This is a genomic window from Comamonas nitrativorans (genome assembly GCF_042654765.1).
Lineage (GTDB): Bacteria > Pseudomonadota > Gammaproteobacteria > Burkholderiales > Burkholderiaceae_C > Comamonas > Comamonas nitrativorans.
This window is the reverse complement of the sequence record NZ_JBHSEW010000001.1, coordinates 254730-309913: the sequence shown is the minus strand read 5'-3', so window position 1 is coordinate 309913 and position 55184 is coordinate 254730. Positions and strand designations below refer to the sequence as shown.

General features: G+C 62.7%; 56 protein-coding genes (2 of these 56 cut by a window edge). 25 read left to right on the top strand and 31 right to left on the bottom strand.

Features of this window, described 5'->3' with window-relative positions:
* From clpB to ACFO3A_RS01515, 4 genes are all read left to right on the top strand, one after another.
* Positions 1-243: the end of an ATP-dependent chaperone ClpB gene (gene clpB / locus ACFO3A_RS01530; RefSeq protein ID WP_377723338.1), read on the top strand. It extends 2361 nt beyond the left edge of the window; 243 of the gene's 2604 nt are visible here — the last part of the coding sequence; its start codon lies beyond the left edge, outside the window; the stop codon is at positions 241-243.
* Between the two features lie 13 nt (positions 244-256).
* Positions 257-583 (top strand): hypothetical protein, encoded by a 327-nt coding sequence (locus ACFO3A_RS01525; RefSeq protein ID WP_377723336.1) that lies wholly within the window; start codon positions 257-259, stop codon positions 581-583.
* Between the two features lie 282 nt (positions 584-865).
* The gene (locus tag ACFO3A_RS01520; protein ID WP_377723334.1) at positions 866-1393 is read left to right on the top strand and encodes a GNAT family N-acetyltransferase; all 528 of its coding nucleotides are present in this window, start codon (positions 866-868) and stop codon (positions 1391-1393) included.
* 21 nt (positions 1394-1414) lie between these two features.
* Positions 1415-2596, top strand: coding sequence for a methyltransferase (locus ACFO3A_RS01515; RefSeq protein ID WP_377723333.1), 1182 nt, complete (start codon positions 1415-1417; stop codon positions 2594-2596).
* 34 nt (positions 2597-2630) lie between these two features.
* Here the strand turns inward: ACFO3A_RS01515 and ACFO3A_RS01510 are convergent, their stop codons facing one another.
* The gene (locus tag ACFO3A_RS01510) at positions 2631-3131 is read right to left on the bottom strand and encodes a hypothetical protein (RefSeq protein WP_377723332.1); all 501 of its coding nucleotides are present in this window, start codon (positions 3129-3131) and stop codon (positions 2631-2633) included.
* Between the two features lie 79 nt (positions 3132-3210).
* Between ACFO3A_RS01510 and ACFO3A_RS01505 the strand changes: the two genes are divergently transcribed.
* Complete coding sequence (locus tag ACFO3A_RS01505; RefSeq protein WP_377723330.1) at positions 3211-4233, top strand: tRNA dihydrouridine synthase; 1023 nt, start codon at positions 3211-3213, stop codon at positions 4231-4233.
* Here ACFO3A_RS01505 and ribD read toward each other — a convergent pair.
* The 16 genes from ribD to trxB form a co-directional block, all read right to left on the bottom strand.
* Positions 4201-5301: a bifunctional diaminohydroxyphosphoribosylaminopyrimidine deaminase/5-amino-6-(5-phosphoribosylamino)uracil reductase RibD gene (gene ribD / locus ACFO3A_RS01500; protein WP_377723328.1), complete on the bottom strand. Its 1101-nt coding sequence runs from the start codon at positions 5299-5301 to the stop codon at positions 4201-4203. The genes ACFO3A_RS01505 and ribD overlap by 33 nt on opposite strands.
* A gap of 40 nt (positions 5302-5341) precedes the next feature.
* Complete coding sequence (locus ACFO3A_RS01495; RefSeq protein ID WP_377723326.1) at positions 5342-5650, bottom strand: addiction module antidote protein; 309 nt, start codon at positions 5648-5650, stop codon at positions 5342-5344.
* 2 nt (positions 5651-5652) lie between these two features.
* A complete protein-coding gene (locus tag ACFO3A_RS01490) occupies positions 5653-5835 on the bottom strand; it encodes a hypothetical protein (RefSeq protein ID WP_377723324.1) in 183 nt (60 codons plus the stop codon).
* Between the two features lie 184 nt (positions 5836-6019).
* Entirely contained in the window at positions 6020-7003 is a 984-nt protein-coding gene (locus tag ACFO3A_RS01485; RefSeq protein WP_377723322.1) for an IS5 family transposase, read from the bottom strand.
* Between the two features lie 166 nt (positions 7004-7169).
* Complete coding sequence (locus tag ACFO3A_RS01480; RefSeq protein WP_377723320.1) at positions 7170-7601, bottom strand: type IV pilin protein; 432 nt, start codon at positions 7599-7601, stop codon at positions 7170-7172.
* A 38-nt stretch (positions 7602-7639) separates the two neighbouring features.
* Positions 7640-11479: a pilus assembly protein gene (locus ACFO3A_RS01475; protein ID WP_377723319.1), complete on the bottom strand. Its 3840-nt coding sequence runs from the start codon at positions 11477-11479 to the stop codon at positions 7640-7642.
* A gap of 50 nt (positions 11480-11529) precedes the next feature.
* Entirely contained in the window at positions 11530-12330 is an 801-nt protein-coding gene (locus ACFO3A_RS01470) for a pilus assembly PilX family protein (RefSeq protein ID WP_377723317.1), read from the bottom strand.
* Positions 12330-13103 carry a PilW family protein gene (locus ACFO3A_RS01465; protein ID WP_377723315.1) on the bottom strand — a complete coding sequence of 258 codons (774 nt, stop codon included), beginning with the start codon at positions 13101-13103 and terminating at the stop codon, positions 12330-12332. The genes ACFO3A_RS01470 and ACFO3A_RS01465 overlap by 1 nt, the downstream gene beginning before the upstream one ends.
* Positions 13104-13115: 12 nt before the next feature.
* Complete coding sequence (gene pilV / locus ACFO3A_RS01460) at positions 13116-13757, bottom strand: type IV pilus modification protein PilV (protein ID WP_377723313.1); 642 nt, start codon at positions 13755-13757, stop codon at positions 13116-13118.
* Positions 13754-14329 carry a GspH/FimT family pseudopilin gene (locus ACFO3A_RS01455; protein WP_377723311.1) on the bottom strand — a complete coding sequence of 192 codons (576 nt, stop codon included), beginning with the start codon at positions 14327-14329 and terminating at the stop codon, positions 13754-13756. The genes pilV and ACFO3A_RS01455 overlap by 4 nt, the downstream gene beginning before the upstream one ends.
* A gap of 10 nt (positions 14330-14339) precedes the next feature.
* On the bottom strand, positions 14340-14870 hold the full coding sequence (locus tag ACFO3A_RS01450; RefSeq protein ID WP_377723309.1) for a GspH/FimT family pseudopilin: 531 nt from the start codon (positions 14868-14870) through the stop codon (positions 14340-14342).
* Between the two features lie 262 nt (positions 14871-15132).
* Complete coding sequence (gene rpmG / locus ACFO3A_RS01445) at positions 15133-15303, bottom strand: 50S ribosomal protein L33 (RefSeq protein ID WP_377723308.1); 171 nt, start codon at positions 15301-15303, stop codon at positions 15133-15135.
* A gap of 29 nt (positions 15304-15332) precedes the next feature.
* Positions 15333-15566 carry a 50S ribosomal protein L28 gene (gene rpmB, locus ACFO3A_RS01440; protein ID WP_377723306.1) on the bottom strand — a complete coding sequence of 78 codons (234 nt, stop codon included), beginning with the start codon at positions 15564-15566 and terminating at the stop codon, positions 15333-15335.
* Positions 15567-15708: 142 nt separating this feature from the next.
* Positions 15709-16023, bottom strand: coding sequence for a BrnA antitoxin family protein (locus ACFO3A_RS01435; protein ID WP_377723304.1), 315 nt, complete (start codon positions 16021-16023; stop codon positions 15709-15711).
* Positions 15989-16282 carry a BrnT family toxin gene (locus ACFO3A_RS01430; RefSeq protein WP_377723302.1) on the bottom strand — a complete coding sequence of 98 codons (294 nt, stop codon included), beginning with the start codon at positions 16280-16282 and terminating at the stop codon, positions 15989-15991. The genes ACFO3A_RS01435 and ACFO3A_RS01430 overlap by 35 nt, the downstream gene beginning before the upstream one ends.
* Before the next feature lie 41 nt (positions 16283-16323).
* Positions 16324-17277 (bottom strand): thioredoxin-disulfide reductase, encoded by a 954-nt coding sequence (trxB, locus tag ACFO3A_RS01425; RefSeq protein ID WP_377723300.1) that lies wholly within the window; start codon positions 17275-17277, stop codon positions 16324-16326.
* Positions 17278-17367: 90 nt separating this feature from the next.
* Between trxB and ACFO3A_RS01420 the strand changes: the two genes are divergently transcribed.
* From ACFO3A_RS01420 to ACFO3A_RS01410, 3 genes are all read left to right on the top strand, one after another.
* Positions 17368-19686, top strand: coding sequence for a DNA translocase FtsK (locus tag ACFO3A_RS01420; protein ID WP_377723299.1), 2319 nt, complete (start codon positions 17368-17370; stop codon positions 19684-19686).
* 13 nt (positions 19687-19699) lie between these two features.
* A complete protein-coding gene (lolA, locus tag ACFO3A_RS01415; protein WP_377723297.1) occupies positions 19700-20350 on the top strand; it encodes an outer membrane lipoprotein periplasmic chaperone LolA in 651 nt (216 codons plus the stop codon).
* A 224-nt stretch (positions 20351-20574) separates the two neighbouring features.
* Complete coding sequence (locus ACFO3A_RS01410; RefSeq protein ID WP_377723295.1) at positions 20575-22368, top strand: methyl-accepting chemotaxis protein; 1794 nt, start codon at positions 20575-20577, stop codon at positions 22366-22368.
* A gap of 89 nt (positions 22369-22457) precedes the next feature.
* Here the strand turns inward: ACFO3A_RS01410 and ubiD are convergent, their stop codons facing one another.
* The 7 genes from ubiD to ubiU all read right to left on the bottom strand — a co-directional run bounded on the left by ubiD (position 22458) and on the right by ubiU (position 27971).
* Positions 22458-23942, bottom strand: a complete 1485-nt coding sequence (gene ubiD / locus ACFO3A_RS01405) for a 4-hydroxy-3-polyprenylbenzoate decarboxylase (RefSeq protein WP_377723293.1) — start codon at positions 23940-23942, stop codon at positions 22458-22460.
* A gap of 63 nt (positions 23943-24005) precedes the next feature.
* Positions 24006-24317, bottom strand: coding sequence for a HigA family addiction module antitoxin (locus tag ACFO3A_RS01400; protein ID WP_377723290.1), 312 nt, complete (start codon positions 24315-24317; stop codon positions 24006-24008).
* Positions 24318-24379: 62 nt separating this feature from the next.
* Positions 24380-24967 (bottom strand): UbiX family flavin prenyltransferase, encoded by a 588-nt coding sequence (locus tag ACFO3A_RS01395; RefSeq protein ID WP_377723288.1) that lies wholly within the window; start codon positions 24965-24967, stop codon positions 24380-24382.
* Positions 24960-25379 carry a putative zinc-binding protein gene (locus ACFO3A_RS01390; RefSeq protein WP_377723287.1) on the bottom strand — a complete coding sequence of 140 codons (420 nt, stop codon included), beginning with the start codon at positions 25377-25379 and terminating at the stop codon, positions 24960-24962. The genes ACFO3A_RS01395 and ACFO3A_RS01390 overlap by 8 nt, the downstream gene beginning before the upstream one ends.
* A complete protein-coding gene (gene ubiT / locus ACFO3A_RS01385; RefSeq protein ID WP_377723285.1) occupies positions 25376-25903 on the bottom strand; it encodes a ubiquinone anaerobic biosynthesis accessory factor UbiT in 528 nt (175 codons plus the stop codon). Before ubiT ends, ACFO3A_RS01390 begins: the two co-directional genes overlap by 4 nt.
* 40 nt (positions 25904-25943) lie before the next feature.
* Positions 25944-26855 (bottom strand): U32 family peptidase, encoded by a 912-nt coding sequence (locus ACFO3A_RS01380; RefSeq protein WP_377723284.1) that lies wholly within the window; start codon positions 26853-26855, stop codon positions 25944-25946.
* 75 nt (positions 26856-26930) lie between these two features.
* Positions 26931-27971 carry a ubiquinone anaerobic biosynthesis protein UbiU gene (gene ubiU / locus ACFO3A_RS01375; protein WP_377723283.1) on the bottom strand — a complete coding sequence of 347 codons (1041 nt, stop codon included), beginning with the start codon at positions 27969-27971 and terminating at the stop codon, positions 26931-26933.
* A 283-nt stretch (positions 27972-28254) separates the two neighbouring features.
* On the opposite strand from ubiU, the gene ACFO3A_RS01370 reads away from it, so the two are divergent.
* From ACFO3A_RS01370 to ACFO3A_RS01335, 8 genes are all read left to right on the top strand, one after another.
* Complete coding sequence (locus tag ACFO3A_RS01370; RefSeq protein ID WP_377723281.1) at positions 28255-30018, top strand: ribonucleoside triphosphate reductase; 1764 nt, start codon at positions 28255-28257, stop codon at positions 30016-30018.
* Positions 30019-30133: 115 nt separating this feature from the next.
* A complete protein-coding gene (gene nrdD, locus ACFO3A_RS01365; protein WP_377723279.1) occupies positions 30134-30316 on the top strand; it encodes an anaerobic ribonucleoside-triphosphate reductase in 183 nt (60 codons plus the stop codon).
* Positions 30317-30320: 4 nt separating this feature from the next.
* Complete coding sequence (locus ACFO3A_RS01360) at positions 30321-31016, top strand: anaerobic ribonucleoside-triphosphate reductase activating protein (RefSeq protein ID WP_377723277.1); 696 nt, start codon at positions 30321-30323, stop codon at positions 31014-31016.
* 71 nt (positions 31017-31087) lie between these two features.
* The gene (locus ACFO3A_RS01355; RefSeq protein WP_377723275.1) at positions 31088-33223 is read left to right on the top strand and encodes a TonB-dependent receptor family protein; all 2136 of its coding nucleotides are present in this window, start codon (positions 31088-31090) and stop codon (positions 33221-33223) included.
* Positions 33224-33244: 21 nt separating this feature from the next.
* Positions 33245-34255, top strand: a complete 1011-nt coding sequence (locus ACFO3A_RS01350; RefSeq protein WP_377723273.1) for an ABC transporter substrate-binding protein — start codon at positions 33245-33247, stop codon at positions 34253-34255.
* A 74-nt stretch (positions 34256-34329) separates the two neighbouring features.
* Complete coding sequence (locus ACFO3A_RS01345; protein ID WP_417286499.1) at positions 34330-35046, top strand: ABC transporter permease; 717 nt, start codon at positions 34330-34332, stop codon at positions 35044-35046.
* On the top strand, positions 35043-35855 hold the full coding sequence (locus ACFO3A_RS01340) for an ABC transporter ATP-binding protein (RefSeq protein WP_377723269.1): 813 nt from the start codon (positions 35043-35045) through the stop codon (positions 35853-35855). Before ACFO3A_RS01345 ends, ACFO3A_RS01340 begins: the two co-directional genes overlap by 4 nt.
* Positions 35856-36165: 310 nt before the next feature.
* Complete coding sequence (locus ACFO3A_RS01335) at positions 36166-37386, top strand: NnrS family protein (protein ID WP_377723267.1); 1221 nt, start codon at positions 36166-36168, stop codon at positions 37384-37386.
* 13 nt (positions 37387-37399) lie between these two features.
* Here the strand turns inward: ACFO3A_RS01335 and ACFO3A_RS01330 are convergent, their stop codons facing one another.
* Both ACFO3A_RS01330 and ACFO3A_RS01325 read right to left on the bottom strand, forming a co-directional pair.
* Positions 37400-37579 carry a hypothetical protein gene (locus ACFO3A_RS01330; RefSeq protein WP_377723266.1) on the bottom strand — a complete coding sequence of 60 codons (180 nt, stop codon included), beginning with the start codon at positions 37577-37579 and terminating at the stop codon, positions 37400-37402.
* Positions 37576-38820, bottom strand: coding sequence for an MFS transporter (locus ACFO3A_RS01325; RefSeq protein WP_377723262.1), 1245 nt, complete (start codon positions 38818-38820; stop codon positions 37576-37578). The genes ACFO3A_RS01330 and ACFO3A_RS01325 overlap by 4 nt, the downstream gene beginning before the upstream one ends.
* Before the next feature lie 136 nt (positions 38821-38956).
* Here ACFO3A_RS01325 and ACFO3A_RS01320 point away from each other — a divergent pair, with 136 nt between their 5' ends.
* The 3 genes from ACFO3A_RS01320 (at position 38957) to ACFO3A_RS01310 (ending at position 44216) form a co-directional block, all read left to right on the top strand.
* Complete coding sequence (locus ACFO3A_RS01320) at positions 38957-40942, top strand: DNA topoisomerase IV subunit B (RefSeq protein WP_377723260.1); 1986 nt, start codon at positions 38957-38959, stop codon at positions 40940-40942.
* 227 nt (positions 40943-41169) lie between these two features.
* A complete protein-coding gene (parC, locus tag ACFO3A_RS01315; protein ID WP_377723258.1) occupies positions 41170-43509 on the top strand; it encodes a DNA topoisomerase IV subunit A in 2340 nt (779 codons plus the stop codon).
* Positions 43510-43604: 95 nt separating this feature from the next.
* On the top strand, positions 43605-44216 hold the full coding sequence (locus ACFO3A_RS01310; RefSeq protein WP_377723256.1) for an ABC transporter ATP-binding protein: 612 nt from the start codon (positions 43605-43607) through the stop codon (positions 44214-44216).
* 287 nt (positions 44217-44503) lie between these two features.
* Here ACFO3A_RS01310 and ACFO3A_RS01305 read toward each other — a convergent pair whose 3' ends face one another.
* Positions 44504-45691, bottom strand: coding sequence for a M20 aminoacylase family protein (locus tag ACFO3A_RS01305; RefSeq protein WP_377723254.1), 1188 nt, complete (start codon positions 45689-45691; stop codon positions 44504-44506).
* Between the two features lie 94 nt (positions 45692-45785).
* Between ACFO3A_RS01305 and ACFO3A_RS01300 the strand changes: the two genes are divergently transcribed.
* Entirely contained in the window at positions 45786-46805 is a 1020-nt protein-coding gene (locus tag ACFO3A_RS01300; RefSeq protein ID WP_377723252.1) for a DHH family phosphoesterase, read from the top strand.
* 110 nt (positions 46806-46915) lie between these two features.
* Here the strand turns inward: ACFO3A_RS01300 and ACFO3A_RS01295 are convergent, their stop codons facing one another.
* On the bottom strand, positions 46916-47704 hold the full coding sequence (locus ACFO3A_RS01295) for a pseudouridine synthase (protein ID WP_377723250.1): 789 nt from the start codon (positions 47702-47704) through the stop codon (positions 46916-46918).
* 137 nt (positions 47705-47841) lie between these two features.
* Between ACFO3A_RS01295 and rarD the strand changes: the two genes are divergently transcribed.
* From rarD to ACFO3A_RS01280, 3 genes are all read left to right on the top strand, one after another.
* Positions 47842-48738, top strand: a complete 897-nt coding sequence (gene rarD / locus ACFO3A_RS01290; protein WP_377723248.1) for an EamA family transporter RarD — start codon at positions 47842-47844, stop codon at positions 48736-48738.
* A 34-nt stretch (positions 48739-48772) separates the two neighbouring features.
* Positions 48773-49771: a diaminopimelate dehydrogenase gene (locus tag ACFO3A_RS01285; RefSeq protein WP_377723246.1), complete on the top strand. Its 999-nt coding sequence runs from the start codon at positions 48773-48775 to the stop codon at positions 49769-49771.
* A gap of 108 nt (positions 49772-49879) precedes the next feature.
* On the top strand, positions 49880-52135 hold the full coding sequence (locus ACFO3A_RS01280) for a hypothetical protein (protein ID WP_377723244.1): 2256 nt from the start codon (positions 49880-49882) through the stop codon (positions 52133-52135).
* A gap of 27 nt (positions 52136-52162) precedes the next feature.
* On the opposite strand, the gene ACFO3A_RS01275 is transcribed toward ACFO3A_RS01280, so the two are convergent.
* Complete coding sequence (locus ACFO3A_RS01275; protein WP_377723243.1) at positions 52163-52699, bottom strand: hypothetical protein; 537 nt, start codon at positions 52697-52699, stop codon at positions 52163-52165.
* Positions 52700-52835: 136 nt separating this feature from the next.
* Here ACFO3A_RS01275 and ACFO3A_RS01270 point away from each other — a divergent pair, with 136 nt between their 5' ends.
* Positions 52836-53612, top strand: a complete 777-nt coding sequence (locus ACFO3A_RS01270) for a metallophosphoesterase (RefSeq protein WP_377723241.1) — start codon at positions 52836-52838, stop codon at positions 53610-53612.
* Positions 53613-53683: 71 nt separating this feature from the next.
* On the opposite strand, the gene ACFO3A_RS01265 is transcribed toward ACFO3A_RS01270, so the two are convergent.
* Positions 53684-54097: a heme-binding protein gene (locus tag ACFO3A_RS01265; RefSeq protein ID WP_377723239.1), complete on the bottom strand. Its 414-nt coding sequence runs from the start codon at positions 54095-54097 to the stop codon at positions 53684-53686.
* 211 nt (positions 54098-54308) lie between these two features.
* On the opposite strand from ACFO3A_RS01265, the gene ACFO3A_RS01260 reads away from it, so the two are divergent.
* Positions 54309-55001 carry a Bax inhibitor-1/YccA family protein gene (locus ACFO3A_RS01260; RefSeq protein ID WP_377723238.1) on the top strand — a complete coding sequence of 231 codons (693 nt, stop codon included), beginning with the start codon at positions 54309-54311 and terminating at the stop codon, positions 54999-55001.
* Between the two features lie 136 nt (positions 55002-55137).
* Here the strand turns inward: ACFO3A_RS01260 and ACFO3A_RS01255 are convergent, their stop codons facing one another.
* On the bottom strand, positions 55138-55184 hold the 3' end of the coding sequence (locus tag ACFO3A_RS01255; protein WP_377723236.1) for a GGDEF domain-containing protein. Its footprint extends 961 nt past the window's final position; only the last 47 of its 1008 coding nucleotides appear in the window; the start codon falls outside the window, past its right edge; it ends in the stop codon at positions 55138-55140.

The window sequence follows — 55184 nt, the reverse complement described above, 5'->3', positions numbered from 1 at the left end:
AAAATGGATTTGTACCTGCAGGTGTCCGACCAGGCGATGGACGAGCTGGCCAAGGTCGGCTTCGATCCGGTGTTCGGCGCCCGGCCCTTGAAGCGGGCCATCCAGCAGCGCATCGAGAATCCGCTCTCGCGCCTGCTGCTGGAGGGTAAATTCCCGCCCAAGAGCGTGATTGCCGTGGGTGTCGATCCGGTGAACCACCCAGGGGTATTTGAATTCGCGCAGACTGTCGCGGTAGACCGCTAGAAAGGAAGCCCTTGTGAACGCATTTCTCTCAGATCTCAGCCGTTTTGTCGTGCGCGTGGTGCTGCTTCTGGCCGGCGTGGTATTTTTCATGAGCGTGCTGGCTGCAGGCGTCATCCTGGCCATGGTCTGGGGTGTGCGGGCACTGTGGGCCAGACTGACGGGGCGGCCTGTCATGCCCTGGGTCATGCCGACCCGGGCTGCGGCCACCTGGTCGAACATGCGGCAAAAGGCCGGTGGTTTTGCCGCGCAAACGCGCCAGGCACCGCCCAGCAAGCGCGGCGGCGTGCTGCCCCAGGTGGCCGTGGACGTCACCGACGTGCAGGCGCGTGAGGTGCCGTAAAGGCGCCGATTCCCTCTTTACGCCCCTGGCGCCCCCATCCCTGGATCTTTTGATACAGGGATTTTTTTTGCTCTTTTTGCCTTGATTTCTATATCCTGAGAGCGCTCTAAGCTATCAAAAAAAAATACTGCCTGCATTAGCATATCCATCGCCCCAGGGCAAGAAATGGCGAACAGCCGTACTTCACTTTATGGCTTCCTACACCAGAAACTGGCAAAAAAAATCAATTCTCAGACAATCGCGTACTTTCGTTTTCCCCTACATCGTTTTTAGTTTGCTCCCATGTCCACCCACTACCAGGTTCGCCCCGCTACGCTTCGTGATGCCAAGGCCATTGCGCAAATCCATTCCGCTGCTGCTTTGGAGGCCTACCGTGGCATCGTGCCGGATGACCAGCTCAAAGCCATGTCCTCGGTAGAAAAGCGCCAGGCCTACTGGCGCGAGGCCATCGAGTTCTGCGAACCCCAGGTGCAGGTGGCCGTCGATGGCGACAAGATCGTCGGCTTTGTCGGCTTCGACCGTTCGCGCGACCCCAAATCGCGCCAGACCACGGGCGAAATCTGGGCCATCTACGCCACCCCCACGCACTGGAACAAGGGCGTCGGCATCACCCTGTGGGATGCCGCCCGCGAAGGCTTGCTCGAAGAAGGCTGCACCAACGTCACCGCCTGGGTGCCGCTGCGCAACGAACGCGCCCTGCGCTTTCATGAAATGGCCGGGTTCAAGCGCGAAATGTCTACCGCCAAGACCGCCCAGGTCGGCCCCATCAAGATCGAAGAAGTGCGCCTGCAGCGTCCGCTGAACGGCTAAACGGCTTATCTGACAACCGCCATGCTGCAATGGGAATACCAGGGCCAGCCGCAGCAAGCGGTCTGGCACAGCGAAGCTGGCCGGGCCAGCCCTCCGCGCCTGCAGGTGGCGGATGACCGTATCGCCGCCGACACTGCCTACAGCCTGATCTGCGAAGGCACCGCCCTGCTCTGGCAGGGCGATTTTTTTAATGCCCGCCATTTGCTGGATGCCTTGAAGCGCCGCCTGGACGCCCCTGCACGCAGCCGCAAGAAAGCCGCTGCACCGGCGCCCGCCACCATCGCCACGACGCCGGCCCAGGCGTTTCACCAGCAGCGCCAGATGCAGGCGCGGCGGGCGCACATCCTGGGCAGCGTGCTGATTCCCTTGACGGCCGATTACCGTATCCCTCTGCGCCGCGCCCCGGATGTGCAGCTTGCCTGCACGCAAGCCTGGGGGCCAGCGCAGGCCGACGGCCCTGCCCGCGTGATAGCGCTGCGCGAGTTGCAAGGCATCGTCAGCGCCTACGAATGGCGCAAGAACGGCGTGGACATCCCCGCCCTCAAAACCCTGGGCGGCTACGACCGCATCCACCCGCATTACGGCGTGTTCTCCCCCGTGCGCGGGGAATACGTCGATCTGGTGGCCCAGGCCCCCCTGCCTGCCGCAGCGACCCAACGCGACGGCGTGGCCTGGGACATTGGCACCGGCACCGGCGTTCTGAGCGCCGTACTGGCCCGTCGGGGCGCGGCCTGGGTGGTGGCTACCGACACCGCTGCGCGGGCGCTGGCCTGTGCGCAGGACAACGTCCAGCGCCTGGGCGTGGCCGCGCAAGTCCAGCTGCTCAATGCCGATTTGTTCCCGCCCGGTCAGGCCGACCTCATCGTCTGCAACCCGCCCTGGCTGCCGGTACGGGCCACGACCAGCCTGGAGCAAGCCGTGTACGACCCCGACAGCCGGATGCTGCGCGGCTTCCTCGATGGGCTGGCCGCCCGCCTGCGCCCGGGGGGCGAAGGCTGGCTCATCCTGTCCGACCTTGCCGAACACCTGGGCCTGCGCAGCCGTGCCGATCTGCTGGTCTGGTTCGATGCAGCAGGGCTGGCCGTGGCAGGCCGTCTGGACACCCGTCCGCGCCACCCCAAGGCCCAGGATCGGCAGAACCCGCTGCATACAGCGCGGGCCGCCGAAGTCACCTCCCTGTGGCGGCTGGTGGTGGCGCGGTAGTGCCAGCAAGTTGAACCCGCTTCGCAGCAATGTTTCAGGCAGGCTGCGGCGGCGCGTCGAGCAAAGCGCCCAGTTTTTCGCGCAGCGCTGCGGCCCGCTCTTCGCCGGCATGGGTTTGCACGGCATCCAGCAGGGATAGCCCGGCGTGGCGCAGCGTGGCCAGATCGCGTGCCTCGCGCAGTTGGGTGCGCAGGGATTGCGCCAGCGCCTCATGGCGGTTGGCAAACAGGCGTTCGCACAGGTCGAACAAATACATGCGGGTGCCTGCCGTCGACAGGCCGTCAGTAGGTACTTCCGGATAAGCCGCAGGGGCAGGATGCGTTGCTGTTGATGCCGCCGCATGGTCCGTCAGTTGCAGATACCCTTGCTCCACCAACTCCTGGGCGACTGCGGCATGATCGCCGCCCAGCAGTCCGTGCAGCTCCTCCAAGGTCTTGCCGCCAGCGAGCAGCAGCACGGTTCGTGCCCGCTGGGGCAGTCTTCGTGAACCGGGCTGGAGTTCATCCAGGGCTTTGGCAGTTTTTTGCAAAATCATGGAATGTGCGAGCGGCAACAGCAAGCGTGGAAATAGCTGCTATTGCAAGCGGTGAATATGACAAAGGTGTGAATGGGCAATGCAACTGCTACTCGCCCCCATGGAGGGCTTGCTCGATTTCGTGCTGCGTGACGTGCTCACCCGCATTGGCGGGGCGGATCGCTGCGTTTCCGAATTCATCCGCATCAGCGGCACGCTGCTGCCCGAACGCGTCTTTCTGCGCTTCATGCCCGAGCTGGCCAATGGCAGCCGCACCCTGGCGGGCGTGCCGGTGCGGGCGCAATTGCTGGGTTCCGACCCGGTGAGCGTGGCCGAGAACGCCGCCTTCCTCGCCACCCTGGGGCCGGAGGGTATCGACCTGAACTTCGGCTGCCCGGCCAGAACCGTGAACCGCCATGGCGGCGGCGCTTCCATGTTGCAGGACCCGGAGAGCATTGCCCGCCTGGTGGCCGCCGTGCGCCGCGCCGTGCCGGGGCATCTGCCCGTCTCTGCCAAGATGCGCCTGGGCTTCGACGACCGGGGCCGGATGCGCGAATGCGCCCAGGCCATGGTGGAAAGCGGCGCGTGCGAGCTGGTCGTCCACGCCCGCACCAAGGCCGATGGCTACCGTCCGCCTGCGTACTGGGAGCAGATCCCGCTGATCCGCGAGGCCGTCGGCCCGCACATCCCCATCATTGCCAATGGCGAAATCTGGAGCGTGCAGGACGCCTTGCGCTGCCGCGAGCAATCGGGCTGCGCCGACCTGATGCTGGGCCGGGGCAGCGTCGCCGACCCCGGCCTGGCCCTGGCCATCCGCGCTGCCCTGGCGCAGGGCGTGCCTTTTGTTGATACGTTTGCCGATGCCGTTCCAGCCACTTTGCCGCCGCTACTGCCCTGGGCGCAGATGCTGCCCCACATGCAGCGGTTTTGGGTGCTGGTGTGCGAGCACCTCACCCCCAACCAGCGCGGCGGGCGCCTGAAGCAATGGCTCAACCTGCTGCGCCGCCGCTACCCCGAAGCCGAAACGGCCTACCAGCAGGTGCGCATCCTGACCGACCAGAACGCCATCAGCCAATGGCTGGAGCAGCAATTAGCCGCGCACGCACCGGGCCAGCACGCGTAGGTCCGGCCCCACCTGGGCCACATCGTGCAGTTGCAGCGCCACGCCTTGGCTCAGCTGCTCCAGCGGCCCCAGCGCGGCAATGCCCCGGCAGCCCAGGCCCAGCAGTTGCGGCGCCAGGTAGAGCAGCAGCTCGTCCACCAGCCCCTGGGCCAGCAATGCGCCGTTCAGGATGGCGCCTGCCTCCACGTGCAGCTCATTGATCTGGCGCTGCGCCAGATCACGCACCATGGCCGCCAGATCGACCTGCCCCTGGGTGTTGGGGAGTTGAATAACTGTAGTGCCTAGCGCTTGCAATGCTTCAATCTTGGGTTGATTTGTGCTTGAAGTGTAGATAATACAAGCGCTCGCAGCTCTTAAAACCTTGGCATCGAGTGGAATGCGCAACCGGCTATCGACCACCACCACCTGCGGCTGGCGCGGCGTGGCTACGGCGCGGACGTTCAGTTGCGGGTCATCGGCCAGCACGGTGCCGATGCCGGTCAGCACCGCACAGGCGCGTGCCCGCCAGTGGTGGCCATCGTCGCGGGCAGCGGGGCTGGTAATCCACTGACTCAGGCCATTGCCCAAGGCCGTAGCCCCGTCCAGCGAAGCAGCGGCCTTTAGCCGCACCCAGGGCAGGCCCCGTTGCATCCGGTGGAAAAAGCCGATGTTCAGTTCATGCGCCTCTGTCGCCCCTGGCCCCACCTGCACCGCCACCCCGGCAGCACGCAGCCGGGCAAAACCCTGGCCCGCCACCAGCGGGTTGGGGTCGGTCATCGCGCCCACCACCTGTTGCACGCCGGCGGCAATCAAGGCATCGCAACATGGCCCCGTGCGCCCGTGGTGGGCGCATGGCTCCAGCGTCACGTAGGCGGTGGCCCCTTCGGTGCTGTGCCCCTGCGCCGCCGCATCGCGCAGCGCCATCACCTCGGCGTGCGGGCCGCCGGCCTGCTGGGTAAAGCCCCGGCCAATCACGCGCCCTTGCGCATCCACCAGCACACAGCCCACGCGCGGATTGGGATTGGATAAAAAAAGCGCCTGGGCGGCCAGCCCAAGCGCTTCTTGCATATATATGGCATGGTCAGTCATGCCGTGAATGCTAGAGCATTATCAATGCGTGCTACGCCGCTCAAGATTGCGTAACAGCTTGCACACTGAACTGCAATCCCATTGCCTGCAGCACCTTCATGATGGTGTCAAAGCGCGGTTGGGATGTGGGACGCAGGGCCTTGTACAGCGCCTCTCGCGTCAGGCCGCTGGCGCGGGCCACCTCTGTCATTCCACGGGCGCGGGCAATGGTTCCCAGTGCGTGGGTCAGTTCAGCGGCATCGTTTTCTTCCAGAACGATGCTGAGGTATTCGGCAATAGCCTGGTCACTGTCCAGATGTTCGGCCATATCGAACTCAGGCAGATCGGCGACGTTCATCTTCTTGGTCATGCTCATACTCCTTCGATACCAAAGAACTCACGCATCTCATATACGCCTTCTCCCACGGGCTGCACATCCCCCAGAAGACCGCGTTGCACCTTTTCCAGCCATCGTGCAAGGCGGCGGCGTGTCATGCCGTCACGCAGGCTGGACAGCCAGTTGGAAAACTCCGGCAGTTGCTTGACTGTGTACATGGTGCAAAAGTAATCGTTTGTTCACAATTTTGCAATTGGATCAAGGTGGTTTGCGGTTAAGGATGCTCTGCACGAATCACTTGTGAACGTGCCACGCCCGCCTGACAGGTAAAACCAGCCTCGACCAAGTCGCCAAGCTCAGTTCAAGCGCGTATCGAGCGTAATTCCCCCGGTTTGGCGGGCATTACGCCCCTTGCACGCGCACCTGTCCCAGGGCCTGCAACTTGTGCCTGACCATCCACAGGTTGCTCAGCGCAAACAGCGTGACGATCTGCGCCGTGTTCTTCTTCAGGCCGCGGTAGCGCACCTTCACATACCCGAACTGCTGCTTGATTATTCGAAACGGGTGTTCCACCTTGGCCCGGATGCTCGCCTTGATCTTCTCGTGCTGCTCGATCAACGCATCTACGGGCTTGTCCTTGTCCAGCGCCTGGCGCACGCTTCGTTTCATGGCCACATGCCAGCGCACCTCCTTCTTGGCGTCGCTGCGTTTGTCTACTCCCTGATAGCCCGCATCGCCGAAGGCGTCTGTCTCCTGCCCGTGCAGCAGGCTGTTGGCTTCAACCACATCGCTCACGTTGCCGCTGGTGCCCCGCACCGTGTGCACCAGGCCCGAGTCCGCATCCACCCCGATGTGCGCCTTCATGCCGAAGTACCACTGGTTGCCCTTCTTGCTTTGGTGCATCTCGGGGTCACGCTCGTGACTTTGGTTTTTGGTTGAACTGGGCGCAGCAATCAGCGTGGCATCCACTACGGTGCCTGCCTTGAGTTGCAACCCCTTGGCTTGCAGTAGCGCATTCACGGTGGCCAGGATCTGATCGGCCAGCTTGTGGCGCTCCAGCATGTGACGAAAGCGCAGGATGCTCGATTCACTGGGGATCTGTGCGTCCCAGTGGGACAGGCCTGCAAAGTCCCGAAAGGCTGGCACGTCGTGCAAGGCTTCTTCCATGGCGGGGTCACTGAGTTTGAACCACTGCTGCATGAAGTGGATGCGCAGCAGCGTGCTCACTGCAAATGGCTGCTGGCCCCGGCGCCCACTCTCGGGTGCGTAGGGCTCTATCAGCGAGACCAGCTCAGCCCAAGGCACCACCAGCTCCATGGCATCGAGAAATTCGCGCTTGCGGGTGCGTTTGGTGGTGTTGCTCAGGCCCAGGCTGCTTTGCTTCATGCTTGTATTGTCTGGGCTTCAGGCATGGTCAAGCACATCGCAGACGGATTCGTGCAGAGCATCCTTAACTGGCATTGGTCTTGGATAAAAAAAGCGCCTGGGCGGCCAGCCCAAGCGCTTCCTGCATATACATGGCATGGTCAGTCATGCCCTGGATGCTAGAGCATTATTGGCCCCAGCATTCGGCCTTCTTGCCGGAGACACTGACATCCTTCGCACCTGTATTGGTCAGGGTGAAATTGCCGCATTTATCACCGGATTGCGCTCCTTTCGGGGTGGCGGTCAGTGTGTAGCTGCTGCGGTCGTTTGCGGTATTGATGCTAACGGTATAGCGATCACCTTCCACAGTTTTTAAGTTGTCAGGGAAACTTGTGGTAGCTGGGTAAGCTCCTGTTGCCGTGGCAGCCCGTTCCATCCACTGTGCCGCCTGCAGCAGCGCCGCCTTGGCGCTGGCGCGGTGGCCCTTGCGCACATATTCGGTGTAGCTGGGGTAGGCGATGGAACTCAGGATGCCGACGATCGCCACGACGATCATGACTTCGATCAGGGTGAAGCCCTTTTGTGAAGGGCGAGTAGGGATATGGCGTTGTGTATGCACAAAAGACCTTTTATCTATAAATAGAAAGAATATCTGCTTTATTGCAATTGCCGCCAGTTGGGGCGCATGGATTGTTCTGGAATGGGGGCCAGGGCTTCGCTACCGCCCCCTGTTTTGTCCAGACCACCTTGTAAATTGGCCATCAGAAGCGGGGAGCCTTTGGGAACCTTTTTGCCGATAACATTTTTATCTAGCGCATTGAATATGCCATCTCCGTTGTAATCCACAATCTGGAAGGCAGGGGCTGTGCCATCCATGATGTTAATAAAGGAACGCATTTGCACACCCTCTGCCGCCAATACAGTGGCGGGGGAGCAGCTTTCATTTACGCCCTGGTTTTCTGCGCTGCGTGTTCCGTCCGGTAACTCAGAATACACAGCCAAAATATTTGTACCGGCGTAAAACTGCATGGGTTTGAGTAGGCGCTCACCTGTATCGGGAAAATCGACATACCAGCCTTTGTAGTTTTTCCAGGTGGTTTTATTCAACTCGTCCACCACCGTTAGTGTGCGGTGACTGTCATCATTTTCTAGATATTGAAGTTTACGCTTGGCCAAGGGGGCACCGTCCTCAGCTAGTGTGCCTATGGCTGCTGGGGGCAGCACGCAGGCGGTGGCTGAGGTGGTGGTGCAGCCCGCAGTACCAGCATGGATTTTCAGTTGACCGTTCTCACGGGTATAGCTGGTGGTGTCGATGATGGAGTACAGGGTTTGTACGTTTTGCTGTACATCGGTGGCGCGGTCATTGGCCGTCAAGTTGCGGCCTGTGCCAAAGGCCACGACCAAACCGCCAATAGCTCTGGTTTTTGTACCCCCGCCATCGACTTGCACGGTCATATTCCGGTTGTTGGCCCGCACGATGGGCGCTGCGGTAATGGGCTGTACCTGGTTGCGCTCACCGTTCAGGGCTACTGGGCCTCTGGCGGTGAACAGGGGGGTGTTGATACCAAAGGCCACGTTCCATTTGGTCGGATCGCTGTCGAGTAGATCAAACTTCCATATATTGCCCAGGTTGTCACCGGCATAAACTATATCGGGCGTACCGTTGCCGTCCAAATCTACCAGGGTGGGGGCGCTCAAGCCATTATCTGCGGCATGGCCTGTGCCTTTGGTATGGTTGGTGGCCTGGATGCGTTGCAGTGATTTATCACCATCCAGGTATTGGATGAGCAATACCGGACGCTGATTTTCGCTGTTGTAGCCATTGCCTAGGATGGCGGCCCAGCGGCCATTATTTAAATGGGCAATTTGTGTGGTTTGCTGCAAGTTGCTGGGATTGCGGGCGGGCTGGGCGGTAATGTTGCCAAGATCAGCTAGGTCGCCAGAGATGGTTTCATTATTGGCCCGTGTTTTGTCCAGCATGACCAGAGTGCTGGCTGCGCTGGCGTTAAAACCCGCAGCACTGGGGTCGGTCACATCCAGCACAAAATAGCCTTTGCCACCTGCGCCCATGGTGCCGACCAGCACGGTGCGCCAGTCGGTGGCACTACTGCCGACTTTGATGTCGCCAGTCATGGGTGAGCCATCGACATAGTATTTATGATCGTAATTGAAGTCTGGGTGTGTCAGATGCTTCAAATTAGCGAATGCGCCACGGGGCACGTAGGCGATTTTCTCGGTGCCGTCCAAGGCCGAGAAACCGTGCAGCATTCCATCGTTTCCGCCTACGTACAGCATGGGAGTACGGTTGACATTGGCTTTGGCAAAACTGGTATAGCCTGACAGGCCAAAGTTGCTGATTGGACCACCGGTGTACCAGATTTCAGAATTGACAATATCGCCCTGGCGGCTGATGCGTTTGCGGTAGGGTTTGTCGGTGCTGACGTTGGTGCCGCTCTCCAGTGAGTGGTCGCCCCGGATGTAGTTGAGGATGTTTTCCGCCCTGTTTTCCACGGTCAGGCCGGTATCGCCACTGGATTTACCTAGCAGGGCTTTTTGCGCAGCGCTCATATAGGTGGTGTTATCCGTATCCCACAGAAATTGGGCGCCTGCTGCATTTTCGTCATTCCAGCTCAGAATCAAGCGGCCAGCGCTGGTTTTTACTGCATCGTTGCTCAGGGCATCCAGGCGCTCGGCGGTGGTTTTGTCCTCCCAACCATCGACGGGGCTGGGAAAACGCACGCAGGTTCCAGGTGCGGCTCCTGTACCCTCTTCATCGGGGGCGACTTCCTGGCCCTCCTCTCGTTCTATGAATTCGTCTTCATGTACGCCGCAGGTCACTTCTTCCGGAGTGACGGCTGCGGCCGATTGCACCCAGCCGCGCCAGGCATCTTCGGGGCTGTAGCCTGCGACAAAGATACCGGCATTGTTTTCCGCCACGCTATAGCCGCTGGCTGCGCTACCTACATTAACCGCCGGGGGCAGGGGGGCGTTTTCTTCATTGATTTTTCCGATAATGGAACGGAAGGCTTTTTCCAAGTCTTCGCCTTTGGTTACAGGATAAAAACGTCCTCGGCCGTTAATGGCAGCATGCCACAAGTCAAGAGAGCGCACTTCTTTCCCAGCGGCTTCGTTACCAGTATTTGAACGATTCATTTTCGGCCAAGTTTCCCAGCCTGTCACTAAATCAATAAATCCCTTGTCGTAGCCTACATAGCCCCCTTTATCCGTATCGGAGGTGGCTGCTGCAAGTGTTGGTATTTGAATATTAGATGCGCCTGGCCATGTCGTTGCCGAATCACTGAAACCGATGGTATAAGTAACCATATGAGGCCAGGTGGCGGGGTTGTATTTAGGATTCCAATATTTTTCTAGGTCGACGGTCTTAGTTTCTGATTTTTCAGGATGTGAAGTCCATCCTCCAGTGCATTGATTTTCATACTCCCGACAATTTCCATTATTTCTCCATCTAACACAAACCTGACTGTAGCTGTTGCAAGTCTCATAGGCTGGTGTAACAACCCTTGTTTGGGTAAATGTTTCGGTGCCTGGTGCATCTTGGTATTCTTGGGCGGGTTTGAGTTGGTCTGTGTGTTGCAAACCCGATGTTTGCAATGGCTCCATCCAACTTTTGAAGGCCCAATCGGCCAGGGTGCTTTCCTCGTCGTCTCGGTATATTTGGGTCTGATCAGAGGAGGTGCTATAGGCTTTGCGCTGGCGCTCTCCTGTGCCATAGGCTTCCCAGTCTTTTCCATCTTGCTGGTTACCCGTTGCCGTTCCAGTCCAACGGCCATCGGTCATCATGATGTGGTAATTGCGGCGGCAGCCCAAGTATTCAGTGCTTTTTGTGCCAGTGCCGCCTGGATCGGTAGACCATGGCCCATTGGGACTAAGATCGCGGCGCATATAGGCATCCGCTTGGGAAAACATCGTATGGGATGGTGTGCCACTATTTGAGGAAAGATTATCCACAAATTTCAAAAAATTTGCTCGGTGGGTTGTTGTAGTGATGGTTGGATTTCTACCACCTGAACTGGTAGTTATCTCCGCGTCAATAGGTCGCATAGAATTGATTTTCATAGTGGCACTATTAACGTTTTTTTCATCACTCGTTACATCACCATTGGCGTGCATGACCTGCCATGCCAAACGAATCTTTCCGGTTGCTATCAAATCATCATCTTTAAACACTTGTTGTAAAGAGTGTTTCAATACATTCATACGCCTGCTGGTACTGGGCCAAACTCCATTTACGGGTTTTTTTTCGTCAGTGGCTCCAGTAGCATTTTCTTGATCCAAGCGGTAGTTCATACTCCCCGAATCATCTACAGAGATGATGATGTTAGGCGGTACATAGGTAGAGCTGGCCTTGGGAATAGGTGGCTCTTGCACCAAGTTTAAAGCCTGAGCACTGTGCGGCAAAAATAAAGTCGCTGCGGCCAGGCCGAGTATTTTTTTCTCAAAATGCCGAGGGATATTATTTTTATGGATTTTTGACATGGTGCGCTCCTTTTTTAATGAAGAGGTGGCAAGAATAGTTTGATGCGAGATTAAATATCGTCACCATCACCGCTGTGGTAACGGCGGATATAGACCTGTTGCAATATCACTTGGGTATTGGGTTTCAGTCCCCTAGCCATAGCAGTAACGCGGTAGGCTACGCGCTCTTGCCCCAGTACGGGTAGCCAGAGGTTTTTGTTGCTCCCTTCACCCAGTATTTCCACACCGCCGCCGGTGTCGTCCACATAGGGCAGGATTTCAATCCAGTACCAAGCATTGGTGGTTTCTTGCACTTTGATCGGGTCGGCATGGTTCACCCAGTTCAGGAGAGGGTTAGTGTGTTCACCTCTTTCTGCTTTGGTATATTCACCGTAGCGTGCCCCAATGCCTTTGGCTGCCAGGTCATTCAGGTCTGCTGCTGTCCATGGCTCTATTGTTGTGCCGCTGACGGTTCTGTTTGTACGGCGCATACATAGCCCGTTTTTACATTGGGTGGATTCGTTGTCTAGTTCAGCCAGCAGTGTTTCACGTTCAGAGACAGTAGTTGGGAGTTTTTTTGGGTTGGTGGTCGCATCGGCATAAATCATGGCTTTGCGGCAGGTGGTGCAAACGGTGCCATCGGCGTTTTCATTGCGGATATCTAGTTCGGCATCTTGCAGCATGGCTTGTGCCGCTTCAAAGGCACGTTGATAATCTGCATCATTACCCACAACCATTTCATTAAAAATAGAGGTGCGAGATGCCCATAATGCCAACAGCATGGAGAGCATGACAAAGACGATGACAATAAACAGGGCAATGCCGTGTTGTCGTTGGCTTGCGTGCATGGTGGTGTTATGTTTGTTCATCATTACAGTTCACCCTGGGGACGCAGTTGGAAAACATTGCGAAATACCAGGTGCATACGGCTGGCGCGTTCACCCGTCAGCTCAGTTATATCTACTGCACGAGGCTTGCCATCATTATCAAAATCACAGCCTGCGTAGCTGGTGCCTGCGGGCAGGTCAATGCGCTCGGTGCCATAAAGCACTAGACATATTTCAATGCCCTGGATTTGATCGCTGGCATTCGGGCTATCGGTATAGGTGATATTGGTTTCGCCTGTAGCGCCATTTTTCTGCACCAGATAGCGTATTTTGAAGTCTGCCACCTGATTGATGATGGGCTGCCCTTCACAACGCAAAGAATTGGTTGCAGCGTGTAAAGCAAAACTGTTGCTGATGGGGGTGTTAGCGGTATTTGGGGTTGGGGTGTTGCCTAGGCAGTTTCTGGAAAGACTGCTGCCATCAGAGCTAAAATAGGTCGTCAGGCTGGTGTTGTTGGAGTTGGTGGTAATGATGTTGCCTTCTCTTTTCAGGAAAACAACAGAGTTTTCTTGCCCAGGCGGATTCATTTCTAAATACAAAGAGCCGGCTTGGCGTGTATGCTGTCCAATGACGCGCATGGCGTAAGCAGCTTGTTGCTGAAGCCCGCTGGAGTCCCTGACGCTCCCTGATACGCCGCGTGATGCTAAGAGTGCGACAGAGGCTACACCAATGACCAGTAGGCCAACGGATAGACCTACCAGTAATTCAATCAGCGTTAAACCTTTCTGGTCGGGAAGGGGTTTTTTTATATGTTGCATAGTAATAATTTTTTATGAGCAGTAGTATTTAATGCTTGCGCCACTGCCATAGGGGGCGCATCGTGCGGGAACGGAGATGTATTGGAGATGGCATATCCTGTCTGCGGGGCAGGCATTGTCGTCATCGGTATCGCCAGCGGAATTTACGGCATTGATGGCATCGCGGTAATTCTCATCGGCATCGTTGCGTTCATTTTCACGCCAACTGATAATGATGCCCAATTGTCTGCGGTTGCTGTCATCGGTTTCGCCGGGCGCTAGAAAGATATTGGCCTGTCCGAGTGGGAGATTTCTTACGGATTGTTTCCAGGCCCATATGTCATAGTCGGCTTGCTCCTTAGGTTCGCAGCCGGTGGCGCAGGCGTCATCAGGTGGCCCATCGTCGCTATCACCATCGCCAAAGCCGGAAACGTATTCGTTGATTTGGGTCAGGGCATTGGGATTGACACGCATGCGCTCACTCAGATCTTCAATCAAGCGAATGGCTTGAGCACGGCGCACGGTAGTTTGAGTGTCCGTCAGCGTGCGCATTTGCATACCAAGAATGCCAAGAATGCCCAGCATGGAAATTATCAAAGCAACCAAGGATTCGAGCAGGGTAATACCGCGCTGGCGACGATAAAGGGCAGGTATTGATGAATAGTGGTATTTCATAATTGTTTCTTGCAATCAATTTCGCCGGAAAGGGTGCGAATCCGGCCACCAGAGGCCATGCACAGGGTTTTGGTGTCGTTCGAGCTGACACCGGAGGAGGCAGGCAGCAGGGTAAAACTCAAGGTGTTGTTGCCATTGGTCATGCCATAACGGTCAAATTTCAGGCTTTTGCCTGAGGGCTTGCGCATGACGTTCACGTCGCCTGATAGGCGCACTTCTTGCAGCTTGGGGTCTTTGGTGGCGTGGCAGGTGCCGTTGTTGTCCTTGTCATGGCAGATGACCCAGCCGCAGCCCCATTCCTGGGTGGTGCTGGCGTTTTGGCAACCACCTGCGGTGTTGGCATATTTCTCCATGGTGATGTTGCCGCCCCGTTTGATGGCTTCGGAGCGAGCGTAGTACAGCGAGTTTTCCAGGTCGCTGGTCGCTTGGTGAACACGCCAACGTTCAAACAGGGGGCGAAAGCTGGGGGCAGCAATGGCAGTGAGCACGCCCAGCACGGCCACAGTGACCATCAGCTCTACGTTGGTAAAGCCTTGGGTTAGCAGATGGGAGGGATAGCGGGGATGCTGCACGGCGGAACCTCTATGGAGTAGGGTCGGGAGCGGGCGGTGGAGTGCAACTGCCGTTGCCCGGCAGGTGCCGGACATGCCCACTGGAGTTGATGCAGACCCGGACGGCGCTAGCATCGTTTTTGTCCTTGCCTGTGGGGGTTAGCAGAAAATCGGCGGCTGGGGTGATGACACCCCAGCGATCCAGTGCGAGTTCGGTGGCATCGCTTTCTTCGTTGATGGCCAAGCTGGTGGATGCGCTAGTTGTTTGCAGCAGTTCATCGTCGCCATCGGCATCGATGCCATTGACTTCCCAGCCGTTGGCCCAGTCATCGTCAATGACGCTAATCGTGACCCCACCGCCGCGCTTGATGGCCTCGGAGCGGGCGTAGTAGAGGGTCGATTGCAATTCTTCGGCTGCGCCGCGTACGCGCCAGCGTTCCATGAGCGGGATGAAACTGGGGACGGCAATGGTGGCCAATACGGCAAGGATGACGATGGTCACCATCAGCTCAATGAGGGTGAAGCCTTGTTGTTTTCTGGGGGATCGAGGGGAGTTCAGCATTTGGGTGCCGACTATAGGTAATGGCTCCCAAGGTGTTTCATGGTGCTGGATGAGCGGTAGCCGGGGCAGGATGAGCGGCTGCGTAGGGGGGGGATGGGGGGATGTGATGGGATGTGCTGTGGAAGGGAGATGTGTAAATTCCGCCACTTGATGGATGAATTTACACCTATGTATCCACGCAATATCGAAAATTTCGCGCGTAAAAAAACCGCCAGGGCGTGCGCCGTGGCGGTTTTTTGGGAAGTTGCAGATAAGTAATTGATTACTTGATCTTGGCTTCCTTGTACTCGACGTGTTTGCGAGCCTTGGGGTCGAACTTCATGATCGACATCTTTTCAGGCGTCGTCTTTTTGTTCTTGGTGGTGGTGTAGAAGTGGCCGGTGTCAGCAGTGGAGACCAGCTTGATTTTTTCGCGTCCGCCTTTGGTAGCCATGACTATTTCTCCTTGAAGTTAGCTAGAAATTAAGCTTGGCCACGGGCACGCATGTCGGCCAGGACGGCGTCGATGCCGTTCTTGTCGATCAGACGCAGGGCGGCGCTGGAGACGCGCAGGCGCACCCAACGGTTTTCGCTTTCGACCCAGAAGCGCTTGTACTGCAGGTTGGGCAGAAAGCGGCGTTTGGTTTTGATGTTGGAGTGGGAAACTTTGTGACCCACTGCAGGCTTTTTGCCTGTTACTTCACATACGCGTGCCATGAGGACACTCCGATTCAAGTTTTACAGTGGCCAGCATGGACTGCCGGCTACCTCACCTCGCCATTGTGGGTGGCGGTAACCCATGCTGCCAAGCGGTTGGGGCGCAAGTAGCAAAGCCGCGCATTATAGCGTGGAGTTGGGTTTATGTGGTTTGATGCGTGCGCAACCACTCCTGGAGGGCGTCGGCCATGCGTGTTTGCCAGCCTGGCCCGGTGCTTTTAAAGGCGGCAAGGACGGAGTTGGGGACACGCAAGGAGATGGCTGTTTTTGGCTCCCCTTGAACGGGGCGGCCACGTTTGCGTTCAATCGCTGCTGCGATGGCCTGGGTTTGCTCTTGGGCCTGCTGGTTGTTGACGAGGGTTTGGCGCACACGGCCCCAGTCGCTGGCGGATTGCCCTTGTTTGCGTGCCTCGCGCATTTGTTCACTGGTCAGGGAAGTTGTTTTCAAGCCAGTCATAGTAAGCACTCCTTTCGCTTGCATGGGCTGGGCGTAAGCTGATGATGCGGTTGCGTTTGCCACGTTGAACAAACGCAACGGACAGCACCATCAATACGTCAAACACATAGGCCAATGCTTGGTGACGGGGCTCGTCTTTGCGCGAGCTCTCCCTGATCCAGACAAATTCACTTTCCATGACCAGATCGGCATCTACGAAGTCAATGCCGTGCTTTTCCAGATTGGCGCGGCGCTTGGCCTCATCCCATTCATAGATCATGGGTGGTGATTATTGTATATACAAAACAATTCGGCAGTCGCTTACTCCTGCTGCTCCAAAAACCGTTGGGCATCCAGCGCGGCCATGCAGCCGGTGCCGGCGCTGGTGATGGCCTGGCGGTAGACGTTGTCCTGCACGTCGCCGGCGGCAAAGATGCCGGGCACGCTGGTTTGCGTGGCAAAGCCTTTGTGGCCGCCCTGGGTGACGATGTAGTTGTTTTCCATGGCCAGTTGGCCGTTGAAGATTTCGGTATTGGGCGCGTGGCCGATGGCGATGAAGCAGCCTTGCAGGGCGATGTCTTCGGTGTGGCCGTCCTGGGTGCTCTGGATGCGGATGCCGGTGACGCCGCTGGCCTCGCCCAGCACTTCCTGCAGGGTGAAGTGGGTTTTCAGGATGATCTTGCCTTCCTGCACCTTGGCCATGAGTTTGTCCACCAGGATGGGCTCGGCAGTGAATTTGTCGCGGCGGTGCACCAGGGTGACGGTGCTGGCGATGTTGGACAGGTACAGCGCCTCTTCCACGGCGGTGTTGCCGCCGCCGATGACGCAGACGGGCTGGTCGCGGTAGAAGAAGCCGTCGCAGGTGGCGCAGCCGGAGACGCCCCGGCCCATGAACTCTTCTTCGGAGGGCAGGCCCAGGTATTTGGCCGATGCGCCGGTGGCGATGATCAGGCTGTCGCAGGTGTAGGTGCCGCTGTCGCCGGTGAGGGTGAAGGGGCGCTTGGAGAAATCGACCTGGTTGATGTGGTCGAAGACGATTTGCGCCTCGAAACGCTGGGCGTGTTCCAGAAAGCGCTGCATCAGTTCCGGGCCTTGCACGCCGTTGACGTCGGCGGGCCAGTTGTCGACTTCGGTGGTGGTGGTGAGCTGCCCGCCCTGGGCCATGCCGGTGATCAGGACCGGGTTCAGGTTGGCGCGGGCGGCGTAGATGGCGGCGGTATAGCCTGCCGGGCCGGAACCGAGAATTAAAACCTTGGCGTGCTGGGTGGTGCTCATGGCGAAGTAATCCGTATACGTTCTGAAACCGGACATTGTAGAAAGCTTGGCCGATCCTGGGGGTGCCCTGGGGTAAGCTTTCGCCTTCATATGAAAGATTCCTTCTCCTCTACGGCCTCCGCGCTGGCTGCGACCCCGACACGCTTGGGGTTGGCGCGGTTTGGCCATGAAATGTGCCTGCTGGCCGGGCTGCTGGTGCTGATGTTCGGTGTGGCGGCGATGGTCAGCCATTCGCTGCTGGATCCGGCGTGGTCTACCTCGGGCGCTTCCGATACGGTGGTGCTGCACAACTGGATGGGGCGCCTGGGGGCACTGCTGGCCGATGCGGCCTATTTTGGTTTTGGTTTTTCCGTCTGGTGGCTCTGGGCCGTGGCGGTGTTTGTCTGGCTGCGCTCGTTCTGGCGCTGGATCACGGGGGCCGGGATGTTGATCCCGACCCTGGGGCAGCGTTTGCAGTTCTGGCTGGGGCTGCTGGTGCTGCTGGGGGCCGGTTGTGCGCTGGAGTGGAGCCGCCTGTACCGCTTCGAGGATGCCCTGCCCGGCCATGCCGGCGGGGTGCTGGGTTATATGCTGGGCGTGGGCGGGATGCGCTGGCTGGGGTTTACCGGCTCCGGCGTGGTCGGCATTTTGGCGATGGTGGCGGCGCTGGGCTGGGTGTTCGATTTCTCCTGGGGCGCATTGGCCCAGAAGATCGGCACCGGGCTGGATACGCTGTGGCTGAAGCTGCAGGCGCGGCGCGAGCAGGTGCGCGATACCGCCCAGGGCAAGCAGGCGGCACGGCAGCGGGCGCAGGATGTGCAGCACGACAGCCCCGCCCACCATGACCCGGTGGTGATTGCACCGCCGCCGCAGGCCGTGGCACCGAGCGAGCGGGTGTTCAAGGAGCGTCAGCAGCCGCTGTTCAAGGATGCGCCGGCCATGCCGACCGAGGGGTTGCCGCAGGTGGATTTGCTGGACGCTGCCCCGGCGCACCAGGAAAGCGTGGCGCCCGAGACGCTGGAGATGACCAGCCGCCTGATCGAAAAAAAGCTGCGTGATTTCGGCGTGGACGTGGTGGTGGTGCAGGCCACGCCCGGCCCGGTGGTCACGCGCTACGAAATCGAACCGGCCACGGGCGTGAAGGGCGCCCAGGTGGTGAATCTGGCCAAGGACCTGGCACGCAGCCTGAGCCTGGTGTCCATCCGCGTGATCGAGACCATTCCCGGCAAGACCACGATGGCGCTGGAGCTGCCCAACGTGCGGCGGCAGACCATCCGCCTGTCCGAAGTGCTGGGGTCGCAGATTTACCACCAGGCCAAGAGCCTGCTGACGATGGGCCTGGGCAAGGACATCGAGGGCAAGCCGGTGGTGGCCGACCTGGCGAAGATGCCGCATGTGCTGGTGGCGGGCACCACGGGTTCCGGCAAGTCGGTGGGCATCAACGCCATGATTCTGTCGGTGCTCTACAAGGCCGAGGCCAAGGACGTGCGCCTGCTGATGATCGACCCGAAGATGCTGGAAATGTCCGTCTATGAAGGCATTCCGCACCTGCTGGCCCCGGTGGTGACGGACATGAAGCAGGCGGCCAACGGCCTGAACTGGTGCGTGGCCGAGATGGAAAAGCGCTACAAGCTGATGAGCAAGCTGGGCGTGCGCAATCTGGCCGGGTACAACGCCAAGATCGACGAAGCCCATGCCCGCGAGGAAAGCATCGGCAACCCCTTCAGCCTGACGCCGGAGCAGCCCGAACCCTTGCAGCGGCTGCCGCACATCGTCATCGTCATCGACGAGCTGGCCGACCTGATGATGGTCGTCGGCAAGAAGATCGAGGAGCTTATCGCCCGCCTGGCGCAAAAGGCGCGGGCGGCGGGCATCCATTTGATCCTGGCCACCCAGCGTCCCAGCGTGGACGTGATCACCGGCCTGATCAAGGCCAACATCCCCACGCGCATTGCCTTCCAGGTCAGCAGCAAGATCGACAGCCGCACCGTGCTCGACCAGATGGGCGCGGAAAGCCTGCTGGGCATGGGCGACATGCTCTACATGGCCAGCGGCACCGGCCTGCCCGTGCGCGTGCACGGCGCGTTTGTCAGCGACGAGGAAGTCCACCGCGTTGTGGCGTATCTGAAGCAGCAGGGCGAGCCGGACTACATCGACGGTGTGCTGGACGCTGGCGGCGGCGACGACGGCCTGGGCGGCGACCCGGGCGAAGGCGGCGCGGGCAGCGGCGAGCAGGACGCGATGTACGACCAGGCCGTGCAGGTCGTGCTGCAAGATCGCAAGGCCAGCATCTCCTATGTGCAGCGCAAGCTGGGCATTGGCTACAACCGCTCGGCCAACTTGCTGGAACAGATGGAAAGGGCCGGGTTGGTCAGTGCCCTCACGGCCAGTGGCAAGCGCGAAGTGCTGGTGCCTGCCCGCCCGGAATAAGGAAAATCTTGTTATGAAAAAACTTGTCGTTGCTGCCCTGGCGGCCCTGTCTGCCGCCCTGGCGCCCGTTGCCCCGGCCTGGGCCGATGGCCTGGCCAGTCTGGAAACCTTTGTGCGCAGCGCCAAGGCCGGCACTGCGCAATTCACCCAGACGGTGACCAGTCCGGCCAAGGCCGGCCAGCCGCCGCGCGTGCAGACCAGCGGCGGTAGTTTCAGCTTTCAGCGGCCCGGCAAGTTCAAGTTCGTCTACACCCGGCCCTTTGCCCAGACCATCGTGGCCGACGGGCAGACGCTGTGGCTTTACGACGAAGACCTGGAACAGGTCACCCGCCGCCCGCAGGGCGATGCCCTGGCCGGCACCCCGGCTGCGCTGCTGACCAGCGTGCAGGACATGGCGGCGCTGCGCAAGGATTTCACCCTGCAGCCGCAGCCGGACGCCGATGGCCTGGAGTGGGTGCAGGCCATGCCGAAGAACCACGATGGCCAGATTCAGCAATTGCGGGTGGGCTTTACCGCGCAGGGCGGTTTGGCTGCGCTGGAGATTTTCGACAGCTTTGGCCAGCAATCGGTGCTGCGGTTCGAGCAGGTGCAACTGCGGTCCCACTTGCCGGCAGGCGATTTTCAATTTCAGCCGCCCCAGGGGGCAGGGGTGGTTGAACAATAAGATAGCTTGTTCCGCTTTATTGATAAAGGCTTTGGGTATTTATATGCCCAAAGCCTTTTGTTTTTGTGCGGAGACAGCTCATTTTTATTTCCAATAACAATATCAATTTATTGAAGTCGAGGGCTAACGCCAGTGCGTCCGTGCCCGAAAAAGAAGAAAAATCAGGCTTTTAAAGCAACGCTTTGCTTTTGTCGCAGGGCGGTTTTTTGCCATGGAGGTGATCTATGTCGAAGATGACGGTAGGGACTCGGTTGGCTTTGGGGTTTGCCTTGGTGATTGTGGCCGGGGTGATCATGGCTGCGGTGGGAACGGTGCAGCTGATCGGTATCAAGAATGACACGAAACTGCTGATTGAAAGCCGTATGGTCATCGCCAATCAGTTTGCCCAGGTGTCTGGTTTCGTGAACGTGCAGGGGACGTCGATACGCAATTTCTTGCTGTCGATCGACCCCCAGGATCGGGAGGCCGAAAAGCGCAACGTTCTGAAGAACCGCGAGGCCAATCGCCAGCTTCTGCAGGAGCTGGAAGCCAAGGTCCGCCTTGCTGCGGGCAGGGAAGCGCTGGGCAAGCTCCAGGACGTGCGCCAGCGGTATGAGCCGGTCATCGACAAAATCATCGCCCTGGATGAGGAGGGGCAGAAAGATGCCGCCCGCCAAATGCTGCGCCTGGAAGCCCGGCCTATTCTGGGGTCGTACTTTGCCCTGGTGAACGAGGCCATCGCGGTGCAGCAGAACGACATGAAGGCCCTGGCCGAAAGCATCGAGAACACCGCCGACCGCACCGCCGTGGTGCTCTTCATCGTCGCGGCGATTGCCACCGTGGCCGGAGCCTTCACCGCGTGGCGCCTGACCCGCTCGATGACCCATGCTCTGGGCGGCGAACCCGATACCGCCGCCCATGTCGCCAGTGCCATTGCTGCGGGCAATCTGGCGGTGGCCGTGCCCGTCAGGTCGGGCGATGGCACCAGCCTGATGGCCCATATGGAGCAGATGCGCGAAGCGCTGGCCCGGGTGGTCGGTCAGGTGCGCCAGGGCAGCGAAGCGGTGGCCGGGGCCAGTGCCGAGATCGCCCAGGGCAACCAGGATTTGTCGGCCCGCACCGAATCGCAAGCCAGCGCCCTGGAGGAAACCGCTGCCTCGATGGAGGAACTGGGTTCCACCGTGCGCCACAACGCCGACAACGCCAGCCAGGCCAACCAGCTGGCCCAGCAGGCCAGCAGCGTGGCCGTGCAGGGCGGTGCGGTGGTCGAGCAGGTGGTGGGCACCATGCGCGGCATTGCCGAGGCCAGCCACAGGATTGCCGACATCATCGGCGTGATCGACGGCATTGCCTTCCAGACCAACATCCTGGCGCTCAATGCCGCCGTGGAAGCGGCCCGCGCCGGGGAACAGGGCCGGGGCTTTGCCGTCGTGGCCAGCGAGGTGCGGGCCCTGGCCGGGCGCAGCGCCGAGGCGGCCAAGGAGATCAAGTCCCTCATCACCGACAGCGTGCAGCGTGTCGAGCAAGGCACCCAGCAGGTCGATCAGGCGGGCAGCACCATGCAGGAGGTGGTCGCTGCCATCCGCCGCGTGACCGATCTGGTGGGGGAAATCAGCGCCGCCAGCAGCCAGCAAAGCGCCGGTGTGGGCCAGGTGGGCGAAGCCATTACGCAGATGGACCACGCCACCCAGCAAAACGCTGCACTGGTCGAGGAAATGGCCGCCGCAGCCGCCAGCCTGCGCAGCCAGGCCGCCGATCTGGTGCAGGCCGTGGCCGTGTTTCAGCTGCACGCTGGGGCGCAGCCCGCCAAAGCCCGGGCGCCGGTTGCGGCCCCTGCCGCTGCATCCGCCAAGCCTGCGCCGGTTGCCGCCCCTACCCCTGCGGCCAAGGCCGTGACGGCGGCGGCACGCAAGCCTGCCACGCACCAGCCCGTTGCGGCCCCGCCAGCGGCCACCGCCGCCAGGGCGTTGCAGCGTCCTGCCGCCAAGCCTGTGGCCCCGTCTTCTGCCGGGTCGGGAGACGATTGGGAAAGCTTCTGAATTGCTAGCTTTTTCCGCAAATAAATAAAGGGATTCAGATCATTTTCTATCTGAATCCCTTTGTATTTCAGCGGTAAAAGCTTTGTTTTTTATAGTCTCAGGTGTTCGGCCAGCGCCGTCATCTTTTGCGTCACCTCGGCATCCATGGCGATGACGCGGCCCCACTCGCGCTGGGTTTCGCCCGGCCACTTGTTCGTCGCGTCCAGCCCCATCTTGCCGCCCAGGCCGCTGACCGGCGAGGCAAAGTCCAGGTAGTCGATGGGTGTGTGTTCCAGCAGCATGGTGTCGCGCACCGGATCCATGCGCGTGCTCATGGCCCAGATGACTTCCTTCCAATCACGCACGTCGATGTCCTCATCGACCACGACGACGAACTTGGTGTAGAGGAACTGGCGCAGGTGGCTCCACACCCCCATCATCACGCGCCGGGCATGGCCTGCGTAGGCTTTGCGGATGCGCACCACCGCCATGCGGTAGCTGCACGCCTCGGGCGGCAGGTAGAAGTCGATGATCTCCGGGAAGGCGCGTTGCAGCAGCGGCACGAACAGCTCGTTCAGCGCCAGCCCCAGCATGGCCGGCTCGTCCGGCGGCTTGCCGGTGTAGGTGCTGTGGTAGATGGCGTCCTGGCGCCGGGTGATGCGCTCGACCGTGAAGACGGGGAACTCGGCGCACTCGTTGTAGTAGCCGGTGTGGTCGCCATACGGCCCTTCCAGCGCGTGCTGCCAGCCGCTGGGGTGGTGGGGGTCGGGGTGGATGTGGCCTTCCAGCACGATCTCGGCGCTGGCGGGCACTTGCAGCGGCACGGTCATGGCGTCGGCCACTTCGGTGCGGGCGCCGCGCAGTAGACCGGCAAACTGGTATTCCGACAGCGTATCCGGCACCGGCGTGACCGCGCCCAGGATGGTGGCCGGGTCGGCCCCGATGGCTACCGCCACGGGGTAGGGCTGGCCGGGGTGCAGCTTGCCATGCTCGGCAAAATCCAGGGCGCCGCCCCGGTGCGCCAGCCAGCGCATGATGAGCTGGTTCTTGCCGATCACCTGCTGGCGGTAGATGCCCAGGTTCTGCCGCTTCTTGTTCGGCCCGCGCGTGATGGTCAGGCCCCAGGTGATGAGCGGGGCCACGTCGTCGGGCCAGCAGTGCTGGATGGGCAATGTGCCCAAATCGACGGCATCGCCTTCGATCACCACCTCCTGGCAGGGCGGGCGGCGCACCATGCTGGGGGCCATGCTCCACAGGGTCTTGATCAGGTCGCGCCGCCCCCACAGGTCTTTCATGCCGCGTGGCGGCTCCGGCTCTTTCAGTTGCGCCAGCACTTCGCCAAAGGCGCGGATTTCCTCCAGCCCCGCCACGCCCAGGGCGCGGGCCACCCGTTGCGGTGTGCCGAACAAATTGGCCAGCACAGGCATCCGGTGGCCGGTGGGGTTTTCAAACAGCAGCGCCGGGCCGCCCGAGCGCAGCACGCGGTCGGCCAGCGCGGTCATTTCCAGGTGGGGCGAAACGGGGGCGCTGATGCGGCGCAGTTCGCCCCGGCTTTCCAGTTGCGCGATGAAGTCACGCAGATCGCGGTAGTGCATTTTGAATAAGAAGTGATGGAAATGATGATGGGGACAGCGGTAGCAGCTACCAATTTATCTCCATCAACCGGCCACGGCAGGCGGTTGGAAGACACGCACCCTGGGGGCGATTTTTTCGCTCAGGGTGCGGGTGGCCACGCGCATGTCGTATTCGGTTTGCAGGTTCATCCAGAAGCGCGGCTCCATGCCAAAGAACAGGCCCAGCCGCAAAGCCGTGTCGGCGGTAATCGGGCGTTTGCCGTGTACCAGCTCGCTGATGCGGCTGGGCGGCACGTCAATATCGGCGGCCAGCAGACGGGCGGTGATGCCCATCGGCTTCATGAAGTCTTCCAGCAGGATTTCACCGGGATGGATTTCGTCGAGTAGTTCGGTCATGGTCATGCTCCCCTAGTGGTAGTCCACGATTTCGACCCGGTAGGGGCCATGTCGTGCCAGTGCTACAACCCCGCCCAGGGCGGGGCCAGTTGCTGCTCCAGCCCCAGCAGGTCGAGCACGCGGGCGATGCTGTGCTGCACGATGTCTTCCACGGTCTGCGGCTTTTGGTAGAAGGCGGGCACGGGGGGGCAGACGATGGCGCCCATTTCCGTCACGGTGGTCATGTTGCGCAGGTGGACGAGGTGCAGCGGGGTTTCCCGCGCCAGCAGGATGAGGCGGCGGCGCTCCTTGAGCATCACGTCCGCCGCGCGGGTGAGCAGGTTGTCGGCCAGGCCGTGGGCGATGGCCGCCAGCGTGCGCATGGAGCAGGGCGCGACCACCATGCCGACGGCGCGGAATGAGCCGCTGGCGATGCTGGCGCCGATGCTGTCGATGCCATGCACCACGTCGGCCAGGGCGTCAATGTGGGCACTGGCCTGGGCGCGTTCCAGACCCAGTTCGTGGGTGATGTTGAGCCAGCCGGCGTCGGAGATGATGGCGTGGGTTTCGATCTGCGGCTGCTGGCGCAGCGCCTGCAACAGCCGCACGCCGTAGATGGCCCCGCTGGCGCCGGAGATGCCGACGATGATGCGTTGGCGCGGCTCAGGCATGGGTGGCTTCGGGTTGGGGCAGAGGGTGGGCCTGCAGGTCGGCCTGGATGTGTTCCAGCACGGCGGCCGCCTGCTCGGGGTCGAAGTCCTGGTGGTTGCGCTTTTTCACGCCGTATTTGTGCAACTGGTAGTGGCGGGCCGGGGTGACGGCGTGGCGCTGCAGGCTGTTGCGCACGCATTCGAGCGGGCAGCCGTCCAGCGCCAGGATGGGGCGGCCCGAGGTGGCCAGTTTCACCAGTTTGGGCACGTCGCCCCCGACACCGGCGATGCAGGACATTTCCGCCATCCCGGTGCGATCCATGCGCACGGCGACGTGGTTGGCCAGCTGCGCGGCACTGGAGCAGCCGGAGCAGGAGTAGACCAGCGGCAGGGCAGCGCTGGCGGCATCGGCGAGGGGGGCGGTGTCGGTCATGGTCGGCTTCCGAACAAGGCGCTGAACGAGGGCAGGGCGGGCAATTGCCGGGCCAGGTGCGGGGCCTTGCGTTCCAGCACGGCGCGGGGGTGCCAGTGGCTGGGGTCGAGGACGGGCAGCTCCAGCGCGTCCAGGGCGTTTTTCACGACCAGGCCGAGTTCGGTATCGCCTTCCATGACAAGGCGGCGGTTGAAGAACAGGGTGTCCGGGTCCTGGCGGCGCTGGGCCAGCAGCAGGAAGTCCTGGGCGTTGGCGCGGATGGTCAGGTCGGCCTCGGCGTAGGGCTGGCTGGGGGCAAAGCGCTGGCCGTTCCAGGTGAAATCGAAGCCCAGCCGTGCATCGCGCACGCGGATGCTGATGCGCTTGCCGTGCAGGATGGCCTTCACGTCGTCCGGCAACTGCTTGGCCAGGGCGAAGTTGATGGCCGTCACCAGCAGCATCGAGCCGGGGTAGGCCGGCAGGCGGGCCAGCACGGCGCCCACCGGGGCGGGCAGGGTGAAGGGGGCGGGTGAGGTGGCGGTCATGGCAAGTCCTTGGGTTCCAGAGAATATTCCTGAGAGGGTCTTAGGCCGGGGCCAGGGCGGGTTCGACCAGCTCCATGCCGGGGCGGCCATGCCAGTAGCCATTACAGGAATCGGCCGGCATGAAGGGGCGCATGGCGCGGACGGTACAGGCCTCGGGCAGTGGAGCAGCAGTTTTGCGGGCCGCATCGAAGGCGGCCACGATGTCGGCCATGTGCTGCGATTGGGGCGACAGGCGCAGCACGTCCACGCCCAGGTCGGCCAGTTGGGGCACGTCGGCAATCAGGTTATGCACCTTGGCCGATTGGGTCTGGATGCCGTTGAGGGTGAGGAAAGCCTCGCCCTCGCGGCTTTTGAGCAGTTGGCCGTCGGCGTGTTCGATGCAGCGAAAGCCGCAGTCGTCCTTGGGCAGGTTGTAGTGGCGGGCGGTAAAGCAGCGGGCCGAGAAGGCCAGCGGCATCCGGCCATAGGCAAACACTTCGGTTTGCAGCCCGGCGGGACGGTTGGCCTGTAGTACGGCCAGGTCGCTGCTGCGCATCTCCAGCGGCATGACCCAGCGCGTGGCGCCCAGGCTGGCCATCCAGGCCAGGGCGTCCTGGTTGAACAGGTTGAGTTGCGCCCCGGCGACGAAGGGGCGCTTGCCCGCCAGGTTGTGCACGGCGCCCATGTCGCCCGCTTCGATGAGGAAGCCTTCTTCGCGCACGATCTTGTGCATGTCGGCCACGTCGCTGGTCGATTCCAGCAGCACCATGGTGCTGAGGACGACTTCCTTGCCGGCATCGCGCAGCATGTGGGCAATGTCCAGCCAGTCGCTGTGGCGCAGCTCGTGGCGGCGCGAGCAGACCACTTCGCCCAGGTAAACGATGTCCACCGGCGTTTGCGCCATGGACTGGTAGAACTCGAACAGCGTGTCGCGGTGCCAGTAGTACTGCACCGGGCCGAGGGATAACTTCATCATTGCAATCAAAAAATCGGGTTGAATCAGGTGCTGACCCTTGTAGGGAAAGCGCTGAAAGCTATAAAAACTGGTTTACTTCCAGGGCCGGTGGTAGGCGCCCAGGGTGTGCTGCTGGCCTTCGGCCACCTGGTCCAGGCTGGCCATCCACGCCGTCTTGGGGGCGTACAAATGGCCCTGCGCCATGCAGTGGTCGATGGCTTCGCGCCAGACCTTGGTGACCTGCGCCACGTAGGCCGGGCTGCGCTGGCGGCCTTCGATCTTGAAGGCCCGCACGCCCATCTTCACCAGCTGGGGCAGCAGCTCCAGGGTGTTCAGGCTGGTGGGTTCCTCCAGCGCGTAGTAGTTGCTTTCCTCGCCCACGTCGAACCGGCCCTTGCACAGCGTGGGGTAGCCCGCGTTTTCGCCGTGGCCGTATTTGTCGATCAGCACGCCGTTCAGGCGCGATTCGACCCCGGTGTCGGTGTCTTTCCAGCGCACGAACTTGGCGGGCGAACACACGCCATGCGTGTTCGGCGATTCGCCCGTGGCGTACGACGACAGGGCGCAGCGCCCCTCCACCATCACGCACAGGCTGCCGAAGCCGAACACCTCGATCTCCACGCTGGTGCGGTTGGCGACCTGCTTGACCTGCTCCAGCGACAGCACGCGCGGCAGCACCGCACGCTGGATGTTGAACTGCTGCTGGTACAGGTTGATGGCGTCGTGGTTGGTGGCCGAGCCTTGCACGGACAGGTGCAGGCGCAGTTGCGGGTGCCGGTCGGTGGCGTAGCGCATCAGGCCGGGGTCGGCCAGGATGACGGCGTCGATGCCCCAGGCCGCAGCGCGGTCCAGGGCCGAGCGCCAGGGCGCCGGGTTGCTGGCCTGGGGGTAGGTGTTCAGTGCCATCAGCACCTTGCGGCCCCGGTTGTGGGCGTAGGCGATGCCTTCCTGGATGGCTTTTTCGTCGAAGTTCAGGCCCGCGAAGTTGCGGGCATTGGTGGCGTCGCGCAGGCCCAGGTAAACGCAATCGGCACCGCCGTCGATGGCGGCTTTCAGCGCTGGCAGGCTGCCAGCGGGGCAGACCAGCTCGGGCGCTGGCGGCAGGGTCAAGGTGGGGCTGGAAGAAGCAGACATGGAGCAACCGCAATATGAAAAATCATTGAAATGTAGTTTTTTTGCCAACAAGATGACCTGATCTTTGTCAAATCTTGCCGGTGCGTTGTTGAGAAATTTGATCGGGATTGGTGCGAAAACATGCGGCCTCTACGGTGCGCACCCAGGCCGAAAGGCGAGTCTGGAAACATTTGAATACCCCTGCTGCCGGTGCCGGTGAAGGGTGTTTCTTTGATCTGATGCAAACCCATATCTAGTGTTTTGAAAATACGATAAACGCTACATATAGTGTTTTGGAGTGTTTATGTCCGTCGTGACCCCTACCGCAGCGCAGGCCAAAGTTCAAGCCGAGAGCCCCATCCAGGTGGATGTGGAAAGCGCCATCAACGAATACCTCACCCGTGCCGACTGGCGTGTGAACGCCAACGCCAACCAGGGGTATTCCCTGGGTGGGCTGATCCTGAACGTGGCGGGGAAAGTCACGGCCAACTACTGGCTCTCGCACGTCTACGCGCCGGAAATCGGCGAGGCGCACCGCAACGGCGACCTGCATATCCACGATCTGGACATGCTCAGCGGCTATTGCGCGGGCTGGTCGCTGCGCACGCTGCTGCACGAGGGGCTGAACGGCGTGCCGGGCAAGGTCGAGGCCGGGCCGGCCAGGCACATGAGTTCCGCCGTCGGGCAGATCGTGAACTTTCTGGGCACGCTGCAGAACGAGTGGGCCGGGGCGCAGGCGTTTTCCTCGTTCGACACCTATATGGCCCCGTTCGTGCGCAAGGACGGCATGAACTACGCCGAGGTGCGCCAGTGCATCCAGGAGCTGATCTACAACCTGAACGTGCCCTCGCGCTGGGGCACGCAGACGCCGTTCACCAACCTGACCTTCGACTGGACGTGTCCTGAAGATCTGCGCGAGCAGGTGCCGGTGATCGGTGGCGTGGAAATGCCGTTCAGCTACGGCGACCTGCAGGTCGAGATGGACATGATCAACCGCGCCTACATCGACGTGATGACCACGGGCGATGCCAAGGGCCGGGTGTTCACCTTCCCCATTCCTACCTACAACATCACCAAGGACTTTCCCTGGGAAAGCGCCAATGCCGACCTGCTGTTCGACATGACGGCCAAGTACGGCCTGCCGTACTTCCAGAACTTCGTCAATTCCGAGCTGGAGCCGCACATGGTGCGCTCCATGTGCTGCCGGTTGCAACTGGACTTGCGCGAACTGCTCAAGCGCGGCAACGGCCTGTTCGGCAGCGCCGAGCAGACCGGCAGCGTGGGCGTGGTGACGGTGAACTGCGCCCGCCTGGGCTATCTGCATGCGGGCGACGAGGCGGCGCTGCTGGCCGCGCTGGACCGCCTGCTGGAATTGGGCAAGCGCAGCCTGGAAGTGAAGCGGCGGCTGATCCAGCAACTGATGGACGAGGGGCTGTTCCCCTACACCAAGCGCTATCTGGGCACGCTGCGCAACCACTTCTCCACCCTGGGGGTGAACGGCATTAACGAGATGGTGCGCAACTTCACCCACAACGTGCATGACATCACCAGCGACTGGGGCCATGCCTTTGCCGTGCGCCTGCTCGACCATGTGCGCGAGCGCATCGTCGCCTTCCAGGAAGAAACCGGCCACCTCTACAACCTGGAGGCCACGCCGGCCGAGGGCACCACCTACCGCTTTGCCAAGGAAGACAAAAAGCGCTGGCCGGACATCCTGCAGGCCGGCACGCCCCAGCAGCCCTACTACACCAACAGCTCGCAACTGCCCGTGGGCTTTACCGACGACCCGTTCGAGGCCCTGGAGCGCCAGGAAGCGCTGCAAACCAAATACACCGGCGGCACGGTGCTGCACCTGTACATGGGCGAGCGCCTGTCCAGCGGCGCGGCCTGCCGGGAGCTGGTCAAGCGCTCGCTCACGCGCTTTCGGCTGCCGTACATCACCGTCACGCCCACCTTCTCGATTTGTCCCCAGCATGGCTATCTGGCCGGGGAACACCCGTTCTGTCCCAAGTGCGATGAAGAGCGCCTGGCAGAAAAACGTCGCCGCCAGCAGTTGCAGGCAGCGTGATGAAAACCATAGCTTCTACCGCTGGTAAAAAGGCATTTTCAGATACTTTTATCTTTAAAAACCAATGAACACAAGCGAAACAAGCTATCCCTTTATTCAATTGAAAGCAACCACCATGAATGCACTCTCTACCCCCGAAACCGCCGCCCTGACCGCTGCCGTGCAGCTGACCGATGCCGAACGTCAACCTTGCGAAGTCTGGACGCGCGTCATGGGCTACCACCGCCCGGTGGCCAGCTTCAACATCGGCAAGCAGGGCGAGCATCACGAGCGCCAGTTCTTCCGCGAACAGCGCTAACCCCATGGCCCGCCATATTGCATTGGGGGCCGCCACACTGCGCGTCAGCGGCCTGACGCGCATGACCAGCATCGACTTTCCCGGCAAGCTCGCTGCCGTGGTGTTCTGCCAGGGCTGTCCCTGGCGCTGCGGCTATTGCCACAACCCCGATCTGCTCGACGCCACCGCGCCTGCGGCCATGCAGTGGGGCGAGGTGCTGGCTTTCCTGCGCCAGCGCCAGGGGCTGCTCGATGCGGTGGTTTTCTCCGGCGGCGAGCCGTTGCTGCAACCCGGCCTGCTGGCCGCGTTGCAGGAGGTGCGCTCGCTCGGTTTTGCCACAGGCCTGCACACCGGTGGCATGTACCCCGAACGCCTGTCTGCCGCCTTGCCGCACCTCGACTGGGTGGGGCTGGACATCAAGGCGCAGGAAGCTGACTACGCCCGCATCACCGCCACCCCCGGCAGCGGCGCCAAAGCCTTTGCCGGCCTGCAATGCCTGCTCTTCAGCGGCGTGGCTTTCGAATGCCGTACCACCTGGCACCCCGGCCTGTTTCCCTTTGCCGACTTGCTGGCCCTGGGCCAACACCTGCAAGCCCTGGGCGTGCGCCATTGGGCGGTGCAGCAGTGCCGTACCCCCGATGTCGTACCGTGGCGCTGGACGGCAGAGTTGCAGGCGGTGCTGGCGCAAGGGTGGCACGGCTTTACATTGCGAAATTCATAAAATTGATGCAAATCAATCTTATTAACCATTGGCAACAATAGAATAGATGGATCTATTTTTCATCTTTTGCCATGTCCACCTTTGCCCGCTTTCATTTCGTCCTGCGCCCCCTTGCCTGGGCCGCTGCCGTCACCTGTATCGTCGCGCCTGGCTGGGTGGGGGCCCAAACGACGGCAGTGCTGCCCGACGTGACGGTGCGTGCCGGCCAGGAAGGCAGCCTGCCCCTGGCCCCGTCGGTCGAGCGCGAGCGCAAGCGCCTGGAAAAGCTGCCCGGCGGCACCAATCTGGCCCAGCCCCAGCAGGAAGGGCGCCTGGCTACCCTGCGCGATGCGCTGGACTACCAGCCCGGCATCGTGCTGCAGGACTTTTTTGGCGCCACCGACCAGCCGCGCCTGTCGATTCGCGGCTCGGGCATCCAGAGCAATCCGGTCAATCGCGGCGTGGTGTTGCTGCAGGATGGCCTGCCGCTGAATGAGGCTGATGGCTCCTTCGTCATCGGCACGCTGGAGCCGCGCAACGCCACCCTGGTCAGCGCCCGCCGGGGCGCGAACACCCTCACGCCCAGCGCGACCACCCTGGGCGGGGAGCTGGACTTCCAGTCGCTCACCGGCGCCGATCAAAAAGGCATGGTGCGTGCCGAAATCGGCAGCTTTGGCCGCAAAGCCCTGCAAGGGGCATTCGGCCTGGTCGGCCAGCAATGGGATGGCCGCGTGAGCGTGAGCAGCGACCGCTTCGACGGCTACCGCCACCACAGCGCGTCCCGGCGCGATGCGCTGCACGCCAACGTGGGCTTCCAAAGCGGCGGGGTGGAAAACCGCACCTATCTGTCCTACACCGATCTGGAATTTGAAATCCCCAACGTCGTGCCCAAAGACCGCGTGCATAGCGACCCCAGGGGCGTGATGGGCGATGGCAACACCCCGCAAGACGCCATGCTCAACATCTACAAGCGCGACCCCCGGCGCGAAACCCAGCAGCTGCGCCTGGCCAACCGCACGCGTTGGGGCAGCGACAGCCTGCGCCAGGAAGTGGGCGTGTACTGGCAGGACACGGACGACTGGTTCAAGGACCCGTTGATCAGCACCCGTACCGACAGCAACACCTTCGGGGCGCAGTGGCGTGCCGATGGACAGGTGGGCGCAGGCCTGCAATGGCATACCGCGCTGGCGTGGTCGCGCAGCGATATGGACAGGACGCTCCATGCCGTCAAGGGTACCGATGGCACTGATTTGCAGCGCTTTGGCGACTACGACCTGAAGGCGGAAAACCTGCAAGGCCAGGTGGGCGCCCACTGGCAGTTCGCCCCGGCCTGGAGCCTGGTCGGCCAACTGGGCTGGAGCCAGCAAAGCCGCGACGCTGCCAGCCGCCAGACCGGCCAGCGCCTCGATCAGCAATGGACGTTTGCCACCCCCAAACTGGGGCTGAACTGGCAGGTCACCCCCAGCACCCGGCTGTGGGCCAACGTCAGTCGCAGCCAGGAAGCGCCCACGTTCTGGGAAATCGTGGCGGGCGCAGTGCCCAACCCCGGCAACCCGACCACTGCCAACAGCAGCCTGACCAAGCTGAAACTGCAACGCGCCACCACCTGGGAGCTGGGCGGCCAGGGCCAGTGGGGCCAAGGCAATCACGCTACGCATTGGCAACTGGCGCTGTACCGCAGCCAGATCGCCGATGAGCTGATGAGCGTGACCGATGCCAACGGTCAAACCTCCACGACCACCAACTACGCAGGCGGCACCCGCCACCAGGGTATCGAGGCCGGGCTGAACGGCAGCTTTGTCCTGGGCCAGGGTGCCTTGGACTGGCGCGGTTCCTGGACAGTTAGCGACTTCCGCTTCAAGGACGGCATCTACGCCGGCAACCGCATCGCCGGCGTGCCGCGCCACTTGATCAATGCCGAAGTGCTGTGGCGCATCGCCACCCCCAGCGGCACCTGGCGCGTAGGTCCGAACCTGCGCTGGATGCCCAAGGACGCGCCCATTGACCACGCCAACATCGCAGGCAGCACGCAGGACAGCTATGCCCTGCTGGGCTTTAAACTCCAATGGAGCCAGGGCCCGTGGCAGGCGTACCTGATGGCGGAAAACCTGACCGACCGCCGTTACGCCAGTACCTTTGCCATCCGCAACAAGGCCCTTGCTACCGCCCCCGGCTATCTGCCCGGGTTGGGCCGCAGCGTTTCGGTGGGCCTGAACTACCAGTTCTAAAAAAGGATGTGTATGCCGCAGATGGATATGTTGAACCGCCGCCAGTGGCTGCAAGCCGGGGCGGCAGCGCTGGCCCCCGTGGCGGTGCCCGGCGTCTGGGCTGCCGGCCCGCTGCTGCCGCAACTGACGCTCTCTGGCCCGCCGGCCATCGTCTCGGCCCCGCTCATTCACATGGCGCAAAGCAACGCCCTGGCGGGCGTGGCGGCCAAGACGGTGTTCACCCCCTGGCGCGACCCCGACCAGCTGCGCGTGATGGCCATCGGCAAGAAGGCCGACATCCTGGCCATGCCCAGCAACGTGGCGGCCAATCTCTACAACCGGGGCGCGGGGGTGCAGCTGCTCAACATCTCCACCTGGGGGGCGCTGTGGATCGTCACCCGCGACGGCCAGCGCAAGACCCTGGCCGACTTCAAGGGCGAGGAAATCGCCGTGCCTTACCGGGGCGACATGCCGGACATCATGCTGCAACTGCTCACGGCCAAGCAGGGCATCAACGCCCAGCGCGACATGCAGCTGCGCTACGTGCCTTCGCCCATGGAGGCCATGCAGCTGCTGATCACCCGGCGCGTGCGCCATGCCTTGCTGGTGGAGCCGGGCGTCTCGATGGCGCTGCACAAAACCCACTCTTTCCCGGTGAGCGTGGTGGCGCCGGAATTGCACCGGGGGGCCGATCTGCAACAGGAATGGGGGCGGTTGTTCCAGCGTCCGCCGCGCATTCCGCAGGCCGGGATTGCGGCGGTGGGCGCGGTGCGCCAGCACCCCGAGGTGCTGGCCGCCGTGCAGCAGGCGTATGCCACCTCGGTCGTCTGGTGTCGGGCCAACCCGCTGGAATGCGGCAAGCTGGTGGCGCAGTACGTCGATCTGCTGACCCCCGAGGCCGTGGCCGATGCCTTGCCGCATAGCCAGTTGGAGGCAGTGCCGGTGGCTGCGGCGCGGGCGGATATCGACTTCTTCTACCAACAACTGTTTGCGCAAAATCCCAGCCTGCTGGGCGGCAAGCTGCCGGATGCCGGACTGTTCGGGGGCGTTTAGTGGCTTTGTTGTGGCGCTTGCTGCGCGGTATGCCCGCGTATCTGTGGAGTGGCTGGGGCGCAGGCGCCAGCCTTTTGCTTTTTATTGCCCTGTGGGAACTGGGCGCGGCGTATTACGGCGAACTCATCCTGCCGGACCCGCGCACCACCTTCGCCACCCTGGGGCAGTTGCTGCAATCGGGTGCGGCGTGGCCGCAGTTGTGGATTACCGCCCGCCGCGCCCTGACCGGGCTGCTGCTGGCCGTGGCCGTGGGGAGCAGCCTGGGGATGCTGGCCGGCCTGTCGATGACCGCCGCCATGATGGCCCGCCCCTGGGTCACGCTGCTGCTGGGAATGCCGCCCATTGCCTGGCTGGTGCTGGCCATGCTGTGGTTCGGCGCGGGCGACGGCACGCCGGTGTTCACCGTGTTCGTCGCCTGTTTGCCGGTGGTTTTCATCGGCGCCCTGCAAGGCACGCGGACCCTCGACCTGCATTTGAAGGACATGGCCCGCGCCTACCAGTTGCCCTGGCGGATGCGCCTGCTGGATGTCTACCTGCCCCATGTGGCGGCCTATTTGTTCCCGGCGTGGATCACGGCCCTGGGTTCGTCGTGGAAGGTGGCGGTCATGGCCGAACTGCTGGCCACCAGCGACGGCGTGGGCGCGGAGCTGGCCGTTTCGCGCTCGCACCTGGACATGGGCGCCTCGCTGGCCTGGATTTGTGCCGTGGTCGGTATTTTGTTGATTCTGGAGTACGGCGTGCTGGAACCCATCAAGCGCGAGCTGGAACGCTGGCGGGAGGCCGGGGCATGACGGGGAACACGCCTGCGCAATTGCGCGTCCGCGCCCTGCGCCATGCCTATGGCCCGACGGTGATTCTGGAAAACGTCGCACTGCGCGTACCGGCAGGCCGCACCGTGGCGCTGGTCGGCCCGTCCGGCTGCGGCAAGACCACGCTGCTGCACCTGTGCGCCGGGCTGCTGGAGGTGCAGGAGGGGCGCATCACCCAGCCCTTTGCGCCCACGGCGGTCATGTTCCAGCAGCCGCGCCTGCTGCCCTGGATGGCAGTGCTGGACAACATCGCCCTGGCCCTGAAAGCCCGGGGCATGGACAAGCGCCAGCGCCACGCCCAGGCGCGGCAGATGGCCCTGGCGCTGGGCCTGCCCGAACTGTCGCTGGCGCAATACCCGGCCGAGCTTTCAGGCGGAATGCAAAGCCGCGTGGCCCTGGCCCGCGCCCTGGTGCTGGCGCCCAAGCTGCTGCTGATGGACGAGCCGTTTTCCGCCCTGGACGTCGGCCTGCGCTACCAGCTGCACCAGTTGCTGCTGGAGCAGCAGGCGGCCAGCGGCATGGCCGTGCTGCTGATCACCCACGACTTGATGGAGGCCGTGCGCCTGGCCGACGACGTGCTGGTCATGGCCCCCAACCCGGGGCGCATCGTGGCGCACTACCAGCCTGCGGGCGCAGCGCTGGCACGCGGCGATGACCTGGTGTACCGCTGCGCTGCCGAGTTGCAGCAGCACCCGCTGGTGCGTGCGGCGTTTGAATTGCCGGGGACGGGGCAGGCGGCGGATTGTCCTCTGGGGCAGTGGCAGGATGTGGGGAATGGGAGGGATTCATAAAATTGATAGCTCTTTCCGATGATGTTTATTGGTTTATAGATATAAAGATATCTATAAATAAGTGTTTGTCAGCGGTAGAAGCTATTGTTTTATTTTTACGTGCTGCTGGCCGGGTCTCGCCCCGGCGGGCGACATCCTTTCTTGCACGCGCAAGAAAGGACGCAAAGAAAGCGCGTGGCGCGGCCTGTGCCGTGGAACTCGCTTCGCGCCCTGCGGGCGCTGCGCTCAGACAGCCACGGCAAATATGAATCGGTAAGGATATGCCTGTTCACAGGCTGCGCTTCTTCTTGGTGTTCTTGGTGTTTTTGAAATGATGAATCCTCAGTCTTCTCCCCTGGATCGCCAGCATCCTGTGTGGATATGTGCCATGCGCCCGTTTTTTCTGCTGGCGCTGGTCTGCGCCATCCCCTTGCTGCTGTGGTGGGGCGGGGTGCTGGCCTGGGGGTGGCCCGCGCCTGCCGTGGCGGGCGGGGCCATCGTCTGGCACGCGCATGAGCTGGTGCTGGGCTTTGCCGTCGCGGGTGTGGCCGGTTTTGCGCTCACGGCCCTGCCGGAATTCACGGGCGTGGCCTGCGGCACCTGCCGCCAGTTGCGCGTGCTGGTGGGGCTGTGGCTGCTGGTGCGGTTGGGGTTCTGGGTTTCCGGCTGGCTGGGTCTGCCGGCTTTGGCGCTGGCGGGGGCCAGCCAATTGGCGCTGCTGCTGGGCGTGGCCTGGGTGCTGCTGCCCGCGTTGAAGACCGCCACCGGGCGGCGGCACTGGGCGTTTGCCTGGCTGGTGCTGGCCCTGGCCGTGACCAGCGCCGGGTTCTACAGCGATGTCCTGCGCGGCTTGCCGGGCCTGCGCTGGCTGGATGCCACGGTGGGCGTGCTGATGCTGCTCATCGTCGTGGCGGCCAGCCGCATTTCGATGCGCATCGTGAATAACGCCATCGAGGAAATCACCCCCGGTGCCGACCCCTATCTGGCCCGGCCCCCCCGGCGCACCCTGGCGGCGCTGTGCATCGGTTTTTATACCGTGGCGGAATTTGTCGCGCCCTGGCAGCCGGTGACGGGCTGGCTGGGGCTGGCCGCAGCGGCGGCCATGCTCAACCTGCTCAACGACTGGCATGTGGGCCGCCCGCTGTGGAAAAAGCGCTTTCCGGCGCTGCTCTACGCCATGTACTGGTGCATGGCGCTGGGCTACGGTGCGCTGGGGGCGGCGCAACTGGGCTGGCTCGATGGCGGCAGCAGTGCCGGGCGGCATTTTCTGACCATGGGGGCCATTGGCCTGGGGATGTTCATCGTGCTGTCGATTGCAGGCCGCGCCCATGTCGGGCGGCCCTCCGACCCCGGCCCCTGGCTGGGCCTGGGCGGTGCCGTGCTGCTCGCCGCCACCGTATGGCGGGCCGCTGCCGCCGTGCTGGGCAGCAACGGCCTGGGGCTGGCCGTGGCGGCGGCGCTGTGGTGCATCGCCTTTGCCCTGCTGGCCTGGCGCGTGGCCCCGGGGCTATGGCTGGCGCGTACCGATGGCAAGCAAGGCTGCGCCGATTGAGGCCAGCTAGAAGCTAGAAGCAGGCCCAGACCTGATCGGCCATCGTCAGCATGAAATCCGGCTCCAGGTACAGGCCAAACACGGCCAGCAGCACCAGCGCAACTGCCAGCCATGCCAGCGCCCGCTGCCAAACCGGACGCTGGCGGGGCGGGGAGGAGGGGGGTGGAACCTGTTCGGGGGCCATGGTGTTCATGCCGTTGTCAGCGGCGGGCGTGTGACGGCGGTTTCGCGCACCGGCAGATTGATCAGGGCGGCGGCCACTCCCAGTGCAATCACCAGGTACCAGACCATGTCGTAATTGCCCTGGGTGTCGTACAGGTAGCCGCCCAGCCAGATGCCCATAAAACTGCCCACCTGGTGGCTGAAGAAGGTGATGCCGCCCAGCATGGACAAGTGCTGTACGCCAAAAATCTGCGCCAGGATGCCGTTGGTCAGCGGCACGGTCGAGAGCCATAAGAACCCCATGATGGCCGCATAGGCATACACCGACCAGGGCGCCAGCGGGGCCAGCAGGAACAGCACGGTGGCGACGGCACGCAGCCCGTAAATGCCCGACAGCAGATACTGCTTGGGCATCTGCTGCCCCAGGTTGCCGGCGATATAGGTACCGAAAATGTTGAACAGCCCGATCAGCGCCAGGCTGTAGCTGGCAACCTGCGGGGCCATGCCGAAGTCCTTGAGGTAGCTGGGCATGTGGACGCCGATGAACATCACCTGAAAACCGCAGACAAAGTAGCCCAGCGTCAGCAGCACGAAGCTGGAGTGGCCGCAGGCTTCCTTCAGCGCCTCTGCCACTGTCTGGGTGCGGGGCGCTGGCGATTGGCCCTTGCCAAAGCCCGGCTCCCGCAGGCCAAAGGCCAGAACGCCGATCAGCAAGGCCACCAAAGCCAGCACCAGCAAGGCATTGCTCCAGCCCAGGTGGGTGATCAGCCCGCCTTCCACCGGCACCATGAAGAACTGCCCGAACGAACCGGCCGCCGCCGTGATGCCCATGGCCCAGCTGCGCCGGGATGCCGGGATTTGCCGCCCCAGCACGCCATACACCACGGCGTAGGTGGTGCCGGACTGGGCTGCACCGATGATCAGGCCCGTACTCAGGATGAACAGCCCGGTATTCGGTGCCAGCGCCATGCCGGCCAAACCCAGGGCGTAGAGGGCCGAGCCTGCCAGCAAAATCCTGAATGCGCCCCAGCGGTCGGCCAGGATGCCGACAAAAATACCCAACACTCCCCACGCCATGTTCTGCACTGCAATGGCCAGCGAGAAGGACTCGCGACTCCAGCCCATGTCCTGGGTAATCGGCTGCAACCACAGGCCGAAGCCGTGGCGGATGCCCATCGACAGCGTGACCACCATGCCCGCACACAGCAGCACTTGCAGAATGGGGAGCTGTTGTCGCGTGGCGGGAGAAATTTCTATATTGCTTTTTTGCATAAGGCTGCCAATGTAGCCAAAACCGTTGGCCCTTGCGTCCGCTGGGGCAGCGGTTTTGGGGAGGCGGGCCATCGCTGGGTGTTATTGACTGTGTATTTATACAGTTGTTCGCGGCGGAATTACAATCCGCGCCCATATGGCTGATACCCCTCCTTCTTCTGCTGCCGCTTCCGCATATTCCGAGCGTTCCATCCGCGTACTCAAGGGTCTGGAGCCTGTCAAGCAGCGCCCCGGCATGTATACCCGCACCGACAACCCGCTGCACATCGTGCAGGAGGTGATCGACAACGCCGCCGACGAAGCCCTGGCCGGATTCGGCAAGAAAATCCGCGTCACCCTGCATCTGGACGGCTCCATCAGCGTGGAGGACGACGGGCGCGGCATTCCCTTCGGCCTGCACCCGGAAGAAAACGCCCCGGTGGTCGAGCTGGTCTTTACCCGTCTGCACGCGGGCGGCAAGTTCGACAAGGGCAGCGGTGGCGCGTACAGCTTCTCCGGCGGGCTGCACGGCGTGGGCGTGAGCGTGACCAACGCCCTTTCCACCCGCCTGGAAGTGACCGTTCACCGCGAGGGCGAAGCGGCCAGCCTGGCGTTTTCCGGCGGGGACGTGGTCGAGCCATTGCAGCGCCGCCCCCTGCAAAGCGGCGAACGTAAACAGGGCACCAGCGTGCGCGTCTGGCCCGATGCGCGGTACTTCGACAGCGCCCAACTGCCGCTGGGCGAACTGGTGCATCTGCTGCGCTCCAAGGCCGTGCTGATGCCGGGCGTGAGCGTCACCCTTGCCAACGAAAAAAACCGCGAAACGCAAAGCTGGCAATACAAGGGCGGTTTGAAAGACTACCTGGGCCAATCGCTGGCCGCCGACCCCCTGCTGCCCCTCCTGGAAGGTGAAGGCTTTGCCGATGCCCAGGACGACAGCTTCGCCCAGGGCGAAGGCGCGGCGTGGTGCCTGGGGTTTACCGAACAGGGGGCCGTGCTGCGCGAAAGCTATGTCAATCTCATCCCCACCGTGGCGGGTGGCACGCACGAAAGCGGCCTGCGCGATGGCTTGTTCCAGGCCGTGAAAAACTTCATCGAGCTGCACAGCCTGCTGCCTAAAGGCGTCAAGCTCATGCCCGACGACGTGTTTGCCCGCGCCAGCTTCGTACTCTCGGCCAAGGTGCTGGACCCGCAATTCCAGGGGCAGGTGAAGGAAAAACTGAACAGCCGCGATGCCGTGCGGCTGGTTTCCAGCTTCGTCAAACCGGCGCTGGAGCTGTGGCTGAACGCCCACATCGAACACGGCAAGAAGCTGGCCGAACTGGCCATCAAGGCCGCTCAGCAGCGCCAGAAGGCGGGCCAGAAAATCGAAAAGCGCAAAGGCAGCGGCGTGGCCGTCCTGCCGGGCAAGCTGACCGACTGCGAAAGCCGTGACATCCGCCTGAACGAAGTGTTTCTGGTCGAGGGCGACAGCGCCGGCGGCAGCGCCAAAATGGGCCGCGACAAGGAAACGCAGGCCATCCTGCCGCTGCGCGGCAAAGTGCTGAACACCTGGGAGGTGGAGCGCGACCTGCTGTTCAAGAACAACGAGGTGCATGACATCTCGGTCGCCATCGGCGTCGATCCGCACGGCCCCGGCGACACGCCCGACCTGTCCGGCCTGCGCTACGGCAAGATCTGCATCCTGAGCGATGCCGACGTGGACGGCGCCCACATCCAGGTACTGCTGCTGACCCTGTTCTTCCGCCACTTCCCCAAGCTGGTGGACGCCGGCCACATCTACGTCGCCCGCCCGCCGCTGTTTCGCGTGGACATCCCGGCCCGCGCCAAAAAGCCCGCTGCCAAGCTCTACGCGCTGGACGAGGGCGAGCTGCAAGCCATCCTCGACAAAGCCGCCAAAGACGGCATCTCGCGCGAAAAATGCCAGATCAGCCGCTTCAAGGGGCTGGGCGAAATGAACGCCGAACAGCTCTGGGACACCACCCTCAACCCCGACACGCGTCGCTTGCAGCAAGTGCAGCTGGGCACGCTGGACTTCGCTGCCACGGCGGGCCTGATGACCCAGCTCATGGGCAAAGGCGAAGCCGCCGCCCGCCGCGAGCTGATGGAACTGCACGGGGATGCGGTGGCGGTGGATGTGTGAGTTTTGAGTATTTCTGGTCTCTAAGAACGTGTTTACGATCTCCACGCGGGTGTGCAGTTGCGGCCTCGGGCGCTCTGCGTCGTTGCAAATCCTCGCCATAGCACCGCTATGGCTGCGGTTTGCGCCTAGCAGCCCATCCCGATCCGCATCCCGTACCTCTTCGCGCCGAGATCGTGAACACGTTCTAACGCTTATCCATTAAGCGCTGATAGCTCCTGTTTTTAAAAATGACCGATTCCCCACTACCTGATTTTTCTTCCCCGCCTGGCGACGCCGACACCCTCACCCTCGGCGGCTACGCCCAGCAGGCGTATCTGGAATATGCGCTTTCGGTCGTCAAAGGGCGTGCCCTGCCCGATGTGTGCGATGGCATGAAGCCTGTGCAGCGGCGCATTCTGTACGCCATGCAGGCGATGGGCCTGGGCTATGGCGGCGCGGGGGGCAATACGGCGGCCAAGCCGGTGAAAAGCGCCCGCGTGGTGGGCGACGTGCTGGGGCGGTTTCACCCGCATGGCGACCAGTCGGCGTATGACGCGCTGGTGCGGCTGGCGCAGGACTTCAACCAGCGCTATCCGCTGATCGACGGCCAGGGCAACTTCGGCAGCCGCGATGGCGATGGCGCTGCCGCGATGCGCTACACCGAGGCACGGCTGGCGAAGATTGCCAGCCTGCTGCTGGACGAAATCGACGAAGGCACGGTGGACTTTGTGCCCAACTACGATGGCTCGACGCAGGAGCCGCGCCAGTTGCCGGCGCGGCTGCCGTTTGCGCTGTTGAACGGCGCCAGCGGCATTGCCGTGGGGCTGGCGACGGAAATTCCCAGCCACAACCTGGGCGAAATCGCCAGCGCCTGCGTGGCGCTGGCCAAAGATCCGCAACTGGCCGACGCAGCGCTGTTCGCCCTGGTGCCCGGCCCGGATTACCCCGGCGGCGGCCAGATCATCAGCAGCGCCCAGGACATTCAGCAGGCCTACCGCACCGGGCGCGGCAGCCTGAAGGTGCGTGCCCGCTGGAAGATCGAAGAACTGGCCCGGGGCCAGTGGCAACTGGTGGTGACCGAGCTGCCGCCCGGCGTGTCCACGCAGAAGGTGCTGGAGGAGATCGAGGAACTCTCCAACCCCAAGGTGAAGGCGGGCAAGAAGGCTTTGAGCCAGGAGCAGCAGCAGCTCAAGGCCACGGTGCTGAACGTGCTGGACGGCGTGCGCGACGAATCCAGCAAGGATGCGCCGGTGCGCCTGGTGCTGGAACCCAAGAGCAGCAAAACCCCGCAGCAGGAGCTGATCAACGCCTTGCTGGCGCACACCAGCCTGGAAACCTCGGCCCCCATCAATCTGACGATGGTGGGTATGGACGGCAGGCCCGCGCAAAAGTCGTTGCGCCAGATGCTGGAGGAATGGCTGGCCTTTCGCCAGACCACCCTCACGCGGCGCAGCCAGCACCAGCTCGACCGGGTGCAGGCGCGGATTCACATCCTGGAAGGGCGGCAGGTGGTGCTGCTGCACATCGACGAGGTGATCGCCATCATCCGCGAGAGCGACGAGCCGAAAGCCGCGCTGATCGCCCGCTTCGACCTGAGCGACCGGCAGGCCGAGGACATCCTGGAAATCCGCCTGCGTCAACTGGCCCGGCTGGAGGCCATCAAGATCGACAAGGAACTGCAGGAACTGCGCGAGGACGAGGGCCGTCTGCTGGACATCCTGGCCAACCCGAAAAGCCTGCAACGCCTGCTGGTGCGGGAGATCGAGCGCGATGCCAAAACCTTTGCCGACCCGCGTCGCACGCTGATCGAGGAGGCGCAAAAGGTCAGCACCGAAATCAAGGTGGTGGACGAGCCGGTGACGGTCGTCATCTCCGAAAAAGGCTGGGTGCGTGCCCTGAAGGGCCACGACCACGCGCCGGAGAATTTCAGCTTCAAGGCGGGCGATGCGCTGTGGGGCCACTTTGCCTGCCGCAGCGTGGATGCGCTCATCGTCTTTGGGCACCAGGGCCGGGTCTACAGCGTGGCCGTGGCCACCCTGCCGGGCGGGCGCGGCGACGGGGTGCCGATCCATGGCCTGATCGATCTGGAAGCGGGTACCCACATCGTCAGCTATTTCGCCGGGGCGGCGGCCACGCGCCTGCTCATCAGCGGCAGCGGCGGCTACGGCTTTGTGGCCGAGGCGGGCAGCATGTTGGCCCGCAACAAGGCGGGCAAGGCCTTTGCCACCATTCAGGAGGGCGAAACCCTGTGCCTGCCCAGCGTCATCGACGGGCCGGGGGGCGCAGCGGCCACGCACATCGCCTGCCTGTCCAGCGATGCCCAGGTGCTGACCTACCCCCTGGCCGAACTCAAAACCATGACCGGTGGGCGCGGCCTGCAATTGATGAAGCTGGCCGACGGCGCCACCCTGGTGGGCGCCGCCGCCTACACGCGCAGCGTGCGCATCACCGGCCTGGGCCGGGGCGGCAAGGAGCGTGAGGAAGTGCTGGAAATCCGCAGCCTGAACAACGCCGCAGGCAAACGCGCCAGCAAGGGCAAGACGGCGGGCTGGACGTTCAAACCCACCGGCATTGCCCGGGTGGAATAAAAAAAATAGCTGCTTGCGTTGGTTAGACAACGATTTTAATGACAAAACATGCTGAAACCGTTGAATATCCAGCGGAACAAGCTCACTTGAATACTATGACCATGGAACTGCACTGGCACGGCCTGCCGCCCGAAATCGCCCCGGATACGGTCTTGCCCCCCGGCCTGCACTTGCTGCTGGACGAGGCCGACAGCGCTGCCCGTGTGCTGCTGGCCGCGCTGGCGGGCAGCGCACCCTTGCCCCCAGGTGCTGGCATCACCTGCGCGGGCCACGCCGCAGGCACTGCTGCTTACGCTGCCCAGGTGTGTGCGCCGCTGCCCGCGTACGACCCGCAGCAAGCGGTGCAGGCGTGGCTGGCCGAACAGCCGCAGCGCTGGCCCGCTTGGGATGCCGCCGCCTGGCAGCAGCATGTGGACGGCTTTGCCCTGGCCCCGCACCTGGGCAAGGCGTGGTGGCAGTTGTCCACCGGCACCCAGCGCAAATGCTGGCTGGCCGCTGCCTTGGCCAGCGGCGCTGTCCTGACCTTGATTGCCGAGCCGGTGGCCGGGCTGGACAAGGCATCCATCACCTATCTGGAGCAGGCGCTGGATGCGCTGGCGGATGGTTTGGCCGAACAGGGCACATTCCGCTGGGTGCTGGTGGCGCACCATGACACCTTGGCGGAGGTGCAGTGGGATGAGGTGGTGGAGTTGCCGGTTGCTTTTTAGACCGTTCTAACGTGTGGGAGCTGTTGTTATAGCAACGGTTTTTTCTGATTTTTAGGGCTGCTGGCCGGGTCTCGCCCCGGCGGGCGACCTCCTTTCTTGCACGCGCAAGAAAGGAGGCAAAGAAGGCGTGCTGCGCAGCTTTGCGCCGTGGAACTCGCTGCTTCGCGCCTGCGGCACTCCGCTCGGACAGCCACGGCGAGTCAGACTGGAGGTGGCTTGCTTGTTATTGCGGCTGTGCTCTGATGGAGGCGCTGTGGGGATGGGGCTTCTTCGCTTGCTTCGCAGCTTCAGGCGCGTTTTAGTTTCAGCCAGCGGCGGGCCAGGGTGTCCCAGAATTTTGCGCCCAGGGCGATGTTGTCGTCGTTGAAGTCGTAGCCGGGGTGGTGCAGGCTGGTGCCGCTCTGGCCGTTCTTGCCGTTGCCGATCCAGCCGTAGGCGCCCGGCACTTGTTGCAGCATGAAGCCGAAGTCTTCGCTGGTCATGGCCGGGTCGATGTTGGGGTGGGTGTTGTCCGGGCCGACCACTTCGGCCATGACCTGCGCCATCAAGGCGGCCTCGTCCGGGGTGTTGGTGGTATTGGGGTAGCCGGGTTTGTGGATGTAGAGCGCCTGGCATTCGTGCGCGGCGGCGATGTGCTGGGCGATGCGCTCGATGCCCGTCACCAGCGTGGCCTGGGTGTCGTCGCGCAGGGTGCGCAGGGTGCCGTAGATCACGGCTTCGTTGGGGATGATGTTCTCCACCGTGCCCGCCTCGATCTTGCCGATGGTCAGCACGGCGCTGTCCACCGGGTCGAGCGTGCGCGACACCAGGGTCTGCAACTGCGTGACGATGGCGCAGGCCACGGGAATCGGATCGCGCGTGGTGTGCGGCAGCGCGGCGTGCCCGCCCTTGCCGCGCACGCGGATTTCAAAGCGGATGTTGGCGGCCATGATCGGCCCCACGCGCACCGCCATTTGCCCCTGGGGCAGATCGGGCCAGTTGTGCAGGGCGAAGACCGCCTGGCAGGGAAAGCGCTGGAACAGGCCATCTTCCATCATCGTCTTGGCGCCTGCGCCGCCTTCCTCGGCGGGCTGGAAGATCAGATGCACGGTGCCGGCAAAGTCGCGCTGCTGGCTCAACAGATGCGCTGCGCCCAGCAGCATGGCCGTGTGGCCGTCGTGCCCGCAGGCGTGCATCTTGCCGGTGTGGCGGCTGGCGTAGGGCAGGCCGGTGGTCTCGGTCAGGGGCAGGGCGTCCATGTCGGAGCGCAGACCCACGCCGGGGCCGGGATGGTCGGCACTGAAGCCGGTGCCGTAAATGCTGGCCACGACCCCGGTCTTGCCGATCCCCTGGCGCACCGGCAGCCCCAGCGCCTGCAGGTAGGCGGCGACCTGGCCTGCGGTGCGGTGTTCCTGGTAGCTCAGCTCCGGGTGGCTGTGCAGATCGTGGCGCAGGCGCACCAGGGCGGGCAGGTGGGGGGTGAGGGCGGCAGGCATCGCAAAAATCCGGGCAGTCAGCAAAAGAGAACCATTATGGCGGCGATGGCGGCCCGCGCCGCTGCGGTGGCAAAAGGGGCGAAAATCCGCGCCTATGAAATCGACCAAATCCCGCCTCCCCAGCATCCTGCCCCCGTCCCTGCTTGTGCGCCCGTCGTTGGACGATGCACGCCCCCTCATCCTTTACCACGGGCGCAATTGCCCCGACGGCTTTGGCGCGGCTCTGGCCGCCTGGCTGTTTTATGGCCCCGGCGTGGAGATGCGCGGCCTGGACCACGGCGAAATCCAGACCATCGACGACCTGGGCGACGTGCAGGGCCGCGTCGTCTACATGCTGGACTTTGCCTTCGGCCCCGAACTGACCGCCGCCCTGGACGAACGCGCTGCCAAACTGGTGGTGCTGGACCATCACAAAAGCGCGGCAGAAAAGCTCACCGGCTTCCAGTGCCGCTGCGGCGCGGTGCATTTCGACATGCAGCACTCCGGCGCCCGGCTGGCCTGGGAGTTTTTCCACCCGGACAAGCCGGTGCCCGGCCTGATCCGCTACATCGAAGACCGCGACATCTGGAAATGGGAATTTCCCGAGAGCGCCTCGTTCCTGGCCGCGCTGGACATGGAGCCGCGTGACTTACCGCGCTGGGCCGAGATTGCCGCCTTCACCCCCGAGGAAGAAGCCGCCTTCATGGCCCGGGGCGGCGCGATGGACGAGAAATTCCAGAAGCTGTGCGCCGACATTGCCCAGGGCGCCCACGCCATCGTGTTCAACGGCGTGCAGGGGCTGATGGTGAACTGCCCCGGCATTTTCCACAGCCAGGTGGGCGACATCCTGGCGCGGGAATCGGGCACCTTCGCCCTGATGTGGAACGCCAACGAGCAGGGCGTGAAGCTGGGCCTGCGCTCGCGCACCGGCTTTGACTGCATCCCCCTGGCCGAAAGCCTGGGCGGCGGCGGCCATGCCCAGGCCTGCGGCTGCAAGCTGGGCCATGCCCGTCTGGCCGAACTGCTCGGTGGCGACTTCCGCGCCGACCCGCAGGCGCAGTACGCCGAGGTGCTGTCCCCCGCGCTGGAGCGCGATGCCACCGGCAAGTGGGTGCGGGCAGCGCACAAGAAGTAAGGGGAGTAAAGGGCATCATTAAAGATAGAAGCTGTTTCCGCTGATAAACAAACGATTTCACAGTGTTTTATGTTTGAAATCGTTTGTTTATCAGCGGTAACAGCTATTTTTTATATAACACCGCAACTTGGCGGCAAATTCTCCAGGTCATTCCACCCCGGCAGCCGCAGCATCTGCTGCCATTGCTGTACCTCTGGCACATGCGCAAGCTGCCGCCAGTCGGCGCACAGGGCCAGCGGCTCGCCGGTGCGCGGGTGGGCCAGTTCCAGCGCGTGGGCGTGCAGCCACAGGCGCTGGCCGCCCAGGCGCTCGGCCCACCAGCGGTTCAGCGGGCCTTTGCCGTGGGTGGCATCGCCCAGGATGGGGTGGGCCACGTGCTTCAGGTGGCGGCGGATCTGGTGGCGCCTGCCGGTGTGCGGCCGGGCCAGCACCAGACTGGCGCGGGTGCTGGGGTGGCGCGGGTCGTAGCTTTCGGGCCAGTCCAGCGTGGCCAGGCCGTGCAGGGTGGTCTGGGCGTCCTGCGGCGGGGCGTCGGGGGCGCTGTCTTCGGGGCGCAGCGGGTAATCGACGTGCGTTGTGTCCAGCAGCCAGCCCCGGGCCAGGGCCAGATAGGTTTTCTGCACTTGCTGCGTGGCAAACGCCTGCGCCAGTTGCTGGCAGCTTTCCTTGTGCAGGGCAAACACCAGCAGGCCGCAGGTGCCCTGGTCCAGACGATGCACGGGCCAGACGTGCTGGCCGATCTGGTCGCGCAGGCGTTGGAGCACAAAGCGTTTTTCGTGGCGGGCGATGGCACTGCGGTGAACCAGCCAGCCTGCCGGTTTGTAGACCGCGACCAAGTCCGCATCGTGGTACAGCACGGTCAGGGGGGCGGTGAAATCCGATGCGGGGGCGATTTCCATGGCAATGGGCTAGGTCAATGGGCCGGGTAACAGGCAGGGCAAAGGCGGGCAGTGTAGTCAGGTAGAAAAAATCCAGCACAATTGCCGGTTGCCCCCTGTACCGCAGGGGCGTTTTTGGGTAAGGGAGTGGTGGCGTGATGGTGCGCGGCGTTCTGGCTTCGGTAGTGGCATCCTTTTTGTTCGGGGGGATGTACTACTTCTCGCCTTTCTTCGCTCCACTGACCGGGGAGCAGCTCTTTGGCTGGCGGATGCTGGCCACCTTGCCGCTGACCACCCTGCTGCTGCTGTATACCGGCCAGGGCGCCCAGGTGCAGGCCATCGTGCGCCGGGTGCAGCGCTACTGGCGTCTGGGCGCCCTGCTGCTGCTCAGTGCCGCGCTGTTCGGCGTGCAACTGTGGCTCTTCCTCTGGGCGCCCCTGCACGGGCTGGCCCTGCCCACGTCCCTTGGTTACTTTCTGCTGCCTCTGGCGATGGTGCTGGCCGGGCGCGTGGTGTTCAAGGAACGCCTGACCCGGATGCAGCAACTGGCCGTGACCCTGGCCGCCGCCGGCATGGCCTGGGAGCTGCTGCGCGGTGCGGGCCTGGCCTGGCCGACCTGGGTGGTGGTGATCGGCTATAGCGCCTACTTCGTGCTGCGCCGCCTGATGCGTACCGATTCCCTGGCCGGGCATTGGCTGGACGTGCTGATCCTGCTGCCCGCGTGCCTGTGGTTCATTCTGGTGGCGCCCAGCGACAACGCCAGCGGCTGGCTGGTGGCCCGGCAAACGCCCAAGCTGTATTTTCTGATTCCCCTGCTGGGTATCGTCAGCGCGGTGGCACTGGCCCTTTACATGACGGCGCACCGGTTGCTGCCGCTGGGGCTGTTCGGCATGTTGTCCTACGTCGAGCCGGTGCTGCTGGTGCTGGCGGCCCTGCTGCTGGGCGAGCGCCTGGAGCCAGGGCAGGGGCCGATGTACGTTCTGATCGGCGCCGCCGTGCTGGTGATGGCCCTGGAAGGGCTGTGGCAGCTGCGCAACCGGCCGGGCGCCAGTTAATCCGTTTTTTTTCACACACGCAAAGGAAATCACCGTGGAAAACAAGCAAGCAAATCCCATCCGTATCGGCGTGGTGGGCTATGGCAATCTGGGGCGCGGGGTGGAAGCTGCCGTCGCGCTGAACCCCGACATGGTCATCACCGGCATCTATACCCGCCGCGACCCCGCCCAGCTTCAACCCGCCAATGCAGCAACCCCGGTGTACCGCATGGACGACCTGGACGCCCACCAGGGCCAGGTGGACGTGCTGATCCTGTGCGGCGGCTCCAAGGACGACCTGCCCGCGCAGACCCCGGCCCTGGCGGCCAGGTTCAACGTCATCGACAGCTTCGATACCCACGCCCGCATCCCCGAACACTTTGCCGCAGTGGATGCGGCCGCCCAGGGCGGCAAGACCACGGCGCTGATCTCGGCCGGCTGGGACCCCGGCATGTTCTCCATCAACCGCGTGATGAGCGAGGCGCTGCTGCCCGACGGCACCACCTACACCTTCTGGGGCAAGGGCCTGAGCCAGGGCCACTCCGACGCCATCCGCCGTGTGCCCGGCGTGGCCCAGGGCGTGCAGTACACCATCCCCGTGCAGGCGGCGGTCGATGCCGTGCGCAGCGGCACTTGCCCGCAGCTCACCACCCGCGAAAAGCATGAGCGCCATTGCTACGTGGTGCTGGCCGAAGGCGCCGATGCCGATGCCGTGCGCCAGACCATCGTCACCATGCCGCACTACTTTGACGAGTACGACACCACGGTGAACTTCATCAGCGCCGAGGAATTTGCCCGCAGCCATAGCGCCATGCCCCACGGCGGCTTCGTCATCCGCAGCGGCAGCACCAGCGCCGGCACCCGGCATGTGGTGGAGTACCGCCTGCAGCTGGACAGCAACCCGCAATTCACCTCCAGCGTGCTGGTCGCCTATGCCCGGGCCGTACACCGTATGGCAGCCCTGGGACTGCACGGGGCGAAGACGGTGTTCGACGTGGCCCCCGGCTGGATTTCCCCTAAAACCGCAGCCCAGCTGCGCCAAGAGGCGCTGTAAATTTGCCGCCATAATCCGTAGCGCCTGTTTGTTGCAAGCAGGCGCTATTTTTTTATGGATCCGGCGTGCGATGAACGCGTATTTTTTCAATAACAAAGGCAGCAAAGCATGATGTGGTGGATATTGGCGCTGGTTCTGGCGGTGGGCGTCCCCCTGGTGCTATGGCGTCGTGCCGATGCTGCCGACCGGGCCTTGAAGCAGGCGCGGGCGCGGGAGCTTGCGCTCAAGCAGGAGCAGAACCAGAAGCTCAAGGAAATCGTCTTTCGCAAGCAGGGAGAAAGTGGAGTCGGCAATACCCCGTATGGCGACATCATGTGTGCCGACGGCGTCTATCTGCCCCTGCTCTGGGAGTCGGGCTTTGCCACCTCGATGGATGGGCGCTGGCTGCGCATTTCCAGTTACGGCCATGCCAGTCCGTATCTGGTCGATCGTAAGAAACGCTGCACCTGGACCTTGAGCGCCGAAGAAGCCTCTGCCGTCGAGGAGGTGCATTGGCGCCTGCCACGCTGGAGCGGCGAGGACATCGGCATCGGCGGGATGCAGAGTGATGCACAAAGCCCCATGACGGATGCGCAGTTCGCCGCCTGGCTGGCTGCGAATGTCACCAATGGCGCCATGCAGATGGCCGCAGTGCGCGATCTGTGGGTGCCCTGGGATGCGGTACCGGCGCAGAAGGAGGAAGTGCCGCCCGAATTGCCCGCACCGTCCAATGGCGGCAAGGTGGTCGGCGTGCAGCGTTATTGGCCCGATTCCTTGCGTACCGAGCGCCAGCCGCTGGAGCTGTTCACCAAGCCGCAATGGCAACTGCTGTTCGACGGCGAGCCGCAGCCCTGGGTGCTGGCCGCGCACATGCCCTTCGTCTGGCGCGAAGATGGCAGGGCCCTGGCCATGTATGCCTATTCCGTCTCGCAGGGCAATCGCCAGCAACGCCTGGCCCTGGCCGTGTGGGATGCCGAACGCGGCTGGCAGAAATGGGCCGAGCAGCAGCCCCCCGACCGCAAGCCCTGGGCATTGTTCCCCGTGGCCGAAGAGGCCGGGCAGCCGGCTTTTCGCTGGATGAAAGACCGTTTGCTGCAGCGGGTGCGCATCGACACCCCGGTACTCCAGCGCCTGTGCCAGGGCTCGCGCATCGAATACAGCACCGAGCCGGTGCTGGTGCCTGCTGCGCACCAGAGCGATGGCCGTCTGCAGTTGCGTCCTGCCCCTGTCACCAACCTGATGTGGGAGCGCCAGCTGCAGCACCCCGAACGCTGGCTGGCCCGCAGTGAGCCGGTCGCTGGCAAGTCCCTGGCCTGGACGCTGGAATTGCCCGAAAGCGCCACCTCGGGCGAACGGGCCGCGTACCGCCTGCGCTGGGGCGAGGTCAGCATTCCCGGCCTGTGGGAGCTGGAACACGTCATCGTGCAGCGCACCTGGGCCGTGCTGTTGCGTTATCTGCAAAACGACGGACAGGATGGCCAGGAGGGCGAAGCCCAGGTATGTATCTGGGATGGCAAGGAGCTTTTGCCGCTGGATCTGCCCTGGCCTGTTGCACGGATCGTCCCCACCCCTGGACTGAACCACCCGAAATCATTGCGCGTGCGGGTGCTGGCCATGATGGCCACGGTCAAGGACAGCGACGTCGACCTGCACAAACCGGCCTGGCGCTGGCATCAGGATCCGTTTACCTGGCTGAAGCTGGAAAAGCCGGATCACTCCCCCCTGTACGAAGTGCGCGACATCATCCCGGACAGCCAGGGTGTATGGCGCCTGTTGCCCAGCTGGCGCACCGTTGCCAGCGTGCAGCACCCGTGTGCCGACGGCGATTACCTGTGGAACAACGTCAGGGACGACCTATGGTGGTGGGGCGGAATGCGGCAATACACCCCGGAGCAGCCGCAGGACGATGTGCTGGTGCCGCGCTGCGATGGCATCAGCGTCACCCGCAGCGGCGTGGTGCTGTGCGGCACGGGGCCGGCGGCCCTGCCCCATCCGAACAACGAGGGCTGGCTGATCCTGCAGCCGCCCGAGCGCCCGGCGTACGGCGCCATCAGCACCTGGAATCTGCATTGGCTGCAGCCGCAAAAGCGCCAGGTACGCACCCTGATCATTCAGGCCGCGATGCCGATCATGGAAGGCTGGGACAACCAGGGCATTTACTGGCGTGAAGACCAACATGCGCCGAAGGCGGACGACGAGGCGGCCGCAGAAGCACCCACACAACGCCCGCCCATCCAGACCATCGACCCGTTGCTGTGGCAGCGGGCCGAGGTGCAAGACCTCAAGCAAGGCCCCTACGGCCTGTGGTTGCGCAAGCAGGACATGCTGTTTGCCGAGGCCGTGCGCAAGCACCACGACTGGCCCTGGGAATCTGCCTCGGGCTGACGGTACCCCGGAACGCCGGGAGCAGGTTCAGTGATGGGTCATGCCCTGCTGGATGCGCTGCTCCAGCAGCACCTGCACGGCCTGAAACTCTTCCAGATCGGGGAAGGGGCGCAACTGGCAATGGCTGCCGGTTGCGATCCGCTCGATGGCATGAAAAATCGGCAACGCAAATCCCTGGCCGTGCAGCAGCACCATCAGCACCGGTTGCAGCGAGCCGTTGGCCTGCGGTAATACCGCCTCCTGGCAGCTCAGGGTGTACTGGGCGTGGAAGCCGTACTCCTGGGCAATCCGGCGGTGGACTTCGCTGCCCGGGTGCACGGCATCGGCCAGGTACTTGGCCAGCAGATGCTGCCCGTCGGGCTGCTGCAGCAGGTCGGCAACAAAATCCCGGGACAGCTCGGCCAGCTGCGCTGGTGCCTGCGCCAGATCTGTCCGGCTGGGACTGATCAGGTAGGCGTTGGGGGGGACTTTTTCCCCTTGCCCAATGCGACCGGCTTGTGCGCAGGCGATCTGCTGATGAAGGTGCTTGAGCAACTGCCAGTCGGCATTTTCTAGTAAAGGCATGGGTCAATCGCTGGCGCAGGAGCAAAATCGATCAGGCATTCTAGCCCTGCTAACGCGTTAAAAATAAATAGTAATTTCTCGAAAGTCAGAGGTGGTTTGCGGTATATAGCCCGGTGAACAGAAGCAGGAGAGCGCCATGGCGAAGCTACAAATACTGTCCGATTTGCATTTGAGCGTGCATGCAATGGCGCCGGTGGCGACCGACGCCGACATCGTGGTTCTGGCCGGGGACGTGGCCCGCCCGCAGGCCGCCGTGGCGTGGGCCAGGCGCTTTGCCAAGCCTGTGGTCTACGTGCCCGGTAACCACGAGTTTTATGGCGCCAGCCTGCCCGAGACGGTCGGGCAATTGCAGGATCTGGCCCGGGGCAGCCTGGTGCATGTGCTGGACAACCAGGCCGTGGTGCTGCACGGCGTGCGCTTTCTGGGCAGCACCTTGTGGACCGATTTCCAGGTCGCCGGCACGGGTGCGCAGCGCGATGCGGCGATAGCCCAGTCGCTCCAGTTCAATCGGGATTTCAGCCGTATTCGGCTGCATGGCGGTGCCGATGCACCGCTGTTTACGCCGCAGGACAGCGCGGCATTGTTCGCCCGCAATGCCCGGTGGCTTGACTCCGAGCTGGCCACGCCCTTTGCCGGCCCGACGGTGGTGGTGACCCACCATGCCCCGGCCCTGCCCAGCGTGGCGGCACAGTTCGCCGGTTCTCCTTTGAACGTGAACTTCGTCTCCGATGCCCCGTGGCTGCTGGAAGGCCGACGGGCCGCCCTGTGGATTCATGGCCACATGCACCATTGCTGCGATTACACCGTCGACGGAACCCGGGTGCTGTGCAACCCCCGAGGCTATGTCCGTGAAGGTGTGCCGGAGAACCCACAGTTCGACCCGGCCTTCACCGTGGAGCTGGCCACCGCCTAATCGGCGCCAGTCTGGATAAAAGAATAGCTGCTGGTGCTTATCAAGCAAGCGCCAGCAGCTATTTTTTTGGCTTACAGGCCCAAGGCAGCAATGCCAGCCTTGGCAACCTGCGCATCTTCAGGTGCCTTCACGCCGGAGACGCCGACGGCGCCCAGGCACTGGCCGTCCTTGACGATGGGCACGCCGCCTTCGAGCAGACCACCGGGGGCGATCGGGGTGACGCTCAGGAAAGCGTTGCGGCCATTGTTGACCATGTCCTCATAGCCCTTGGTATCGCGGCGGCCCAGCGCGGCGGCGTGGGCTTTGGCCGGGGCGATGTGGGCCGAGATGGCGGCTGCCCCGTCCAGGCGCTGCAGCCAGAGCAGGTGGCCGCCGTCGTCGACGATGGCGATGGTCACGGGCCAGTGGTTCTGCAAAGCCTCGGCTTCGGCGGCAGCGGCGATCTGCTTGACGTCGGCCAGCTCCAGAGCGGGTTTGTTTTTCATAGCATGCAATCCTTCATCAGTAATCGGTGAAACGATGGAATGTAGGACAACTGTGTCTTTCCTGGCGTGGCTATTTAGGAAAAACATTTGTGCATAAAACATACCCAGCAGCGCCGTTTGCCGAGGGAACTTGTCCGGGGGCAATTGCTCCTAGAATGCCGAGGGTACTGCAATGTGCAGTAAATACTTTTCATTACAGGAGTCTAGACCCATGCAACACCACTTTCCGACGCTGGATACCGCCGGCCTGGATCTCGTTCAACAGCAGCGCCAAAAGGTGTTGCGCAATACGTATTGGCTGCTGGCATTGAGCCTGTTGCCCACCGTGCTGGGGGCTTGGCTGGGTCTGAGTACGGGGATTACGCGCGGCCTGTCCGGCGGCCTGGGGCTGATCGTGTTCATGGTCGGGGCGTTCGGTTTCATGTTCGCCATCGAAAAGACCAAGCACTCCGCCATGGGCGTGGCCGTGCTGCTGGGCTTTACGTTTTTCATGGGGCTGATGCTCTCGCGCCTGATTGCGATGGTGCTGGGCTTCAAGAATGGCTCCGAGCTGATCATGACGGCCTTCGCCGGCACCGCCGGGGTGTTTGTCGTCATGGCCAGCCTGGCCACGGTCATCAAGCGCGATCTGTCCGGCCTGGGCAAGTGGCTGTTCGTGGGCGTGATCGTGTTGCTGGTCGGTTCGGTCATCAACGTGTTTATCGGCTCCACCGCCGGCATGTTGGCGATTTCCACGGCAGCCATTGCCATTTTCAGCATCTACATGCTCTACGACATCAAGCAGATCATCGATGGCGGCGAGACCAACTACATCAGCGCCACCTTGTCGCTGTACCTGGATGTCTACAACGTCTTCCAGAGCCTGCTGGCCCTGCTGGGGATTTTTGGCGGCGAACGCGACTAAGCCTGCGTTACCAGCTATCTGAAGATAAAAAAATAGCTGCTGGCGCTTGCCAGATAAGGTTTTTAGAGTTAATTCACTTTAAAAACCTTATCTGGCAAGCGCCAGCAGCTTTTATTTTTATAGTTTGATCAGAACGTTAGAACAGTTCCACGTCGTCGTGCGTGATCTGTTCTTGCTTGTTGA

What these genes read in the sequence shown, in the direction of transcription:
- ACFO3A_RS01520 (WP_377723334.1), top strand. Translation starts at nt 866, where the DNA reads ATGTCCACCCACTACCAGGTTCGCCCCGCTACGCTTCGTGATGCCAAG.
- ACFO3A_RS01515 (WP_377723333.1), top strand. Translation starts at nt 1,415, where the DNA reads ATGCTGCAATGGGAATACCAGGGCCAGCCGCAGCAAGCGGTCTGGCAC.
- ACFO3A_RS01510 (WP_377723332.1), bottom strand. Translation starts at nt 3,131, where the DNA reads ATGATTTTGCAAAAAACTGCCAAAGCCCTGGATGAACTCCAGCCCGGT.
- ACFO3A_RS01505 (WP_377723330.1), top strand. Translation starts at nt 3,211, where the DNA reads ATGCAACTGCTACTCGCCCCCATGGAGGGCTTGCTCGATTTCGTGCTG.
- ribD (WP_377723328.1), bottom strand. Translation starts at nt 5,301, where the DNA reads ATGACTGACCATGCCATATATATGCAAGAAGCGCTTGGGCTGGCCGCC.
- ACFO3A_RS01495 (WP_377723326.1), bottom strand. Translation starts at nt 5,650, where the DNA reads ATGACCAAGAAGATGAACGTCGCCGATCTGCCTGAGTTCGATATGGCC.
- ACFO3A_RS01490 (WP_377723324.1), bottom strand. Translation starts at nt 5,835, where the DNA reads ATGTACACAGTCAAGCAACTGCCGGAGTTTTCCAACTGGCTGTCCAGC.
- ACFO3A_RS01485 (WP_377723322.1), bottom strand. Translation starts at nt 7,003, where the DNA reads ATGAAGCAAAGCAGCCTGGGCCTGAGCAACACCACCAAACGCACCCGC.
- ACFO3A_RS01475 (WP_377723319.1), bottom strand. Translation starts at nt 11,479, where the DNA reads ATGTCAAAAATCCATAAAAATAATATCCCTCGGCATTTTGAGAAAAAA.
- ACFO3A_RS01470 (WP_377723317.1), bottom strand. Translation starts at nt 12,330, where the DNA reads ATGATGAACAAACATAACACCACCATGCACGCAAGCCAACGACAACAC.
- ACFO3A_RS01465 (WP_377723315.1), bottom strand. Translation starts at nt 13,103, where the DNA reads ATGCAACATATAAAAAAACCCCTTCCCGACCAGAAAGGTTTAACGCTG.
- pilV (WP_377723313.1), bottom strand. Translation starts at nt 13,757, where the DNA reads ATGAAATACCACTATTCATCAATACCTGCCCTTTATCGTCGCCAGCGC.
- ACFO3A_RS01450 (WP_377723309.1), bottom strand. Translation starts at nt 14,870, where the DNA reads ATGCTGAACTCCCCTCGATCCCCCAGAAAACAACAAGGCTTCACCCTC.
- rpmG (WP_377723308.1), bottom strand. Translation starts at nt 15,303, where the DNA reads ATGGCTACCAAAGGCGGACGCGAAAAAATCAAGCTGGTCTCCACTGCT.
- rpmB (WP_377723306.1), bottom strand. Translation starts at nt 15,566, where the DNA reads ATGGCACGCGTATGTGAAGTAACAGGCAAAAAGCCTGCAGTGGGTCAC.
- ACFO3A_RS01435 (WP_377723304.1), bottom strand. Translation starts at nt 16,023, where the DNA reads ATGACTGGCTTGAAAACAACTTCCCTGACCAGTGAACAAATGCGCGAG.
- ACFO3A_RS01430 (WP_377723302.1), bottom strand. Translation starts at nt 16,282, where the DNA reads ATGATCTATGAATGGGATGAGGCCAAGCGCCGCGCCAATCTGGAAAAG.
- trxB (WP_377723300.1), bottom strand. Translation starts at nt 17,277, where the DNA reads ATGAGCACCACCCAGCACGCCAAGGTTTTAATTCTCGGTTCCGGCCCG.
- ACFO3A_RS01420 (WP_377723299.1), top strand. Translation starts at nt 17,368, where the DNA reads ATGAAAGATTCCTTCTCCTCTACGGCCTCCGCGCTGGCTGCGACCCCG.
- lolA (WP_377723297.1), top strand. Translation starts at nt 19,700, where the DNA reads ATGAAAAAACTTGTCGTTGCTGCCCTGGCGGCCCTGTCTGCCGCCCTG.
- ACFO3A_RS01410 (WP_377723295.1), top strand. Translation starts at nt 20,575, where the DNA reads ATGTCGAAGATGACGGTAGGGACTCGGTTGGCTTTGGGGTTTGCCTTG.
- ubiD (WP_377723293.1), bottom strand. Translation starts at nt 23,942, where the DNA reads ATGCACTACCGCGATCTGCGTGACTTCATCGCGCAACTGGAAAGCCGG.
- ACFO3A_RS01400 (WP_377723290.1), bottom strand. Translation starts at nt 24,317, where the DNA reads ATGACCGAACTACTCGACGAAATCCATCCCGGTGAAATCCTGCTGGAA.
- ACFO3A_RS01395 (WP_377723288.1), bottom strand. Translation starts at nt 24,967, where the DNA reads ATGCCTGAGCCGCGCCAACGCATCATCGTCGGCATCTCCGGCGCCAGC.
- ACFO3A_RS01390 (WP_377723287.1), bottom strand. Translation starts at nt 25,379, where the DNA reads ATGACCGACACCGCCCCCCTCGCCGATGCCGCCAGCGCTGCCCTGCCG.
- ubiT (WP_377723285.1), bottom strand. Translation starts at nt 25,903, where the DNA reads ATGACCGCCACCTCACCCGCCCCCTTCACCCTGCCCGCCCCGGTGGGC.
- ACFO3A_RS01380 (WP_377723284.1), bottom strand. Translation starts at nt 26,855, where the DNA reads ATGAAGTTATCCCTCGGCCCGGTGCAGTACTACTGGCACCGCGACACG.
- ubiU (WP_377723283.1), bottom strand. Translation starts at nt 27,971, where the DNA reads ATGTCTGCTTCTTCCAGCCCCACCTTGACCCTGCCGCCAGCGCCCGAG.
- ACFO3A_RS01370 (WP_377723281.1), top strand. Translation starts at nt 28,255, where the DNA reads ATGTCCGTCGTGACCCCTACCGCAGCGCAGGCCAAAGTTCAAGCCGAG.
- nrdD (WP_377723279.1), top strand. Translation starts at nt 30,134, where the DNA reads ATGAATGCACTCTCTACCCCCGAAACCGCCGCCCTGACCGCTGCCGTG.
- ACFO3A_RS01360 (WP_377723277.1), top strand. Translation starts at nt 30,321, where the DNA reads ATGGCCCGCCATATTGCATTGGGGGCCGCCACACTGCGCGTCAGCGGC.
- ACFO3A_RS01355 (WP_377723275.1), top strand. Translation starts at nt 31,088, where the DNA reads ATGTCCACCTTTGCCCGCTTTCATTTCGTCCTGCGCCCCCTTGCCTGG.
- ACFO3A_RS01350 (WP_377723273.1), top strand. Translation starts at nt 33,245, where the DNA reads ATGGATATGTTGAACCGCCGCCAGTGGCTGCAAGCCGGGGCGGCAGCG.
- ACFO3A_RS01340 (WP_377723269.1), top strand. Translation starts at nt 35,043, where the DNA reads ATGACGGGGAACACGCCTGCGCAATTGCGCGTCCGCGCCCTGCGCCAT.
- ACFO3A_RS01335 (WP_377723267.1), top strand. Translation starts at nt 36,166, where the DNA reads ATGATGAATCCTCAGTCTTCTCCCCTGGATCGCCAGCATCCTGTGTGG.
- ACFO3A_RS01330 (WP_377723266.1), bottom strand. Translation starts at nt 37,579, where the DNA reads ATGAACACCATGGCCCCCGAACAGGTTCCACCCCCCTCCTCCCCGCCC.
- ACFO3A_RS01325 (WP_377723262.1), bottom strand. Translation starts at nt 38,820, where the DNA reads ATGCAAAAAAGCAATATAGAAATTTCTCCCGCCACGCGACAACAGCTC.
- ACFO3A_RS01320 (WP_377723260.1), top strand. Translation starts at nt 38,957, where the DNA reads ATGGCTGATACCCCTCCTTCTTCTGCTGCCGCTTCCGCATATTCCGAG.
- parC (WP_377723258.1), top strand. Translation starts at nt 41,170, where the DNA reads ATGACCGATTCCCCACTACCTGATTTTTCTTCCCCGCCTGGCGACGCC.
- ACFO3A_RS01310 (WP_377723256.1), top strand. Translation starts at nt 43,605, where the DNA reads ATGACCATGGAACTGCACTGGCACGGCCTGCCGCCCGAAATCGCCCCG.
- ACFO3A_RS01305 (WP_377723254.1), bottom strand. Translation starts at nt 45,691, where the DNA reads ATGCCTGCCGCCCTCACCCCCCACCTGCCCGCCCTGGTGCGCCTGCGC.
- ACFO3A_RS01300 (WP_377723252.1), top strand. Translation starts at nt 45,786, where the DNA reads ATGAAATCGACCAAATCCCGCCTCCCCAGCATCCTGCCCCCGTCCCTG.
- ACFO3A_RS01295 (WP_377723250.1), bottom strand. Translation starts at nt 47,704, where the DNA reads ATGGAAATCGCCCCCGCATCGGATTTCACCGCCCCCCTGACCGTGCTG.
- rarD (WP_377723248.1), top strand. Translation starts at nt 47,842, where the DNA reads ATGGTGCGCGGCGTTCTGGCTTCGGTAGTGGCATCCTTTTTGTTCGGG.
- ACFO3A_RS01280 (WP_377723244.1), top strand. Translation starts at nt 49,880, where the DNA reads ATGATGTGGTGGATATTGGCGCTGGTTCTGGCGGTGGGCGTCCCCCTG.
- ACFO3A_RS01275 (WP_377723243.1), bottom strand. Translation starts at nt 52,699, where the DNA reads ATGCCTTTACTAGAAAATGCCGACTGGCAGTTGCTCAAGCACCTTCAT.
- ACFO3A_RS01270 (WP_377723241.1), top strand. Translation starts at nt 52,836, where the DNA reads ATGGCGAAGCTACAAATACTGTCCGATTTGCATTTGAGCGTGCATGCA.
- ACFO3A_RS01265 (WP_377723239.1), bottom strand. Translation starts at nt 54,097, where the DNA reads ATGAAAAACAAACCCGCTCTGGAGCTGGCCGACGTCAAGCAGATCGCC.
- ACFO3A_RS01260 (WP_377723238.1), top strand. Translation starts at nt 54,309, where the DNA reads ATGCAACACCACTTTCCGACGCTGGATACCGCCGGCCTGGATCTCGTT.